51 protein-coding genes and 1 pseudogene (2 of these 52 running past the window's edge) are annotated in these 57,671 nt (G+C 52.0%); 11 read left to right on the top strand and 41 right to left on the bottom strand.

The window, feature by feature from the left end; translation table 11 throughout:
• The 23 genes from HYD27_RS03300 to mutL all read right to left on the bottom strand — a co-directional run.
• Positions 1–959, bottom strand: the 5' portion of a protein-coding gene (locus HYD27_RS03300) for a methionine gamma-lyase family protein (RefSeq protein ID WP_219211479.1). Its footprint begins 295 nt before the window's first position; only the first 959 of its 1,254 coding nucleotides appear in the window; its start codon is at positions 957–959; its stop codon lies beyond the left edge, outside the window.
• A 172-nt stretch (positions 960–1,131) separates the two neighbouring features.
• Positions 1,132–2,421 carry a GTPase HflX gene (gene hflX, locus HYD27_RS03295; RefSeq protein ID WP_219211477.1) on the bottom strand — a complete coding sequence of 430 codons (1,290 nt, stop codon included), beginning with the start codon at positions 2,419–2,421 and terminating at the stop codon, positions 1,132–1,134.
• Positions 2,422–2,481: 60 nt separating this feature from the next.
• Positions 2,482–3,453, bottom strand: a complete 972-nt coding sequence (locus tag HYD27_RS03290; protein ID WP_219211474.1) for an AAA family ATPase — start codon at positions 3,451–3,453, stop codon at positions 2,482–2,484.
• A gap of 152 nt (positions 3,454–3,605) precedes the next feature.
• Complete coding sequence (locus HYD27_RS03285; protein ID WP_219211473.1) at positions 3,606–4,265, bottom strand: YdcF family protein; 660 nt, start codon at positions 4,263–4,265, stop codon at positions 3,606–3,608.
• Positions 4,266–4,268: 3 nt separating this feature from the next.
• Positions 4,269–4,823: a ribonuclease FAU-1 family protein gene (locus tag HYD27_RS03280; protein ID WP_219211462.1), complete on the bottom strand. Its 555-nt coding sequence runs from the start codon at positions 4,821–4,823 to the stop codon at positions 4,269–4,271.
• A gap of 166 nt (positions 4,824–4,989) precedes the next feature.
• The gene (locus HYD27_RS03275) at positions 4,990–6,114 is read right to left on the bottom strand and encodes a class-II aminoacyl-tRNA synthetase family protein (protein ID WP_219211460.1); all 1,125 of its coding nucleotides are present in this window, start codon (positions 6,112–6,114) and stop codon (positions 4,990–4,992) included.
• A gap of 29 nt (positions 6,115–6,143) precedes the next feature.
• Positions 6,144–7,124: an electron transfer flavoprotein subunit alpha/FixB family protein gene (locus tag HYD27_RS03270; protein ID WP_219211459.1), complete on the bottom strand. Its 981-nt coding sequence runs from the start codon at positions 7,122–7,124 to the stop codon at positions 6,144–6,146.
• A 14-nt stretch (positions 7,125–7,138) separates the two neighbouring features.
• Positions 7,139–7,897, bottom strand: coding sequence for an electron transfer flavoprotein subunit beta/FixA family protein (locus HYD27_RS03265; protein ID WP_219211458.1), 759 nt, complete (start codon positions 7,895–7,897; stop codon positions 7,139–7,141).
• Positions 7,898–7,914: 17 nt separating this feature from the next.
• Complete coding sequence (locus HYD27_RS03260; RefSeq protein ID WP_219211457.1) at positions 7,915–9,057, bottom strand: acyl-CoA dehydrogenase family protein; 1,143 nt, start codon at positions 9,055–9,057, stop codon at positions 7,915–7,917.
• A 39-nt stretch (positions 9,058–9,096) separates the two neighbouring features.
• Positions 9,097–9,339, bottom strand: a complete 243-nt coding sequence (locus HYD27_RS03255) for an acyl carrier protein (protein WP_219211456.1) — start codon at positions 9,337–9,339, stop codon at positions 9,097–9,099.
• Between the two features lie 63 nt (positions 9,340–9,402).
• On the bottom strand, positions 9,403–10,320 hold the full coding sequence (cysK, locus tag HYD27_RS03250) for a cysteine synthase A (protein WP_219211455.1): 918 nt from the start codon (positions 10,318–10,320) through the stop codon (positions 9,403–9,405).
• Positions 10,317–11,945 carry a radical SAM protein gene (locus HYD27_RS03245; protein ID WP_219211454.1) on the bottom strand — a complete coding sequence of 543 codons (1,629 nt, stop codon included), beginning with the start codon at positions 11,943–11,945 and terminating at the stop codon, positions 10,317–10,319. Before HYD27_RS03245 ends, cysK begins: the two co-directional genes overlap by 4 nt.
• Positions 11,946–11,952: 7 nt before the next feature.
• Positions 11,953–13,344, bottom strand: a complete 1,392-nt coding sequence (locus HYD27_RS03240) for a coproporphyrinogen-III oxidase family protein (protein ID WP_219211453.1) — start codon at positions 13,342–13,344, stop codon at positions 11,953–11,955.
• A gap of 50 nt (positions 13,345–13,394) precedes the next feature.
• Positions 13,395–14,207, bottom strand: a complete 813-nt coding sequence (locus HYD27_RS03235) for an ABC transporter permease (protein ID WP_219211452.1) — start codon at positions 14,205–14,207, stop codon at positions 13,395–13,397.
• Between the two features lies 1 nt (position 14,208).
• The gene (locus HYD27_RS03230; RefSeq protein WP_219211450.1) at positions 14,209–15,015 is read right to left on the bottom strand and encodes an ABC transporter permease; all 807 of its coding nucleotides are present in this window, start codon (positions 15,013–15,015) and stop codon (positions 14,209–14,211) included.
• A 24-nt stretch (positions 15,016–15,039) separates the two neighbouring features.
• Positions 15,040–15,960, bottom strand: coding sequence for an ABC transporter ATP-binding protein (locus HYD27_RS03225; RefSeq protein ID WP_219211448.1), 921 nt, complete (start codon positions 15,958–15,960; stop codon positions 15,040–15,042).
• 341 nt (positions 15,961–16,301) lie between these two features.
• On the bottom strand, positions 16,302–17,303 hold the full coding sequence (locus HYD27_RS03220; protein ID WP_219211439.1) for a BtrH N-terminal domain-containing protein: 1,002 nt from the start codon (positions 17,301–17,303) through the stop codon (positions 16,302–16,304).
• On the bottom strand, positions 17,296–17,907 hold the full coding sequence (locus tag HYD27_RS03215; protein ID WP_219211437.1) for a hypothetical protein: 612 nt from the start codon (positions 17,905–17,907) through the stop codon (positions 17,296–17,298). The genes HYD27_RS03220 and HYD27_RS03215 overlap by 8 nt, the downstream gene beginning before the upstream one ends.
• A 116-nt stretch (positions 17,908–18,023) precedes the next feature.
• The gene (locus HYD27_RS03210) at positions 18,024–20,597 is read right to left on the bottom strand and encodes a transglycosylase domain-containing protein (RefSeq protein ID WP_219211435.1); all 2,574 of its coding nucleotides are present in this window, start codon (positions 20,595–20,597) and stop codon (positions 18,024–18,026) included.
• Positions 20,598–20,736: 139 nt separating this feature from the next.
• Positions 20,737–20,976 (bottom strand): RNA chaperone Hfq, encoded by a 240-nt coding sequence (gene hfq, locus HYD27_RS03205; RefSeq protein WP_219211434.1) that lies wholly within the window; start codon positions 20,974–20,976, stop codon positions 20,737–20,739.
• Between the two features lie 19 nt (positions 20,977–20,995).
• Complete coding sequence (gene miaA, locus HYD27_RS03200; protein ID WP_219211432.1) at positions 20,996–21,976, bottom strand: tRNA (adenosine(37)-N6)-dimethylallyltransferase MiaA; 981 nt, start codon at positions 21,974–21,976, stop codon at positions 20,996–20,998.
• Entirely contained in the window at positions 21,966–22,745 is a 780-nt protein-coding gene (locus HYD27_RS03195; RefSeq protein ID WP_219211430.1) for a class I SAM-dependent methyltransferase, read from the bottom strand. Before HYD27_RS03195 ends, miaA begins: the two co-directional genes overlap by 11 nt.
• A gap of 35 nt (positions 22,746–22,780) precedes the next feature.
• Positions 22,781–24,883: a DNA mismatch repair endonuclease MutL gene (mutL, locus tag HYD27_RS03190; protein ID WP_219211428.1), complete on the bottom strand. Its 2,103-nt coding sequence runs from the start codon at positions 24,881–24,883 to the stop codon at positions 22,781–22,783.
• Positions 24,884–26,365: 1,482 nt separating this feature from the next.
• On the opposite strand from mutL, the gene HYD27_RS03185 reads away from it, so the two are divergent.
• Entirely contained in the window at positions 26,366–26,524 is a 159-nt protein-coding gene (locus tag HYD27_RS03185; protein ID WP_219211426.1) for a hypothetical protein, read from the top strand.
• A 1,233-nt stretch (positions 26,525–27,757) separates the two neighbouring features.
• Here the strand turns inward: HYD27_RS03185 and mutS are convergent.
• Positions 27,758–30,592 (bottom strand): DNA mismatch repair protein MutS, encoded by a 2,835-nt coding sequence (gene mutS, locus HYD27_RS03180; protein ID WP_219211424.1) that lies wholly within the window; start codon positions 30,590–30,592, stop codon positions 27,758–27,760.
• A 385-nt stretch (positions 30,593–30,977) separates the two neighbouring features.
• Between mutS and HYD27_RS03175 the strand changes: the two genes are divergently transcribed.
• A complete protein-coding gene (locus tag HYD27_RS03175) occupies positions 30,978–31,775 on the top strand; it encodes a GNAT family N-acetyltransferase (RefSeq protein ID WP_219211422.1) in 798 nt (265 codons plus the stop codon).
• A gap of 78 nt (positions 31,776–31,853) precedes the next feature.
• Here the strand turns inward: HYD27_RS03175 and HYD27_RS03170 are convergent, their stop codons facing one another.
• From HYD27_RS03170 to HYD27_RS03140, 7 genes are all read right to left on the bottom strand, one after another.
• The gene (locus HYD27_RS03170) at positions 31,854–33,272 is read right to left on the bottom strand and encodes a putative amidoligase domain-containing protein (protein WP_219211420.1); all 1,419 of its coding nucleotides are present in this window, start codon (positions 33,270–33,272) and stop codon (positions 31,854–31,856) included.
• A 158-nt stretch (positions 33,273–33,430) separates the two neighbouring features.
• A complete protein-coding gene (locus tag HYD27_RS03165; RefSeq protein ID WP_219211417.1) occupies positions 33,431–33,988 on the bottom strand; it encodes an outer spore coat protein CotE in 558 nt (185 codons plus the stop codon).
• Between the two features lie 379 nt (positions 33,989–34,367).
• The gene (locus HYD27_RS03160) at positions 34,368–35,390 is read right to left on the bottom strand and encodes an HD-GYP domain-containing protein (RefSeq protein WP_219211415.1); all 1,023 of its coding nucleotides are present in this window, start codon (positions 35,388–35,390) and stop codon (positions 34,368–34,370) included.
• A 230-nt stretch (positions 35,391–35,620) separates the two neighbouring features.
• Entirely contained in the window at positions 35,621–36,616 is a 996-nt protein-coding gene (locus tag HYD27_RS03155; RefSeq protein WP_219211412.1) for an aromatic acid exporter family protein, read from the bottom strand.
• A 161-nt stretch (positions 36,617–36,777) separates the two neighbouring features.
• Positions 36,778–37,590, bottom strand: a complete 813-nt coding sequence (locus tag HYD27_RS03150) for an ABC transporter permease (RefSeq protein ID WP_219211942.1) — start codon at positions 37,588–37,590, stop codon at positions 36,778–36,780.
• Positions 37,591–37,610: 20 nt separating this feature from the next.
• A complete protein-coding gene (locus HYD27_RS03145) occupies positions 37,611–38,390 on the bottom strand; it encodes an ABC transporter ATP-binding protein (RefSeq protein WP_219211411.1) in 780 nt (259 codons plus the stop codon).
• A 184-nt stretch (positions 38,391–38,574) separates the two neighbouring features.
• Positions 38,575–39,582, bottom strand: a complete 1,008-nt coding sequence (locus HYD27_RS03140) for an ABC transporter substrate-binding protein (RefSeq protein ID WP_219211409.1) — start codon at positions 39,580–39,582, stop codon at positions 38,575–38,577.
• 118 nt (positions 39,583–39,700) lie between these two features.
• Between HYD27_RS03140 and HYD27_RS03135 the strand changes: the two are divergent.
• A pseudogene (locus tag HYD27_RS03135) lies at positions 39,701–39,838 on the top strand (alpha-amylase family glycosyl hydrolase); the annotation flags it as partial.
• Between the two features lie 155 nt (positions 39,839–39,993).
• On the opposite strand, the gene HYD27_RS03130 reads toward HYD27_RS03135, so the two are convergent.
• A complete protein-coding gene (locus tag HYD27_RS03130) occupies positions 39,994–40,665 on the bottom strand; it encodes a hypothetical protein (protein ID WP_219211407.1) in 672 nt (223 codons plus the stop codon).
• Between the two features lie 139 nt (positions 40,666–40,804).
• On the opposite strand from HYD27_RS03130, the gene HYD27_RS31865 reads away from it, so the two are divergent.
• A complete protein-coding gene (locus HYD27_RS31865) occupies positions 40,805–41,044 on the top strand; it encodes a hypothetical protein (RefSeq protein WP_228744956.1) in 240 nt (79 codons plus the stop codon).
• 143 nt (positions 41,045–41,187) lie between these two features.
• On the opposite strand, the gene HYD27_RS03125 is transcribed toward HYD27_RS31865, so the two are convergent.
• Positions 41,188–41,328 (bottom strand): hypothetical protein, encoded by a 141-nt coding sequence (locus HYD27_RS03125; RefSeq protein ID WP_219211405.1) that lies wholly within the window; start codon positions 41,326–41,328, stop codon positions 41,188–41,190.
• 329 nt (positions 41,329–41,657) lie between these two features.
• Here HYD27_RS03125 and HYD27_RS03120 point away from each other — a divergent pair, with 329 nt between their 5' ends.
• A complete protein-coding gene (locus HYD27_RS03120; RefSeq protein ID WP_219211403.1) occupies positions 41,658–42,284 on the top strand; it encodes an FMN-dependent NADH-azoreductase in 627 nt (208 codons plus the stop codon).
• Between the two features lie 200 nt (positions 42,285–42,484).
• On the opposite strand, the gene rsgA is transcribed toward HYD27_RS03120, so the two are convergent.
• The 4 genes from rsgA to HYD27_RS03100 all read right to left on the bottom strand — a co-directional run bounded on the left by rsgA (position 42,485) and on the right by HYD27_RS03100 (position 46,053).
• The gene (rsgA, locus tag HYD27_RS03115; RefSeq protein ID WP_219211401.1) at positions 42,485–43,576 is read right to left on the bottom strand and encodes a ribosome small subunit-dependent GTPase A; all 1,092 of its coding nucleotides are present in this window, start codon (positions 43,574–43,576) and stop codon (positions 42,485–42,487) included.
• 487 nt (positions 43,577–44,063) lie between these two features.
• Positions 44,064–44,735, bottom strand: a complete 672-nt coding sequence (locus tag HYD27_RS03110) for an HAD family hydrolase (RefSeq protein WP_219211399.1) — start codon at positions 44,733–44,735, stop codon at positions 44,064–44,066.
• A gap of 144 nt (positions 44,736–44,879) precedes the next feature.
• On the bottom strand, positions 44,880–45,335 hold the full coding sequence (locus HYD27_RS03105) for a DUF3939 domain-containing protein (RefSeq protein ID WP_219211398.1): 456 nt from the start codon (positions 45,333–45,335) through the stop codon (positions 44,880–44,882).
• A 121-nt stretch (positions 45,336–45,456) separates the two neighbouring features.
• Positions 45,457–46,053: a DUF2087 domain-containing protein gene (locus HYD27_RS03100; RefSeq protein WP_219211397.1), complete on the bottom strand. Its 597-nt coding sequence runs from the start codon at positions 46,051–46,053 to the stop codon at positions 45,457–45,459.
• Between the two features lie 203 nt (positions 46,054–46,256).
• On the opposite strand from HYD27_RS03100, the gene HYD27_RS03095 reads away from it, so the two are divergent.
• The 3 genes from HYD27_RS03095 to HYD27_RS03085 all read left to right on the top strand — a co-directional run bounded on the left by HYD27_RS03095 (position 46,257) and on the right by HYD27_RS03085 (position 48,480).
• Positions 46,257–47,243: a YpdA family putative bacillithiol disulfide reductase gene (locus HYD27_RS03095; RefSeq protein WP_219211395.1), complete on the top strand. Its 987-nt coding sequence runs from the start codon at positions 46,257–46,259 to the stop codon at positions 47,241–47,243.
• Between the two features lie 81 nt (positions 47,244–47,324).
• Entirely contained in the window at positions 47,325–47,768 is a 444-nt protein-coding gene (locus tag HYD27_RS03090; RefSeq protein ID WP_219211393.1) for a DUF441 domain-containing protein, read from the top strand.
• A gap of 196 nt (positions 47,769–47,964) precedes the next feature.
• Positions 47,965–48,480: an ADP-heptose synthase gene (locus HYD27_RS03085; protein WP_219211392.1), complete on the top strand. Its 516-nt coding sequence runs from the start codon at positions 47,965–47,967 to the stop codon at positions 48,478–48,480.
• A gap of 1,096 nt (positions 48,481–49,576) precedes the next feature.
• Here the strand turns inward: HYD27_RS03085 and HYD27_RS03080 are convergent.
• Positions 49,577–49,894 (bottom strand): HesB/YadR/YfhF family protein, encoded by a 318-nt coding sequence (locus HYD27_RS03080; RefSeq protein ID WP_219211376.1) that lies wholly within the window; start codon positions 49,892–49,894, stop codon positions 49,577–49,579.
• 534 nt (positions 49,895–50,428) lie between these two features.
• Here HYD27_RS03080 and HYD27_RS03075 point away from each other — a divergent pair.
• The 3 genes from HYD27_RS03075 (at position 50,429) to HYD27_RS03065 (ending at position 55,855) form a co-directional block, all read left to right on the top strand.
• Positions 50,429–52,177 carry an ABC transporter ATP-binding protein gene (locus HYD27_RS03075; protein WP_219211361.1) on the top strand — a complete coding sequence of 583 codons (1,749 nt, stop codon included), beginning with the start codon at positions 50,429–50,431 and terminating at the stop codon, positions 52,175–52,177.
• 111 nt (positions 52,178–52,288) lie between these two features.
• A complete protein-coding gene (locus HYD27_RS03070) occupies positions 52,289–54,376 on the top strand; it encodes an ABC transporter ATP-binding protein (RefSeq protein ID WP_219211359.1) in 2,088 nt (695 codons plus the stop codon).
• A gap of 222 nt (positions 54,377–54,598) precedes the next feature.
• Positions 54,599–55,855: a winged helix-turn-helix domain-containing protein gene (locus tag HYD27_RS03065; protein WP_219211357.1), complete on the top strand. Its 1,257-nt coding sequence runs from the start codon at positions 54,599–54,601 to the stop codon at positions 55,853–55,855.
• A 90-nt stretch (positions 55,856–55,945) separates the two neighbouring features.
• Here the strand turns inward: HYD27_RS03065 and HYD27_RS03060 are convergent, their stop codons facing one another.
• The 3 genes from HYD27_RS03060 to HYD27_RS03050 all read right to left on the bottom strand — a co-directional run.
• Complete coding sequence (locus tag HYD27_RS03060; protein WP_219211353.1) at positions 55,946–56,410, bottom strand: hypothetical protein; 465 nt, start codon at positions 56,408–56,410, stop codon at positions 55,946–55,948.
• Between the two features lie 363 nt (positions 56,411–56,773).
• Positions 56,774–57,121 (bottom strand): four-helix bundle copper-binding protein, encoded by a 348-nt coding sequence (locus HYD27_RS03055; protein ID WP_219211351.1) that lies wholly within the window; start codon positions 57,119–57,121, stop codon positions 56,774–56,776.
• 94 nt (positions 57,122–57,215) lie between these two features.
• Positions 57,216–57,671, bottom strand: the 3' end of a protein-coding gene (locus HYD27_RS03050) for a CobW family GTP-binding protein (RefSeq protein ID WP_219211349.1). The gene runs 582 nt beyond the window's last position; only the last 456 of its 1,038 coding nucleotides appear in the window; the start codon falls outside the window, past its right edge — the gene reads right to left on this strand; the stop codon is at positions 57,216–57,218.

Here is a 57,671-nt window from a genome sequence, read left to right as displayed (position 1 = left end):
ATCAGATCCGTACGCGGCCCATCCCAGGCCGGCTTGGTCGCAAAGCCGCAGCGCTGAAACACGGCAGCCGCAAAGATGCTGCCTTTAAGCGCCTGCCCGACCGTATGCGGGGCCATAAAAAGCCCCTGGTAGAGACCGCGCGCCGTCCCCAGCATGGCGCCTACTTCGCCGCCGATGCCCGGCGCTGTAAGCCGGTATGCAGCCAGCTCTACAAGGTCCTGGCGGCCGCAGATATAGCCGCCGGTTTCGGCAATTCCGCCGCCGGGATTTTTAATCAGCGAGCCCGCTATGAGATCGGCGCCCGCCTGCGGCGGCTCCAGCTTTTCCGTAAATTCGCCGTAGCAATTATCCACAAAAACAATGATATCCTGTTTCAAGGATTTGACTCTGGCTACCATTTCGCCAATTTCAGCAACTGTGAAGGAAGAACGCCAATCATAGCCGCGCGAGCGCTGAATGCCGATCACTTTGGTCTTTTCGCCGATCGCCAGAGCCACTTCATCCCAATCCACCTTCCCATCGGCCGTTAAAGCAGTTTCACGGTAGCCAATTCCGAAATCGGCCAGCGAGCCTGTCCCGTCACCTGGTTTGCCGACAACCTTATGCAGCGTATCATACGGGCGCCCTGTAATGTACAGCAGCTCATCTCCAGGGCGCAGCACCCCAAACAGTGCGGTAGATATGGTATGTGTGCCCGAAGCGAAATGGGGCCGCACCAGCGCCGCTTCCGCCCCGAACACCTCGGCGTAGACCAGATCCAGCACTTCCCGGCCCCGGTCGTTATAGGCATATCCTGTAGAGCCGGCAAAATGAAAATCACTGACCTGCTGCCGCTGAAAGGCTTCAATCACCTTCCACTGGTTATGATCCACAATTCCTTCAAGCGATTTGACCGCACTCTCAATCTCAAGCTCCGCGGCCTCTGCCGCCTGTAGAATATCCTCTGCAAAAACTGCCATTCCCCTTGTCTCCCTTATATTACATTTACTTGTCATAAGAAGTCAGGAACACGCAGATTGATTCCCGAATTCATAACATGCTTTACATAGTTGCATTAATCAGACCATCAAGAAGAAACGGCTGGACCTCCGCCGTTTCCGAAGTAATAACTTAAGTTTCACCGTGTCTGTTCTACTCCTGCTCCACGTACTCCGCAAGCTTATAGCTCCATTTCCCGTAATCCTCTTTATTCAGACGGACGTTGTATAACACGTCATTCTCATCATATTTCTGTTCAAGCACTTCCCCTACGCGGTAGAGCAGCGAAGACAGATCCCCGCGGTCTCCGGGAATGCGGAAGGTCAGTGTATCTCCGGCCAGCTCGTCGGCGATGGTCTCGGTGATCCGGGTCAGGTCTTCAGAATTAAAGGCGCTGATCTTCAGATACCCCGGACCCGCAGGCAGCATTTGCAGCTGCTCCGGCTGGCAGATGTCTGTTTTGTTGAAGAGCACAATTTGCGGCTTCCCGGCAGCGCCCAGATCCTGCAGGATGGATTGCACTACATCCATCTGCTCCTCTCTCATGGGAGAGGAGGCATCCACCACGTGCAGCACCAGGTTGGCTTCATTGACTTCCTCAAGGGTCGCACGGAAAGAGGCCACCAGATCATGCGGCAGGTTCTGAATGAACCCTACGGTGTCAGTCAGAACTACCTCCTTCCCCCCGGGAAGCTGCAGCACACGCGACGTTGGATCCAGTGTGGCGAACAGCTGGTTCTCGATGTAGACATCCGCATCGGTAAGCTGCTTCAGCAGCGTAGACTTGCCGGCATTGGTATAGCCGACCAGCGCGACCTGCACGGCACCGCTTTTGCGGCGGCGTTCCCGGTGCAGCTCACGCGTTTTGACCACTTCATCCAGTTGGCGCTTCAGCTCGGTAATCCGGTCGCGGATATGGCGGCGGTCGGTCTCCAGCTTGCTCTCCCCCGGGCCTCTGGTTCCGATGCCGCCGCCGAGCCTGGACAGATTCTTGCCATGGCCGGACAAACGCGGCAGCAAATAGGAGAGCTGTGCCAGCTCAACCTGAATAATGCCCTCACGCGTTTTGGCCCGCCCGGCGAAAATGTCCAGAATCAGCTGGGTACGGTCAATAATCTTCAGGTCCAGAGCCTCCTCAAGGTTCCGTACCTGAGCTCCCGAAAGCTCCTGGTCAAAGATAGCCGTATTGGCACCCAGGCCGTCAGCGGCCATCCGCAGCTCTTCTACCTTGCCCTTGCCGATGAACCACTTGGAATCGGGCGTCTCCTTGTTCTGGCGCAGAACATCCAGCACCTCCACTCCGGCGGTCTCGGCCAGCTGAACCAGCTCCTGAAGAGACAGCTCGGGCTCAATGCCCGTGCGCTTGATTTTGTCCGTAACCAGACTCACCAAGACTGCCCGGTCCTGTATCTCTGTTTCTGTATCGTGGGTGGTTATTGCCATGAATTACATGCTCCTTGTCCTTGTACACATAAGATGTGTATCATCCGTGGTGAATTTGCCCTACAGTTTGAAATCTTCTGTGCGCAGAGTCATCAGCTCCTGCTTGCCCGGGCTGCTGCTCTCATATTGATTGAGCAGGCGGACCGCTTGGGAACGCACCGCTTTTTCTATAGAGTTGCGCACATAGCGCGCATTGCTGAAGGCATGAAGACTCTCCGTCTTCTCCAGCAGCAGATGCTGCTTTAGTTTGAGTATGGCCTGGGGCATCAGAATATAATCGCGTTCTTTGGCCATCAGCTCAGCAATCTGCAGCAGCTGGTCTATGGTGTAGTCGGGAAATTCCACCTGGATGGGGAACCGGGAGGGAAGACCGGGATTGCTCATCAGAAAATAATCGATTTCACCGGAATATCCGGCCAGAATCAGTACGAATTGACTGCGGTGATCCTCCATGGATTTGACAAGCGTGTCAATTGCCTCTTTGCCAAAATCCTTGTCTCCGCCACGGGCAAGACTGTAGGCCTCATCAATAAAAAGAATGCCTCCGAGCGCCTTTTTCACCAAATCTCTTGTCTTCTGGGCCGTATGGCCGATATATTCGCCAACAAGATCAGCCCGTTCCACTTCAATCAGATGGCCTTTGGTCAGAACACCCATCCGCTGAAACAGCTTGGCGACAATTCTGGCCACCGTAGTCTTGCCGGTTCCCGGATTGCCCTTGAAAACCATATGATAGGCCTGGCTGCCGCTGGCAAGCCCCGCATCGCTGCGCATCTGGGCGATCTGCAGCAGTGCATATATTTCGAACACCAGCTCCTTAATATTATCCAGGCCCACCAAAGCGTCCAGCTCCCGGCTGAGCTCCTGAAACAATTCGCTGCGCCCGCTGCTTTTGGGCGGGGCACCCTGGGCAAGACTGTCTGCAGCCGCGTGGGTGATCGCTGGCGTTTCCTGATTCCTCAGTACAATGTTGATTTGGCGTGACGGTCTGCCTTCCTCCCGTCCGCTTGCCGCAGCTACGCGTCCGTTCACCTTGTTCACCTCATTATCCAGGGCTGACTTTTTCTTATATTATAATTATATATCAAGTCTATTCCGGTTCATGAGGTCTTATTAGCAGTTTCAGGAACTTCCGGACAAATTAGGGGTTGCGGATAACTGAAGGCTGCGCCGGGCCTGTTTTTTTACAGAAAAAGCTGCTGTACCTTCCATTTCGTATAAGCCAGAATCTCACGGGATTTATACTTGAACATCGACATCACCTGTGAATCCGTCAGCCCCAGCTGGGGCCTGGTGTAATCCAGCTCCCGGGCGATTTCAAGTGACCGCTGTCCGTGGAATGTATGCGTGATTATGACTGCTGTTGTCAATCCTTCCGATTGCATGATCTTTTGGCTGAACAGGAGATTCTCATAAGTGCTGGTAGATTTATCCTCAATCAGTATAGAAGTCTCCGGCACCCCCTGCCCCACCAGATAGTTCTTCATTCCTTCCGCCTCGGTATACTTATAGTCCGCTTGATCCAGACCGCCGGACACAATAAAGCGCGTGAACTTTCCCTCCCGGTAGAGCCCCAGCCCATAGTCAAGCCGTTCCTTGAGACCGGGACTGGGTTCTTCGCCCCACATTGACATGCCGAGAATGATGCCCGCATCCGCTTCCTGCATCGGATTCGCCGTTTCTCCACTGCTGATGCGGCCCAGGGCGACAGCACACCAGAGCAGTCCGGCAGCTGCACAAATGACGAGAACGATCAACAGATTGCGTTTCAGCCGGGAACGGCGGCCTTTGCGGGATACCTTGCGAATCGGGGATGAGCCTCTTTGATAGACATACCAATCCATTTGTTATTTCCTCCTGAATTCTCCATGATGGAACAATTCGGCACGATGCTTCAAGGAAAGGGAGAAATAAGGAAAAGCATGAGCATCTATGCTGCGAAGAATACTGCTCGCTGTAGCCCAGGCCAAATTATAGTCGCTGTCCGTAATATCCTCCCGCTCCAGCGCTTCCTCAAGCTCGTCCTCATCGAGCAGAAACACTTCTCCGTTCCACAGCACCACAACATCCAGATACAAGTCGTCGAACCAGGGAACTCCCTGGTCGGTGACTCCCTGAACCTTGCAGGTGTCAATGTACCATTGCACGATGTTTTGCCGTTCGTCGAACATAGCCGTCACGATATAGTGGCTGTTTTTGGGAAAATACTGCAGCCATGAGTACCCTTTATCCGCAATGCGGTATGTATGCCTGCCGTAGCTTTTCCAGAGCGGTTCCTTCAGCCCATAAATAGTATACAAAGTAATGTATCCGGTGAATTCCCGGCTCTCCACATAGCGGCAGGCAAAATGGCGGCGCGTAATCCGGCGCCAGTTGGCCCGGTCTCCGAATTTACGTTTCATATGAATGACCCTCTCAAGAATGGTGTATTCAGCTTAACACATTTGCAGGATACACTCAAAACATCCCTTAAAGATCAAACGGAAATTTACCCCGGGGTTTATAGGGGAGCTGGAGAGGTAGAGAGGCAGCAATAAGGAAGGCTTCTTTCAGGAGATAAAGAGGTGATTACAAAAGACCTTGCTGCACAAAGTCTGGCCAATGAGCAACATCATTGCCATATTGCGAGAGAAACGCCAGTACCCAGCGTTCCAATCCAAAACCAACGCAGCCTGACACTGTAGGCTCCGTTCCCAAAACTTCAAAGCCAAACGAATTCGCAAAAGATACTCCATGCAAATTCAAAGAAGCACAGGCAATCGCAGTTGCCCGCCCCTTCGCTACTTTCAATTCATATTTCACCTTGCTGCGGGTTTGGAGTGCCTTGTATTTTTGCATTTCCGGAATAATAAAGGGGTCTGAGCCCACCTTCATTTCATAATCCAACCCTAACTGCCGCAGGAGCGACAGCAGCTTGCCGGTCAGTTCCTCCCTGAATCCATATACATAGTCCTCGTCACCAATAAAAACGATTTCCCTGACCGTGTAGTCTCGAAGTCTCTCCAGTTCTCCCCAATTGAATCTCCCCTCGTTGCGGAACACGTTTTGCCTGAAGGTATATACCGAATTCTGCGGCAGCGTTGAACCTCTAAGCTCTTCATACAGATGAAAACAGGCCGAAGGTGAAAAAGCATATTGAGGGTGAGTTAGCAGGGAGGTGATATTTCCTTCAACTACATGCTTCTGCAGTGTGTTCACTTCAAGGATCGATTCTCTGACCGAACAGCAGAACATGGCGTACTGAGGCGAAGTGGTCAAGTATTTGGTGCTCGCATAAGTCTCAAGCGGAAGCAGGACAGGAAATTTGCGTAATTGCGGATGATAACCCTCCAGCAACCGGATGAAGCATTCGTCCAGAAATTGATACAGCCTCGCAGCCACTCCATTCAAACTGATTAGTCCCTCACCACATCTGCTTATAAGGTCTGACGCTAACAATTCTTCTTCCGAATAAAATTGCTTCTTCTTTGTTTCGGCATACAACACCTCTTCTTCTGTAAAAGGTACCCTGTTATACGCATCTACAAGTTTGTGAATATTATCGAGCACCCGAACTTCGGCTCCATCCTGAACTGTCAGCTGAATATGCTTGCCCACAAATCGAATGGATAAAATCTCCTCACTGGCAAAACCGACTATTCTCCGCAACTCATCATCCATGACTTGTTCTGCATGAAAGACAATCTGCTGCATAATTATCCACCCCCATTAGAGTTCAATGACTATAACATTTCAAGCAATGAAGCAAATACCACTTCGGCATCATTGATCAGGCTGATATCAGAATATTGGTGGATGCGGGCTGCCGGATCATTGTTGATGGCAATAATTTTACGGCAATTCAAGGTGCCGATCATATGCTGTGTAGCCCCCGATATGCCTACAGCGATGTATAAGTCGGCCTGAATGGAACCGCCGCTTTGTCCAATTTGCTTCTCCTGAGTGAATTCATCTCTCCCCACAAGAGGCTTGGTGCAAAGTAGCGGAATGTTCATTTTGTCCGTGAACCTGCGAATACTAATCAGGGCAGGACTGGAAACACCCCTTCCCACGCCCACTATTATCCGGCTGTTCAACCGTTGCTGTTCAATCCTTGTTCTAGATAAAATAAAAATATTTTCGAGCTCACTCTTGTCCGGCGGATAGACGGTACAGCTCATTCGCTGAGTTAAGCCCCTGTTTTCTTCCCCCTTGGCAGCGGCGCTATTGGGCCGGATCGAGGCCACCTCTGGAAAGGACATAAACGTAATCGTAGACAGCAATGTATCATTATTCGTTGAGCGGGTATAGACCATATGTCCGGACAGCGGATCGTATTCAAGATCAATAGCGCCGGCGATCACACCAGCACCCATCGACGTAGCCAGCCAGGAGGTCATCGTCCTGCCCAGGGTGCTGGAAACCATATAAATAAAATGGGGAGCAATTCGCCGGATTCTGGCCAGAACCTGCTCACAATAATGAAATATCGACATGTCTCCGCCAGTCCCGGCAAGTATGGAATGGACAGTATACGGTCCCGTCTTGTTCACCGTAAAATATAGCTGTTCAGCCATAGTTGCGGGGATGATTACATGAATCTCAGGTTCGTCACTGGAGGGCAGCTTGCCCGTCACATCTTGAACCATTTGTATAAATGCGTCCATGGCAGGCTGGCTATCCATAAGAGAGTCAAAGACGAAGCATGCCTTAGGATACAGCATTTTCTCCCCTCCTCTTACAATTCCATAAGGTTCAGCAGCTTCCGGCACTGCTCCAGAGTGGAACCGGCATAAGTCTCATGATTTTTGTTCATGGCCATATTTTTTCCGGCAACCATTCTTGTCTTAGAGCCCTTTATTCCGCAAGCTTCCGCAGGCAGTCCGATATCCTCATGATTAAGTTGCCGGATCACCTTCTTCCTGGCATTTCTCCTGTCAAACAATGTAATCTCACTCCACTGCTCATGGAAGACAAAGTCCCGGTGAAGCGAGATCACCGCCGGGAAGCGAACACTGACCTTCTCTTCATAATATTCATGGTTTTGTATGCAGACCATATGCTTCTCGTCAACCTCACAAATTTCTACTACTCCGATCACAGCAGGAAGTTGAAGTCTTACTGCCAGTGCGCTTGCCATATGACCTGTTTCTCCCTGAGCGGATTGCATAGAGCACACAATAAGCTGAGCGGGACTAGCATGAGTTTGTATGGCTTTGGCCAGGATGAGCGAGCTGGCATAGGTATCTGAGCCTGCAAAACATTGATCATTCAGTAGATACACGTTATCCGCTCCATATTCATAGCATGCGCTCAGATAGTCAGCCTGCTTGCGGGGAGCCATTGAGAAACAATCAAACTTGATCTGATGGGAGCTTTTCATTTGCTTTCCCAGCTTGACGGGATAAAGGCTATATTCCTGCCTTGACTTCGGGGAATTGTCATCTTCTCCATGCACCCGGTCAGTAGATAAACGAACCAGGGATACCATTCTCATAGTAGTGACAGCTCCTCTCACGAATCCGTACGGATACCCATGAGCTTTGCCAGGATATCCTGTTGAATCTCCGAAGTACCGGAGTAGATTCTAGCAGCCAAGGCATCACGCACCTGCCTTTCCACTCCACTTTCATCACTGTAGCCATAAGCTCCAAAAATCTGCAGCGCATCCAGACTGGTCTTGGCATATGCTTCGCCAATGTGATATTTAAACATTGCAGACTCACGAAAAGTGTTTTTGCCTGCGTCCCGTAATTCCCCAATTTTAGACATCAGCAGCATGCCGAATTCAATAGAAATGCCCATCTGCACGATTTTACTTGAAACTAATTGGTAGGAGCCTATCGTTTTATTGAACTGCCTGCGGGAGTTGACATATGTGATGCAATTCTCCATGATTTTCTGCATCGTTCCCAGGTGGCTTGCAAATACGAATGTGCGTTCCCATTCCATAGCCAGATTGGCGATCATTATCCCGCCGCCTTCAGATCCCAACAACCGCTCCTTAGGCAGAATACAGCCCCGAAGGACCAGTTCCCCCATCGGACAGCCCATAAGGCCCATTTTCTTGATCTCCTTGCCCACTTCCACGCCAATGTCATCCTTATGGACAATAAAGGCGGACAGTGAGTTCAAGCGGCTTGGACCGTCACTTGTTCTCGCCACAACAACAAAGATATCCGCAATCGATGCATTGGAGATGTACAGCTTGCTGCCGTCAAGCACATAATGATTACCGACAAGCCGCGCCTGCATCGTCACACCGGCAGAGTCACTGCCATGATCCGGCTCAGTGATGGCGTAAGAAGCAATTAATGAACCGTCTATGAAGCCTTGGGAATAATCTTCACATTGCCCCGCATTGGCTGCTCTGGGGAATATCCCTTCCGCTATGATTAAATGATTATTGACGGCGAACGTAAACCCGTTATCCATACAACCGTAACCAAGCGCATAGTGTGTAATCAACGAGTCCATGGCTGACTCGGACATTCCCCCATCCTTTTCAGGAATACACATCGCCAACAGACCGAAGTTGGCGCATTTCTCCCATTTCAGGCGGCAAAATGCCGTTTCACCACCGTTCAGCTCCCTTTGGGCAAACTCTTCTATTTGTTGGCATAACCGCTTATGCTCGGCAACCAGGCTCTGATTCATAACAGTCTTCCTTTCCATCTGCTGTGAATTACAGTTCTTCTATTTGACAAGCTCCCGGTCAATCACAGCCGCAATAGCGGAAATCGATTCGAAATGTTTAAGCTCCAAATAGTGGTCTAGGCTGATTTGAAATTGTTCTTCAAGAAATACGATTAATCTTACAATCGTGAGCGAGTCCAGTATGCCGCTGGCGAGCAGGTTGGTATGCTCATTCCATACCTGCTCAGCACTAGCGGCAAGCTCATTTTTCAAATAGTCAGTTATTGTTTGGGTAATATCCATGAATCATCTCTCCCTCATCGTTTGATCATTGGGTACTGCCACTTTTATTCGGACTTCCCTGACTTACTCACTGAACAACTCTGTACTCAGATACCGTTCGCCCGCATCCGGTGCAATGACCAATATATTGCGTCCCGGATATTCTTCCGCAAGTTCCCTAGCAGCAGAGACCGCAGCGCCGGTAGAAATACCTGCGAACAAGCCTTCCTCCCTCGCCAGCCGCCGGGTAATGTCTATCGCTGCCTCGTCTTTGACAGTCATGATACGGTCAAAGCGTTCCGTATGCGTGTTAATTGGGATAAAGCCTGGGCCGATCCCCTGCAATTTATGGGGGCCGGGCTTTCCACCGGATAAGACCGGCGAGCCGGCCGGTTCCACACAAGCGATAATGATGTTTGGATTCAGCTGCTTTAATTTCTCTGCGATTCCGCTTATCGTGCCCCCGCTGCCCACACCTGCGACCAGAATATCAACCTGTCCCTCCATATCATTCCATATTTCCATCGCCGTGATCTCACGGTGAACAGCAGGGTTCTGCGGATTGGCAATCTGATTGGGTAAAAAAGAGCCTGGATTCTCCCGATGTAAGCGTTCTGCCTCCTGAAAAGCCTTGGTCATTCCAAACACGCCTGGAGTCAGCACAACCTCGGCCCCCAAGGCCTTGATATGCTTGATTTTCTCTGTGCTCATCGTGTCCGGAATAACCAGCTTAAGCGGATACCCGCGAGCCGCACAGATGGTAGCCAGCGAGATTCCCAGGTTCCCGCTCGTCGCTTCAATAATCAGCGTATTCTGGAACAGTTGCCCTGACTGCTCCGCATGGCGAATCATCTGAAGCGCAGCCCTGTCCTTGCTGCTGCCTCCCGGGTTAAGAAATTCCAGCTTCATAAAGATCCGCCCCGTTATCTCCGGTGCCAGCTTCTGAAGCCTCACGATGGGCGTATTGCCGATCAGTTCCGTAATATTGTTGTATACCTTCATGAATTTATCTCCTCTTGCACCACAGGGGTGACCGCACCCAGCACTTGCCGCATTTCCTCAATCACAGCTTCCGGATTGGCATCACCGCTCACCAGATTCCCGCTCACCAGAACAGCCGCATCCCGCAGCAATGCTGTAATCTGCTCGATAGAATAACCCTTGCTCATCAAATAGGGGACCCCTTGAAACCCGAAATTCTCATTGGGTATCCATATGGCCTTTTTCACATTCAAAAACAAATGATCTGTCCATACCGAGGCTTGCCGGCTGTCCATCGTCAGATGGCTCCAGTTAAAGTCTTTTCCAGTCAATCCATATCGTGTCTTGTCTTTGTATATCGGCGTACTGGAATCGGCGTACCACAAATTAGCGGTATAGAAAGTAATTCCGGCTGTTTCGATAAATTCCACCGTACTGCGTACCGTCTCTTCCGTCTCCCCCGGGAAGCCCACCAGAAAAAAAGCAAAGCTCATAATCCCGTGCTTGTTCAATAAGTCCAGTCCCCGCTCATAGTCTTTCCTTCTTGCCAACTTGTTCATATTTTCCAGAATACCGTCATCTGCCGACTCAATTCCCAGGAACACGCCCCTGCAGCCGCTCTCTTTCATCAAAATAATCGTTTCTTCATCCGTTTCCTTCAGCCTGAAGTAACAGAACCACTGGAAGTTGAACCGGTTCTCAATCATCATTTTGCACAGATCCTTAAAGCGTTTGTTCGGGACATTAAATGTGTCATCATTAAAAATGATAAATTGTACACCCATTTTCGCAAGCTGCCTTAATTGTCGCTCAATCGTTTCGACAGAGGACATCTGAAAAACTTTATTTTTAATGGGAAAATTACAAAAGGAACAGCGGTACGGGCAGCCTTTACTGGTATTCATAGCGACCACTGAGCCCAAGATCTGTCCTCCCATCGCATCCCAGTCGATACAATAAGAATCCAGTTCCGAATCCATACTCTCCAAGCCGTTGAACAGCGGGGTCCCACCATCCATGATAAAGATGTTTTTGAGACCTGTTACAGGTGTTCCGTCTATAAGTCCCCGGACCAGTTCATGGATTGCCCGTTCGCCCGGGATGTTGATGACATAATAATCAGAACCGATTACACGCATCGATTGATACCATTCCTCCGAGTCCGACGTTGCCCATTTGTTATAGATATATTGGCCGCTTACCACGATTTTCACATCCGGCTGCAGACTGCGGACAAATTTCACGATTTTGAGAAGAGGGAGAGAATTGGAGGATGCTCCAATGCTGATGACAATAACCTTGGGCTCCTGCTCCAGCAGTCTGGAAATCCGCTCTTTTCCACTGTCAAAATGATTGACGCACTCTGTACGCAGACCTTTTTGCGATAAATAATTGCTCAAAAAGATAACAGGATAAAACGGGATTTCATTAATGGTCAAATCCCCCGGGCTGTACCCGCTCAGATGTTCCTCTAAGGGCGACGCTTTGAGATAGGAGAACCATTCATTATAAAAAAAGGAATGCCCGCGATACCTGATATATTGCCGCCTGCAGCAGGTTTGAGATATGGGATCAGATGTGAGCAGGCGTTCCTGTACACTAAATTCGGTGTTGCCGATAACCACGCATTCCAGCGGCATACTCATAGCGAAATCACCCTTCCCCCAGCTGATCCGCCCGTTTGCTTACCCCCATGAAATCCTGATTATATGCGCTCTTGCCCGCCTTGACAGAGGCCAGAAAAGTGGAGAACTCAGCTTGTCTCCATTTATCCTCATACAGAAATTTCTGGATGTTGCCTACCCAGTTTTTCCCCTCATCCGTCAACTGTACATATTCTCCGGCTTTCTCCAGATAGCCTGAAGCGGTTAAGATTTCAATTTTGTCGTGAAAAGCGCTGCGATCCGGAATGTCTTCCAGCTTGATCTTGAGCAGTGTCGGGAATAGGACAAATCTTCTGGTGGCAATCTCCTCTTCCTGCAAACTGAGGCCTGTCTCTACAGGAAGGCTGTTCTCCCCGAGAATCCCGATGTATTGATCTACGGAGCAGACATTCCGGTAAGGCTTGTTGTACAGAAAACTCCGCGCAGAAGCACCAATCCCCAGCATATCGGAGCCCTGCAGGAATCGCTTCAACCCGAAATGGGCTTCCTGCTCGGTTTTGGAATATGTCACGGAGCAGGCATGGTTATAGCTGACACTTTTCATGTAATCACGGATATACTTCACCATGTTGTATTCATTGGTTTTGCTGGGCTTGAGCTGGAAGACCTTTTTTTCGTAGACGGTCTTATAGAACCGGGTGTTCGGATAGATGTTCAGATTGAAAAAATCAAGGTAATGAGGATTCAGCGACACCGCCTGCTCCAAATCGGCTGCTAAGCTGTCCATGGTCTGATCAGGCAAATTATACATCAGGTCAAAGGTATAATTAGCAAAATGCATCTCGTCGAACAATTCAACCAAATGATGTATGTCCTTTAGAGACGGCTTCAACAGCAGTTTTTTACGTATATTCTCGTCAAAGGTCTGGACGCCGAAGCTGATCCTGGACACCTTATGCTCTATATACAGTTCCAGCCTGTTCTTATCGAGCAATGAAGAGATATTGCCCTCGACCGTAATTGATACATCTTCTGCTACTCGCAAGTTATGCTTGACGGCCGACATGATCCGCTCGAAATATTCATATTTCAGACAGGACGGATCTCCTCCGCCAAAATAAATGGAACTTACGTAAGCCTCCGATACATAGCGGGTATCCGCATACAGCCCCAGCTCCTTTTCCACAGACTCCACATACTGGCGCATTATTGCGTCATTATTGCAAGGCTCCTTATAGAATTGACAAAATGAGCAAAAGGATTTGCAAAATGGCACATGGATATACAGCCTCATATCACGGGTAAATGATTGATTCGCTTCAGACAACAAGCCGAAATAATGAGGGTCCTTTTCCACCTGATTGTTGTAGGTGCTCAGCTTCGGATAATCCCAGACGTCGGTCACACGGTTAGAAAAAGTTACACGCTTGGTTTCGTTCACATGCTCCATCTCCCTAAGTTTATTCGTAAGCGATCCGCTCCCGTTACGGGTTATGCACCCGCACTGTTGTATTTGGTAAGTCCGAAATTCCAGAGCAGAATGGCCATTCCACACAGCAGTACAGCAGCGACAGGGCTGCCGAATTGTAAATACGGTCCCAGCAGAAACCCTCCCTCTTGCTTGTTCAAAAAATAGACGGACGGATAGTAGTTCACAAAAGCAAAAGGCAGCACATATGTAAAGACGACCTGAATAAACGGGGTAAACGCCGCGAGCGGAAAATCGATCAACGTTCGGATGCCGTCATACGATGCAATAAAATTTACAATATCCTCATTGTTGATCACCCAGAACCCGGTAGTGCTGATAATGATGAGCAAAGCCCCATGAATAAGAGCTCCGCTGATGATAACCAGTATGAAGAACAGGATCTTCAGAACATTCCACTCCAGATTCAAATGAGCGAGACTGTAGCCCAAAAAAAATACGGCGATGAGCAGCCTGCCTATAAAGGTATATTGAAACTGGCGATAAATAAAAAATTTCAGCGGATGAATCGGCCTCACCAGCAATGTATCAAATGTGCCGGTACGAATCATTTCCCCAAGCCGCACACTGGGAGCCCAAAAGAAAAAACCGCTGATGGCATTGCACAGCCAATTCAAGCTTACGAGAAATAGAATGTCATAATAGCCCCAGCCCTTTACATTGGTGACCTGAGAAAAAATGACCGTCAGAAAAACATAAAAGCCCCCAATGTTAATGATATTGGCTATAATTTCAACGGCTACGGCAAATTTGTACTCCAGCTTGGATTTCATATAAATTTTGATAAAAAGCAGATACAGCTTAAGCTCACTCATGTTATCCTCCTTGCACAACCAGCTTCTTCTGGCCGAAGAACCAAACAGCCCTTACCAGAATGAACAAGACCACCATCCAAACCCACTGGGTTATAAAGGTCTCCCTTATTCCCAGACTGCTCATCTTGCGGGTAAATATCGATAAGGGAGCAAAATAAATCGTTTTGAAGGGCAGCGCATCTGAAAGCTTTAGAAAAAAAGGCGAGAAGAACCAGAGGGGAATCCATGCTCCCGAGAAAATTTTGATAATTCCGCTCAAGATCGTATCAATGGGGCCGGTTTGCACTACCCAGAACGCAATAATACTGCAGAGAAAACTGAGTAGAAAAAAGATAACAAACCCATCCAGCAAAGCCATGAGAAAAAACACGAGTGTTACCAGTGAATCCACCCTCAGGTGAAAAAACAATATGCCGAACAACAACAGCGGGAATCCCTGAATTACACAGGAAACAAGTGAAGCGGCAACCGTCTCGGTAAAGGTATACGTCAAAAAGCTGTAAGGCCTGATTAGATAAAGAGCGATATCGCCGCTGTTGATTTTGTCGTTCACCGATTTCAGGGAGGTCGTCTGAACCACAATAAATATGAAATGGCTGACTACCGTGTAGGCAATCATATCGTTCAATGTGATCAAACCATAATCGGTAGAGATCTTTTTGGCAAAGTCATAGCCGTATACAATCTTCCATATCTCAATCTGAACAATCATGAAAATGAGCCGGTTGATCATTTTCAAAATACTGTTGCTCCGATAAGAGAAGGTCACTTTGAAAGTGTTCACAAAAAACGAAAAGTAAAAGGCCATCGCCGTATCCTCCAAAATCTGAAGCTATGTGACATATATTTGCTTAATGATATCCTCCAGACTGGTTTCCTTAATCAAGATATCCACCACATCGAAATGGCTCAGGATCTCGCTGATAATCGTGACCTTCTGGTGAAGCTGCGGATTATAGATCACGGTCAGGAGTTCATTTGTGCAGCTGATTTGCACCGTATCGCCCAGCAAACCGGCTTCTATGCCGCCGGGGGACAGATTGCGGCAGGTAAACAGGATGGTTGCCTGAGTACTATAGTCCTTCTTCAATTTCTCAAGATTGCCTTGATAAATCAGTTTGCCCTTCTCAATAATCATGACCTTATTGCACAAGTCCTCGATATCCACCAGATCATGAGAGGTGATGATAAACGTTGTATTGAATTCTTTGTTAATATATTTCACGAAGTTCCGCATGTTCTCTTTGTTGATAATATCCAAGCCAATGGTAGGCTCATCCAGAAAAATAACCTTCGGGTTATGCAGCATAGCCGCGCATAAATCCGCACACATCCGTTGACCCAGACTGAGTTGTCTAACTGGTTTATGTATATAAGAGTCCATACTGAAAATTTGACAAAAGAGATCCATCCTCTTCTTGAAATCAGCATCACTGATTTTATAGAGCTTTTGGAACAGGATAAAGGTGTCGATAACCGGGATATCCCACCACAGCTGTGTGCGCTGGCCGAAAACAACACCGATATTCTTAGCATTGCTCTTCTTGTTCTTGTAAGGCTCTATATCCTGCACCCATGCCTTCCCGGAGGTTGGATACAAAATACCGGACAGCATTTTGATGGTTGTAGACTTCCCGGCACCATTCCTTCCAATGAACCCGACGATATCCCCGTCATCGATCTCAAAATCTATATCGTCCACGGCATTTACCCACTGATACTCCGGGCTGAGCAGGGATCGAACCCGTCTCATAAATCCTTTGCTTCTTATTTTCACCTTGAACTTTTTGGTTAACCCGGACACCTGGATAGTCATACATTCACCTTCAACATTTCAGTTTAGCATCATACCCGCTTTTTACACTTCAGAAGCAGATCCGGCACAAACTATAACAAGGTTGCACCGGATCCGTTCTGGGTTAAGTATGATTACCAGCTAGTAGCTTCCATGAATATCACCTCCAGATGAAATAATCATTCTTATTTTTCTATTTTTTCTTTAATTTACCATTAACATTTTATGCTTTTCATCTGCACAGTCTATACCTTTGGAGCATTGTAACGCATTATCCATATTTACATTGGATTACAGTGCTACAGCATTGCTTTAGCAATATTCAATGCTTCAAGTTCATGCGCTCTCGCTTCCTGGAATTTATTCATCATCCGGTCAAACAGCAAGCTGCGGTTCGTTGCATAGATCGTTTTTAATGCCATATTGGAAATAACCTTCCAGCTTTGTCCGCTTTCCGTATAAGCTTCTATCAATTTATGTAACTCATTATTATATGGAATTCCCTCTTTCAAAAATTCACAATAAAGATATCTGCTATTGGCCACAAACGTAATGAAATGATGGATCTGGGACAGGACTTCATCGTCGATTACCGCCGGGGTTTGACGTACCCTTTCCAAATCGGAGAGTAAGGCATCCATTGCATCCAGACCACTCAGCGCATGTGATTCTCCCGTATATGCGAGAAAGCCTTCCTGCCCACTGAGCAATTGGACATTATGCCGCAGCACATCGAAAAAGGCCTTTTCTCCCACTTGGGAGCTTGCCTCACGGCAGTTTAGCCATCGCGCCTTATAACTGCCCCCCCGGTTATGCAGCTTTTCATGGTCAAGACAGGCGGCCGCTTGCAGAACTTCAAGGCGGATCTCACCTTTTACCTGATGATGATCATCCAGAAATTGAAATTCTCCGTCGCAGTAATTTAATAAGGTAAGACAATGCTTGACATGATTTCTTCGGTAGCTGATATGATAGGGCAGTTCGTACGCATCCGTGAATACAATAACCGGCTGATCCTCGTCCAGCAGATGAATCACCTTATCCATGAGTTCTATAGCGTCGCGGCTGTCATGCAAGCTAAGCTCAATTCCGTGAATAATGCGTAATTCTTCCTGAATTGAAGTATCCCTTGGACTAAGTGCTCCTATGCGATTAGTCGTATTTCGATCATAAAATAAGCCGCACATTTTCCAAACAGACAGAAACTTGGCAAACCCCTGGTGATCCAGTATGTTGTTCAAAGCCATGATGTAACAGTTCTCACCGGGAAGTGGATCTTGTCTAATATCCATGTCAATCATGAACATCCGCCCCTTCAAAGGTCAGAGAGAAAAGATGCATGCACATATTATCCGGCAGAGAAATTTCATCGAACACTATGGGCTGCCGGAAGCGGACAGATTGCAGCCATAAAACGGGCTTTACGGTCTCAATCACCTGTTGGCCTGCACATAAAGCACTGCACCGGTAAGCCTCATGCTCATTGTATGCAGGAACTCCCGCAACCCAATTGCTAAGTTCAAGCTTGTACTGGCCAACCGGACTCTTCTTAAGATAAAACTTTAGATATTCACTAAAGGAACCATTGTCAGAAGAGCCCAGCACGTGTAAAGCGGAATACATATCCGGAAGGACCTCGACGCTCTGACCCGCAAATTCAATATTATTGCTGCGGCCCTTGGCATTGTATAAAAAAAAAGGAATGCCTTTGACATTCACTATGTTGTCCTCCCGGTGAGGGAACTGATCCCCGGGATAACTCGACCCGAAGCCCGTAAAATTTCCATATATATCCGGATAGCTAAAGCCAATGTTATTAAAATGACTCTTTAACTCCACCGTAGAGTAGCGCACGCTTTGTCTCCTTCCTAAATAATTTCTATTAGTATAGTCCTTTATTTTCATTGGATCAGGTATATTTTTCCTTTTATTTCAAAAGAATCTCTGTTAAAATGTAAAATTATTCAAAAAAAGGATTATCCCTTCACATCAAATGATGATTGAGGAATAATCCTTTCGAGTTAGAGCGGAGGAGCAACTTCCTCCACTGGCCCAGCATCCCCTTCGGGGCTGGTGATAACGCCGCTGTCGTTGCCTGCATTGTCCGAACCTTCAGTAGCTGGTGGAGGTTCCACCACTGGAGGAGTTGGCTGGGCCGTCATCTCCGGCTGCGTTCCCGGGCTACTGCCCTGACCGGAATTGCCGGGGCCGCTGTTCCCTCCGCCATTGTTGCCGTTATTTCCGCCTCCGGTGCCGTTATCTCCGCCATTATCAGGTGTTGGTGTCGGAAGATTGGGATCAATCGTCGCTTCCGGCTCCTGTGTCGGCGGCTCGTCTTGAACCTCAACGGTTACGGCAGCGGAAGGCTCGCTCTCCACATCCAATTCGGGATAATAAGCCGTAACATAATATTCATAGGCCAGTCCAGGCATCGCGCTGATATCCCCGACACTGGCCGAGACTGTATTCAGCAGCGGGCTGAACTCTGCTTCCGAGGTCTCCCGGCGGTAGATCCGGTATTCCACGCCTTCGGCTGCTGCAGGCTCCCAGCTCAGGTTAACCGTCATCGTCGCAGCATCATAGGCTGCGTTCAGACCGCTGACAGGCTGCGCCGCTTCCGGCGTTGCCGTGGGTTCCGGCTCGCTTGCGCCGTCAGGCTGCGGGAACGATCTGGCCGGCACGCCCTCCAGCGCTTCCTCCATTACCTTGCCCCAGAATGCCGCTGCCAGCGGGCTGCTGTTCTTGAGCAGATGGGTTTTGCTTGGCTTGTCATAGCCCATCCAGACTGCAGCGGTCCATTCCGGCGTGTATCCGACAAACCAGACATCACGGTTTGAGCTGATGCCCTCGTAGCCGCTTTGCGTTGTACCCGTTTTGCCGGCTACAGGACGGTTGATCTTGGCTTTTTTACCGGTGCCGTCTTCTACAACATTCTGCATCATTTCAGTCATTTGATACGCGGTATCCGCGCTCATGACCCGTTCAGCATTTGTATTTGCTTTGTAGACGGTGTCTCCGCCGCTGTTGACGATCGATTTGATCGAATAAGCCTCGCGCAGCTCGCCGCCATTGGCAAAGGCGCTGTAAGCCTGGGCCATTTCCAGCGTATTCGTGCCCTGGCTCATACCTCCAAGCGCCAGCGAGAGGTTTTTGTCCTCATCCTTCAGATCAATCCCCAGCTTTTTGGCGAATTGGAAGCCGGTATTCACACCAATTTCGTTCAGCAGCCATACGGCCGGAATATTCTCGGACTTCGTCAAGGCATCGGTCATGCTGATCGTTCTAGAATAGCCGTGCAGATTGTTCGGGCAGTAGGTGCCGAAGCACTGCTTTTCATTGCTGAGCATGGAATCGTTCGTAAATTTCCCGGACTCGAGCGCAGGCGCGTAGGCAACCAGCGGTTTAAAGGCTGAACCTGGCGAGCGGCGGCTGCCGTCCACGCGGCTGTAGCCTTTTTTCTCATAATTGCGTCCGCCGAGCAGCGCCACAATACTGCCATTCTCCTGGTTGATGATCGTCATCGAGCCCTGCACCAGCTCATCGTCGGCGCTCTTCTCAAAATTGTCACTGTCGGCAAAGGCGTTTTCCACCGTCTCCTGGGCATGTTTGTCCATGGTCGTATAGATTTTGTATCCGCCGATATTCAGATCATCCTCGGACAAGCCGAACTTTTCTTCCGCCTCATCAATTGCATAATCAATAAAGGCCTGGTAACGCTGCTTGCTCTCCGGCGGCTTATAATTGTAATCCACCGCCTTGGCTTCGTCCATCTGCTCCTTGGTAATGTAGCCCTGCTCATACATCAGCTGGAGGACCACTCCGCGCCGTTCCTTCGAGAGATCGGGGTTGCGCAGCGGGTTGTAGCGGGAAGGCCCCTTCGGCATTGCGGCAAGAGTGGCCATCTCCCAGAGTTCCAGCTTGTTGAGATCATCTTCGCCAAAATAACGGATGGATGCCGCTTTGATTCCATAAATCGTGCCGCCAAAGTTGATGCGGTTCAAATACATCGTGATAATCTCATCTTTGGTGTTCTCATTCTCCAAAGCTACGGCAATAGATACTTCAGTCGCTTTGCGGAAGAAGGTCTTGTCCCGGGTCAGGAAGATATTCTTCGCCAGCTGCTGGGTAATCGTACTGCCGCCTTCCACCATGCTGCGCGCCGCAATATCCTTCACTGCCGCCCGGCCGATCGACCAGAAATCGACACCGCTGTGCTCAAAGAAGCGCTTATCCTCGGTAGCCACAAAGGCATCGATCAGCAGTTGCGGAATATCCTTGTGCTCCACGGGCTCGCTCTTCTCCAGCGCCAGCTCGCCGATCAAATTCGCGTTGCGGTCATAAATCTTGGTGGTCTCATTAACGGATAATTTGTCCTGGTTCTCACTCAGCAGCTTCTGGCCGTTCAGCATGATGAACAGGTAGCCGCCCATCGCGCAAAAAATCGCCAGCGCCGTGGCAAAAAACAGCGTCCACAGCACACGCTTCTTGGTAAGAAATCTCTTCTTTTTCTTGGGCTTCCCCTTGGAACTCGAATTCGATGCACTTGTTCCTCTGTCTCTATTGCGGTTCGTCCTGGATATTTCGTCTCTGGACATGTTGCCTCCTGACTCCCTCTCGGAAATATCATGTAGTTGAGTGCACGAATGAAAAGAACAACCTTCGCAGGTTGCTCTCTCGCACTCTCTATTCAAACGATTTATAAACAAAAAGGTTTCGCTTTGAGACTCTAAAATCTTATTCTTCGCTTACATTGTCCTGCATGAGCGATACGCTGCGCTGCGGTGTAAAGGTGGAAATCGCATGCTTGTACACCATCTGCTGGCGTCCGTCGCTGTCGATGACAATGGTGAAGTTGTCGAAGGCTTTGATGATTCCCCGGATTTGAAAGCCGTTGGTCAAATATACTGTAGCAGGGATATTCTCTTTACGCAGTTGGTTCAAGAACGTATCTTGGATGTTAATGGACTTGTTCATATGACGTACCCCCAATGGTTCAATTAGATTGTTCAGAAGTATATTCTAGACCTGAGAGAAACTTTCCTGTTATTATAGCACGTATTTTCGCAAAATTCTCTGAAAAGTTTTGTCTCTCGTCGACGTCGATCCACTGAATCTCCTTCATGTGGCGAAACCATGACAACTGTCTTTTGGCAAACCGGCGGGTATCGCGTTTGAGCAGCGTCACAGCTTCGTCCAGCGTCATTTCACCCGCGAGATAAGCGGCAATTTCCTTGTAGCCCAGCCCCTGCATGGACACAAGACTTCTGCTGTAGCCGTGTTGCAGCAGTCCTTCTACCTCAGCGACGAGTCCGTCCGCCAGCATCTGATCAATTCGGTCTTCAATACGTTTATATAGTATTTTCCGGTCCATTGTCAAACCGATCAGGCACAGCTCATAAGGGGACTCTTTCTTTTGACCCTCATGGGAGGCTGAAAGCGTGACCTTCGTCTGATGATGAATTTCCAGCGCACGGATGATTCGCCGGCGGTCATTGGGGTGCAGCCGCGCTGCGCTTGCCGGGTCCACCGCAGCCAGCCGGGCATGCAGCGCTTCGGCTCCATATGCTTCTGCATAAGCATCCTGCTCGCTGCGGAACGCTTCATCCGCCACAGCTTCCGAGAAGCGGAAGCCGTAGCACAGCGACTCGATGTAGAGACCCGTTCCGCCTACTATAAAAGGAAGCTTGCCCCTGCCGCTGATTTCTTCGATCAGCCCTGCGCCCTGCTCCTGAAATTCAGCTGCGGAATAAGGCTCCTGCGGATCATGGATGTCGATCAGATGATGGGGGATTCCCTTCATTTCCCCAGGCGTGATCTTGGCTGTTCCGATATCCATCCCCCGGTAGACCTGCATCGAGTCTCCGGAGATAATCTCTGCGTTATAGGCTCCCGCAAGTTCAAGGCTGAGCCGGGTTTTACCGACTGCAGTCGGGCCAAGCAGCACCAGAACCTTGCGTTTTGTCTCAGTTATCAATGGATATCACCCCGTACGATGTTTTGGCGCTGGCCCGCAGCAGCTCGGTAAAGCCAAGCCGGGAGAATTCGCCGCTCAAGGCTTTTTCTTTCAAAAGGACGGTTTTGCGGGCCACTCTGACCGCTTCAAGAACGCTCTCCGGCGACAAGGCAGCCGGATTCGCGAACCGGCGCAGCGGTGATATCGCCGCCGAATCTGTCAACGGCACACGGAACATCGGGTCAAAATAGACGATATCGATACTGTCGTCCGGCTGCTCCCGCAGGTAAGCCAGATGGTCGCTGTGCACCACACGCACGCGGCGCAGCGCCTCGTTGACCCTCTCCTGTCCGGAAGTATAGTGGCCCATGCCTTCAAGAAGCAGAGCATACAGCGGCAGGGAGCTCTCAAGCGCAGTGACCACGGATTGCCCGCCCCCGTACACCGCAAACAGCAGGGAATCGCTGCCGAGACCTGCCGTGCAGTCCAGCACACTGTCGCCCGGCGCCATTGCAGCTGCCTCCAGCATGGGATCATGCCCGCCCCGGATAATCCGTTTGGCCCGGACAAAGCCCATGCTGGGGTGGAATTCCAGCGGCGGCATGTCCGGTGTAATCAGCCGTACTGCCTCCTGGAGGACTACCAGAATCTCCCCGTCTCCGTATCGCTCGACCATCTTGGCCATGGATAACTTGCCTCTCGGCGCGTAGCCCGTTCCCGTCCGTTCTGCAAGTCTCCCAGCCCGCATTGCAATCTCCGGCACCGGGTTAAAGCCCGTAGTTATAATCATGCTGCCTCCGTTCCTGCTCACAACTCAATTTTCAATTACATCACACGCTTGAAGAGCTTCTCCAAATCATAGGAGGAGAAGGATATCACAATCGGCCGTCCATGCGGGCAGGTATAGGGCTGACGGCAGGCGGCGAGGCGGGAGAGCAGCGACTCCACTTCATGCTCGGTCAGCTTCTGGTTAGCCTTAATGGAAGCCTTGCAGGAGCAGAGAATCGATGATTTCTCGCGCAGCTTCGCCAGGTCGATCGACCGCTCGCTCAGCACCCATTCCGCCATCTCCTCAATGACAGCCTTCTCATCCCCTTCCGGGAACCAGTATGGCAGGGAGCGGACCAGGAAGGTCTGTCCGCCAAAATGCTCAAGATACACTCCAGCCTGCTGAAACCAGTGCAGCCGCTCGCTGAGCTGGCGGCTCTCTGAAGGCGTAAACTCCAGGGTAATCGGCAGCAGCAGCTCCTGGGAGGCGTCCTCGGGACGTCCGAATTTTTCATAATAATATTCGTAGTTCACCCGTTCATGCGCCGCATGCTGGTCAATCAGATACAGCCCGCTGTCATTCTGGGCGATAATATAGGTTCCATGGTGCTGGCCGATGTAGTTCAGCTCCGGGAATTGAGGGAGTCCGGCATCCTCAGTGCCGGCAGGAGCATACAGCTCCTCTGCTGACGGCATCTGTCCCCGCGCGGGATAGGCTGAAGCCGGCTGGCGGTAGCTGCCCGCCGAATCCTCACGCGGACGGACGACAGCTTGCGGGCTGCTGCCACCACTGTAAGCCGCCGCCGTCTCCCGTGCCTGGGAGCTCGCGCCGGAGCCGTTGTCATAACGGGCGCCCGCTCCGTCCGCAGAACCGCCGGACAGCGGCGCGGCGCTGCCGCCCTCCCGGGCACCAGCCACGTGTGGCCGCAGGCCGTTGAGCGAGCCTTCGGAACGGGGCCGGCTGCCATCCTTTTCCCCGCCGGCAGGTTCTACACCGCCCGGCGCGGATGCAGGCCCGCTGCGCGGATCTGCGGAGTCCTGCGCACTCCGGCTGCCTGAACCTTCCTGGGGGGGCGGCGGAACCGCTCCTTTGGGAAAGGCAAACTGCTCTTGAATAAACGAACTGCTGCCCTTGGCGCCGATCATCTCCTTGCCCGGCCGGGGAATGAGGGTCTGTCCAAGCAGCACCTTGCGGATTTCCTGCTCAACAAAGGCATAAAGCTCAGCCTCCTTGCTGAAGCGAACCTCCAGCTTTGCCGGATGAACGTTGACGTCCACAAGAGAGGGATGCATCTCAAGCTGCAGCACCAGCAGCGGATAGCGGTTAATCGGCAGCAGCGTATGATAAGCCCGCATGATTGCCGCATTCAGCCCGTTGCTGCGGATGTAACGCCCGCCAACAATCGTAGTGACCGCATTGCGGTTCGATCTTGTCCATTCCGGGCGGCTGACATAGCCGGTGATCCGGTAATCCGGGTCTTCCGCCGCAATCGGCAGCATCGCTTTGGCGGCAGAGGTGCCATATACAGCGGCAATGACCTGCAGCAGATCCCCGTTGCCGAGCGTATGCAGCAGTTGGTTGCCGTTATGATGCAGGGTGAAGGAGATCGACGGGTGCGCCAGCGCCATCCGGTACATGGCGTCGGAGATATGCCCCAGCTCGGTCTGGACGCTTTTCATATATTTCAGCCTTGCCGGCGTGTTGTAAAATAATTCCCGCACCGCAAGATCGCTGCCCCTGCCTGCCGGCCCGTCCTCATTCCTGATCAGCTTGCCGCCTTCAATGTCCAGCGCTCTGCCCTTGCCGTCATCATTGCTTGAGGTCAGCAAGGACAGCTTGGAGACTGAAGCGATACTGGGCAAGGCTTCCCCGCGGAAGCCGAGGCTGGTGATTTGAAACAGATCCCTCCCGTTCAGAATTTTGCTCGTCGCATGGCGGTAGAAGGCCATTTCGCAATCTTCGGGGTCAATCCCCGAGCCGTTGTCCTTCACCCGGATGCTCTGCAGTCCGCCCTCCTCCACCGACACTTCAATGCGGGTGCTGCCGGCATCGATGGCGTTCTCCACAAGCTCCTTAACGACCGAAGCGGGCCGCTCCACTACTTCCCCGGCAGCGATCTGGTTGGCAATTTGCTCGTCGAGCACATGAATTTTGGCCATGTTCATTTCACCTCGCGGTTAGGTTATATTGCCTTGCTGAAGACAATGGATTTCCAGTATATGCAGGCTGTAAAAAATGGACTGTGAGAATTAGATTTGAAAATCAGATTTAAGAATTAGACTTGAGAATTAGACTTGAGAATTAGACTTGAAAATTAGACTTGAAAATCAGATTTAAGAATTAGACTAAAGGAACTGGACTGTAACTCGACTGGGCTTTACTGGGCTGAATTGACCTGGACTGGACTGAAAGAATACAAATTAGAAATGGCCTGCCCTTTAATGTCGGAACGCCTAGGAGTCTGTCTGACGAAACACTTTTCGCGAATAATTATTCCAGCATGACTGAATAATCATGTCTTTGAATGCATGGATTGGACATTATTGCATAAATATTCGCCGATTTTATTCCGTCGGACAGACTCCTTAGTTGAACTTCACATACGTTCTTTCCCCGCTAATCGAGTCCTAAAGGAAACAAGGTGGTCTATCACAAAGTACGGGAGTTCAAAAATGACTACTGGATAAAGGCTGCCAGACCCGCAGATTAAAGAGCCAAAGAGAACCGTTTCCCGGACTTGAGTTACGGAAGCCCTGCCGCAGCCTTTCGTAAACAGAGATGCTAAGTGGATTTTGTGTACACCTAATTCTCCGGGATTCATGCCACAACAGGATTAGTGGGATTTTGTACACCTAATTCTCCGGGATTCATGCCAGAACGGAATAGCGGGATTTTGTATACCTAATTCTCCGGGATTCATGCCACAACAGGATTAGTGGGATTTAGTACACCTAATTCTCCGGGATTCATGCCACAACAGGATTAGTGGGATTTTGTACACCTAATTCGGGGATTTTCGGCGGTTAATCGCTAATTTGATCGAATTAGTGTTACTTTTTCCACTTCATGCTGCCAAGGGGGCTGAAAAGCTTCATTTAGTGTTACTTTTTCCACTTAGGACCTGGTGCAGCGGTATCGTCAGCAATGAACCCTGCAGCAATCAGGTTTTGGCTTGTCCCTCTCTGCCCCCATGATTTTCAAGACGGCATGTTTTAAGCAGTGACTCTATCACCAATGTAAGTACCTTTTAGGCGCTGCACCGTCTTCCTTCCACGCTGGTTCCGGCTTTGGCAGGCTGTAGACGACAAACACCCGGAAATCAGCGCGAGCCGCAGGACGAAAAAAGAACACCTACCTGTCGGACCTGCAGAAATGCCTCTCCATGATGGTAAATCATTCAATGTTTTGCTCCTGTCACAAGAGTACAGGATGAAGGCCCGCCACGATCCGCGGTTCATAAACCCAAGTGAGGTTCGCACCCCGCACTTAGTTACTGAGCCAAAAGGTAAATAAAAGTGCTTCGGTCCATTCGCCTGTCCTGTTAACCACAAAAGCCATGGGAGACGCGCCCTTTCAGGGGACATTGGAAGAATTTGTGCCTCTGCTGTGTGAACCGTTTGGCTTTCCCCTTGGTAACAAACATGGAAAGGAATTTGGGCGAAGCTATAGCTACTATCCGCCGCCTGCTCTGCTCCAACAACGGCATTATTGCCGTTATTTCGGAGCAATCCGGCTTGGTTGGCTTCAAAAACGGCATTTCTGCCGTTATTTCAGAGCAATCTAGCCTGGCGGGCTCCTAACAACGGCATTTCTACCGTTATTTCGGAGCAATCCGGCCATGCGGGCTCCAACAACGGCATTTCTGCCGTTATTTCAGAGCAATCTAGCCTGGCGGGCTCCTAACAACGGCATTTCTACCGTTATTTCAGAGCAATCCGGCCATGCGGGCTCCAACAACGGCATTTCTGCCGTTATTTCCGGTCAAGTATCTGGCTTTATTTTAGCCCCTTGGTAACATGGGGAAGGAACTTCTGCAACACTGCACTAGTCAGAGCACCAGTTTCTTGTCAGAGTGTCTACCGCTACAGGGTACCGGTTGCTGCTGGCTAGTGCTACTCGGTATGGGTTGCTGATTACCGGCTATTGCTACTGCTACTTCTCACTGCTACTGCTTACTGCTACTTCTACTGCTTACTGCTCTTCTACTGCTTACTGCCCACTGCTACCGCTTACTGCCCACCACTACTGCTTACTGCTACTGCTACTGCTTACTGCTCTTCTACTGCTTACTGCTCTTCTACTGCTTACTGCTCTTCTACTGCTTACTGCTACTTCTACTGCTTACTGCTCTTCTACTGCTTACTGCTACTTCTACTGCTTACTGCTCTTCTACTGCTTACTGCTACTTCTACTGCTTACTGCTCTTCTACTGCTTACTGCCCACTGCTACCGCTTACTGCCCACCACTACTGCTTACTGCCCACTGCTACCGCTTACTGCCCACCACTACTGCTTACTGCCCACCACTACTGCTTACTGCCCACTGCTACCGCTTACTGCCCACCACTACTGCTTACTGCCCACTGCTACTGCTTACTGCTACTGCTACTTCTACTGCTTACTGAACACTGCTACTGGGTGCTGTCAGTATATGATACCAGATATTTGTATTTAATATATTTACTGTTTACTGTATTTAATCGCTACGGGTTTAATTCCCCCTCAGCTTGCTGCGGGGAGAATTCATTGAAGTTAAAAAGCTTTTTTAGCTCTATATTCAAAGCTATTATAGATGTATTTAGTAGAGATTCAAACAACGAAAACGCTGATTCACAAAAAATTGTTGTTTATTATGAGTGTAGGATGCAATGAGATCCATTTCGGAGTACGAGCAGGACCTTTTAGTTGCATAAAAAACAGCTAAAAACCTGGACACGAATCTGAATGCGCCAGTAAAAATATTCGCCAATGCTGAAACTCCTTGACCGGCGGCTAGCGGCTTGGCCAACTGCTGAAACTCCCTGGCCAAGCCGCTAAAGCTCCTTGGCCTTCTGCTTCAGCTCGTTGAGCAGGCCCATTGCCTGCAGCGGTGTCATGTTCATCAGATCTGCGCCCTGAACGGCGGAAATCAGCTCCTTGAGCACAGGGTTGTCTTTGACTGGCGCCGCCGTCCCGCCTTTGCGGCTCTTGCGCGGCTCTTCCTCCCCAAAGATGGAGAGCTGCACAACCTCATTCTCCTCTTCCAATGCGGAAGAAGCCAGCGCGGCTGCCGCTTCAAGCTGAGCTGCTCCAACTACAGCAGCGGCTGTCCGGCCTGAAGCCGTCCCGCCGCTGCCCGGAGAAGAACCCGCTTCGTCCGCAACCCCCGGGCCTCCCGGCGCATCAGGCTGCAAAGGCAATGCCTGGCTCTCCTGGATGCCTTGCCCTGCATGTTCATTATAGCCTGAGCCATAGTTCAGTGAAACCGCGCCTGGAGGAGCCGCCTGTTCAATGCTCTGCAGCAGCCCGTAGGCGCGGTCAATAATGCCTTCCGGCAGGCCTGCCAGCCGGGCGCAATAAATCCCGTAGCTGCTGTCTGCCGCCCCGGGGACAAGCTTCCGCAGGAAGTTTACTTTGTCGCCGCTTTCCTGAACGGCCATCGAATAGTTGCGCAGCCCCGCGAGGCTCTGCTCCAGATGGGCCAGCTCATGAAAATGCGTCGAAACCAGGGCTTTGCAGGCGATGGTGTCATGCACATATTCGATCACCGCCTGTGCGATCGCCATTCCTTCGCTCGTTGAGGTGCCCCGTCCAAGCTCGTCGATGATGATCAGGCTGCGGGCTGTGGCTTTTTCGGTCATGACCTGGATATCGGCCATTTCCACCATGAAGGTGCTCTGTCCGCCGATAAGGTCATCCGCCGCACCGATCCGCGTAAAGATGCGGTCAATTAGCGGCACCTCCGCGCTGCCGGCCGGTACGAAGCAGCCGATCTGGGCCAGGATGCAGATCAGGGCGACCTGGCGCATATAGGTGCTTTTTCCCGCCATGTTGGGCCCGGTAATCAGGAGAATATTGCCTTCCTCCTTACTGAGCGTGCTGCCGTTGGCAATAAAGGCCGCGTCCTTCAGCACCGCCTCCACAACCGGGTGGCGTCCGCCCTCCAGCCGCAGATCATAGCCGTCGGACAGCTTCGGCTTCACAAAACGGTGCTCGGCGCTGACCGCCGCGAGACACTGGTACACATCGATTTCCGCCACTTTTTCGGCAAGCGCCTGGAGGCGGGGAATCTGTGCGCTGATCCGGTCGCGCAGCTCTATGAACAGGCTGTACTCCAGATCGGTCATCTTGTCCTGGGCTTCCAGGATCAGAGCCTCCTTCTCCTTCAGCTCCGGTGTAACGAAGCGCTCGGCGTTCGCCAGCGTCTGCTTGCGCTCATAGCGTCCTTCCGGCAGGGAAGAAAGATTGGAACGGGTAATTTCAATATAATAGCCAAAGATTTTGTTATAGCCGATCTTCAGGGATTTGATGCCTGTCGCCCGGCGTTCCTTCGCCTCCAGCTCCGCAATCCAGCGTTTGCCGCTGCTGCTGGCCTCCCGCAGCTCATCCAGACGCTCATGGTAGCCTGTCCGGATAATTCCTCCGTCACGCACCGATACCGGAGCCTCTTCAACAATCGCCCGGTCGATATCCTCGCGCAGCTCCGCGCATTCATCCATGGCGGCACCAATCTCGCGGAGAGTGGCCGAACCGGAAGCCAGACACATTTCCTTCAGTGCTGGAATCTGCGCCAGCGACAGCTTCAGCGCATTCATGTCCCGTCCGTTGGCGCTGCCGAAGGCAATCCGTCCAACCAGCCGCTCCAGATCGTAAATTTCCTTCAGTGCCCCGCGCAGATCCTCGCGCACAATGAACTGGTTGTACAAATAATCGACAGCCTCCAGCCGCCGTTCAATCGGCGCGCGCTGCAGCAGCGGCTTGTCGATTCTGCGGCGCAGCAGACGGCCGCCCATCGAGGTTTCGGTGCGGTCGAGCAGCCAGAGCAGCGAGCCTTTTTTGGAGCGCTCACGCACGGTTTCGGTCAGCTCCAGATTGCGCCGGGTGAACGGATCAAGGATCATATAGTTGCCCGGCTCATACGGCGAAATCTGGCTCAGCTGGCCGAGGGAGCGCCGCTGGGTTTCGCTCAGATAGGAAATCAGCAGCGCCAGGCACCGGCCGCGCTCCTTCTCCAGACGCACCCAAGCCGCCTCGCCGAACTGGCGGCGGGCCATTTCCTCTTCGCGTTTCTCCCACGGTGTGTAGACGACCGGCTTCGCGAGCAGCGGGGCCTCGCTCCGCAGCATGTCCAGCAGCGCCGCATCCCCGATAATCTCGGCCGGCTCATAGATGCCTATCTCATCGCGCAGCCATTCGGCACCCGAGAGCACGGAAGTAACGTACAGCTCGCCCGTGGTCAAATCGCAGGCAGCGAGCGCCATCATCCCGTCCTCCTCGGTCACGCAAACGAGGTAATTGTTGTTTTTGTCGGAGATGATTTTGCCGTCCATCACCGTGCCCGGAGTCACTACGCGGACAATGTCGCGCCGGACCATGCCTTTCGTAACGGCCGGATCATCCAGCTGTTCGCAGATGGCGACCTTGTAGCCCTTCTCAATCAGGCGCTGTATGTATCCTTCTGCGGCATGGTAAGGCACTCCGCACATGGGAATGCGCTCGTCGCCTCCGCCCTCGCGGCCCGTTAATGTAATCTCAAGCTCCTTGGAGGCCAGGATCGCATCCTCAAAGAACATTTCATAGAAATCGCCCAGACGGAAGAAAAGGAATGCGTCCTTTGCTCCCTCCTTCACTTTTAAATATTGCTGTATCATCGGCGTATAATTTGCCATCGTCAACCTCCATGCCTACTTCATACTGTTCTCTATTATAGCAGAAACTTGCCCGGCAAGGTCACCCCGTGCGTGCACTTTACATCATGCGCCTCTGCTGCGCAGCCGGAATCCCTTATTGTCCTTCCAACCGGTGAATCTGAGGTAAACATGGGGAATAGCTGCTTGGCAAGGAATGAAGTTATAGGCTTTTAAGTCCAAATGGAGTAAAATCACCGGTACGCCTGCAAATTATAATTTGGTGTACACAATAGAAGCGTGGTGAAAAAGTGTCCGGAGAGCCGATAGGGAGCCCAAACAGCGGGTAGAAACCCCTACCCGGCCGTAGGCCGCGACAAAATCACCACTCTTTTAGAAAACTGAGAGAGCAAGGGGGAGTGGCCGAATGATCCGCAAACTGGGCGAGGCCGACCGCGAGCCGCTGATGGCGCTGCTGCGCAAGGACCCGGCATTGAATTTGTATATTATCGGAGATGTGGAGAACTTTGGGTTTGAACAGGACTTCATGGAGCTCTGGGGAGAGATTTGCGGGAGGGATGGCCGGTTAAAAGCTGTTTTACTGCGGTTTTACGGGAGCTTCCTGCCTTATGCCGACGGTCCATTTGATGCGGCCGGATTTGCCGGGCTGATGAAGGCAAGCCGGGGCTTCGAAACGGTGTCGGGCTCCGCGGAAGCGGTGAAGGCTGTGGCCCGGCATCTAAACGTCCGCACAGAGAAGCATATGCATTTTGCAGAGCTGCGGGAGCCGAATGACACTCTGCTCTCAGCCGCAGCATCCGCGCAAGCCATAAAAAAAGCAACGCCAGCGGACGTGGATGACATCTGCTCGCTCACCGACCAAATTGCGGAATTCTCAAGCAGCGCGGACGCTTCGCGCAAAAGCCTGCGAAAAACGCTGGAGACGGGCACCGGACGGACCTATTATATGGAGCATAATGGCCAAGTCATCTCCACTGCCTCCACAGCGGCGGAAAATTCAATGTCGGCGATGATAATCGCCGTAGCCACACATCCCGCTTACAGGGGGCAGGGACTGGCGGGCCGGGTGGCCGCCCGTCTAAGCGCCGATATGCTGGCGGAAGGCAAAAGCCTATGCCTGTTCTACGACAATCCGCAGGCCGGCCTGATCTACCGGAAGCTCGGATATCAGGATATCGGCTGCTGGTCGATGCTCTACATGTGATTGTCCGTAAGCTCCGGGGCTGGAGTACAGGACCGGCCAGACATTTAAGCGGCAGGCGGTGCGTGCCTAACGCAGCGTTCACCGTTGCCTTTTGCCGCACCACAGCCCGCGGATGTCGCGCGATTCATCCCAGGTCTGTTCAGCGGCAATGCAGCTGAACAGCGGCTCTATATAGCGCGAGGCCTGCTCATAGCCGGGCAGGGCGCGAAGCTGCGCCGCAAGCGGCGGGAACGCGGCGCGCAGCGGGGGCTTGCCGCCGCTGTAGTAGGCGGCATGCAGGTCTTCCCGGTCCAGCGGGCGCAGCGTCAGGTCTTCATAGCGGCTCACAATCAGGTGAGCCAGGAAGACCGCTCCCTTGGCGATGACCGGGGACACCAGGAAGCTCGGCAGGGTCCGGTATTCGAAGCCGCCGTGCGGCTGAAGCCGGAAATCGCCGAGCACCCCGTACCTCGGACGCCGTGCCGCCGCACGGGCGTCCTCCAGCAGCAGCAGCGGCAGCGCGAGGTAGTTGTCGAGCGCGCGCAGGAGCGGCGCGCTCAGCACCGCGCCGCTGAAGTGCAGATGGCCGCCGAGGGCCCAGCCCGCCAGCGGCATGCCTCCCGCCCGCCAGCGCAGCGAGCGGTCGGTGACGAGCCGGTCCGCCTCGCGCGCGGCGGACATCAGCTGCGCCAGCAGCGCGCGCGGTTCCCCGCGCGGCGCAGGGCGCAGCTCGGCGACCGGGAACGCGCCGCGCGTTCCCGGAGGCCCGGCGTCGCAGCCGGCGACGCCGTCCGTGGGCAGGTACCGCGACGCCGGCACGACGCGGCCCGTGGATTCCCGGAGCAGGAGGAACTCCGGGTCCATGCCCAGGAGCAGGCCGGGACGGCCGGGCTGCTCCCGGGCCAGGGAGCGGGCCAGCGCCAGCGAGGCCGCGCGGTAAGGCTCCGGCAGCGCCTCGCCGGAGGCTGGCGGAAGCGGAGTGACCTCCTCCACCCTGTAGCGGCGGCCCCCCATGGCCTTCAGCAGCACCTCGCCGCTGTCCAGACCGAGACTGTACAGCGCCCGCACCGCAGTGTTCCGGATTATCCCTGCAGCCCCCCGGCCGCCGGGATATGCCTCGGCCGGATACGTGATGGTTCCGGCGGCCTCCTCCTCCCCCTCAGGCTCTCCGGATTGGCTCCGCACCCATGGTTCAGCGCGTATGCCTGCGCCTGTGCCTTCCAAGCCATTTCCCCCAGCAGCTCCGCTTCTCCGGTCCGCACCCTCAGCGCGGGCTGGAGGCAAAGAAACGGGCAGCATCGCTGCGCCAGCTCCCAGCGGCAGAACCTCCAGCACCGCCAGATTAAATATACGGACACGATAATATTGGCTGTAATGCCGGATAGCCGAAGCCCTTTCATATGTAACTCTATCAGAGCTGCCGGCCGGTGCCAGCGCTGCCGCAAGCCCGCTGCGCCGCAGCCTGGCTTCCTGCTGGACAGCCGATAATTGCCTGTATGTATGAAGCCCCTCATTCATAACTCCGCCTCTTTCCGCCCGATTGCCGCACGCCGCTGCAGACCGATAAAATAAAATAAAATAAAAAAGGAGGGCATTCGCCCTCTTCGCCGCCGCCCCCACTACATATAATGGATTATAACCCACCGGTATCCAGTTGGCGGCGGCGATTCTCTTCCTTACAGCTCATCGTCCAGGGCGTCAGGGTCCAGATCATCGTAATCGAAGCTTTCGCCATCAAAATCATAATCCTTGTCTTCCGGATCGTCGCTTTGATCGCTGACATACACGCGGACCTTGGTCTCGGCCACCAGCTCCGCCTCGAATTCCCGTTCTACGCGGAGCGTCACACTGCCGCCGCCCGGAGAGACGCCCGCTTCCACACAGTTCGGTTCCTGCGTTGCCTCCGCAGAGACCTCAACCGTGGAAGCGCGGTGTCTCGGATCCAGATACGACAGCGGAATAAGCTCCACGTAGGAGACCGTTTCCTTGGCTACCTCGGTCTGCTTGTTTTTGTCGTACGAGTACCAGATGTTCACATCGTAAGTACCAATTACTTCGATTCCGTTCCCGGCGGCTACCGCTTCGTACTGGTGGTTGATAATCCAAGCCCCCAGAATACTCGTCGGATGGTGTGGCGGAGTCACGGTATGGGTTGCTGTAGAGAACTTACGACCTTTGCCGCAAATTGCCTTCGTAATGATCTCCCTTGTTTGACGTTTATGGCTTAATGACATCTTTGAACCTCCTCCATACAATCATTCACTATCAAGTGTATGCACGTTCTGGGCATTTGTTGATTGTTAGAGTAGAAATAAATTTGAGTAAGCCCTCCAAGGGCTTTCTAACAAGAGTCATAGTACATTTTATTGTGAAATTCGCCCGGATATGAGTACATCGGCTAAATCGCATCACAAGAAAATAACGGCTTGTCCAAGCTGGCGAAGCTTACATATGTCTTATATCCCAATTGGAAACGGCTTCGCCGTCCTTCTAAGGGACGGAGTGTTTCAGCGGGTAATAGAAGGATCATTTAGTGTGCCAAGCATATAAATTCCGGCGTAATATTTGCATAAAAACCCCCGCAGATGCTCTGCGGGGGCATTGTCATTCAAGCTATTGCGGTATCACACGTACAATTCCCAGGCTTCTGTTCTTGCTGAGATCAATGAAATCCTCGCCGATATTTACCAGCGGACGAAGCGGGTCATGCGCCAGAATCATAATGATTTTGCCGGTCCGCCCGTCCGTAAGCAGCACATCGTTGCCTATCATCGACTGCATCAGCTTATTGATAAATACGCTGCAAATATAGGGATCAAGCTTGCCGAATGAGCTGTCCTCCATCTGTGTAAGAACCTCGTAGAGCGGTGCAGCCGAACGATAGAAGCGGTCGGAGGTCATCGCATGAAAAATATCCGCAACGGCTACGATTTTGCTGAAGTCGGTAATGCGGTGTCCCAGCACCCCGAACGGATAGCCGCTTCCGTCCATTCTTTCGTGATGCTGGAGGGCGACCAGTGCCTGCATATGTGTGGTGCCTGCCGTATCCCGGATCATTTCATAGCCGAGCGTGGTATGCTTCTTCATAATGTCGAACTCCTCGTCCGTCAGGGGAGCCGGCTTGGTCAGAATCTCGGCCGGAATCAAGATTTTGCCGATGTCATGAAGGGTTGCGGCAATCGTCAGCATCCCAAGCTCCTCCGCGTCCAGCTTAAGCCACTTGCCCAGAAGCGTTGACAGTATGCCTACAGCAACATTATGCCTGTATGTATAATCATCTTTAGACTGCAGCGCAGCCAAAATGCCGAAGAAATCATTCTTCTCGCTGACCTGCTGGATAAAAGGAATGACTTCATTCTTGAGCTCAAGCATGGGCAGCCTTTTGCTCTTGGTATAGCGGAACTGCTCAAATATAGTCTCCATCGCCTCTGTACATTCATCCACGGCCAGTTGATAGAAAGCCGCACTGTCCAGCTGGATCACGTCATGAGGCTGGAGAATAATCCGATGCTGGGTAATTAACCGGATATGCTCCGAGCTGAGCAGCGTCATTGCGGGCAGCACAAACACACCGTTGTGATTAAAGAGGTTGTCTGTAAGCTGTTTGCCGATATATTGTTCGTTGCTGTTATTCATCTTCCTCACCTGCCAGTGCAGAATTCACACTTTGTGAATTAGCTGCTGTAATTTGGAATATACGCCGCCCCATTCATTATGATAATTTAGGATACCCAGGTTTCCTGAACGCTAAATGAATGCAGCGCAAACTAAACACTCACTTTTTGTTCATATATCTCTTATCGTTATTTCACACGAAAATGTGAATACCTAAAATCTTACTTTTTATATCGCCCAACCCTTTCTTTCTAGCTTGAAGAGTTTCCTTTTGCCGGCATCGGCTGTTTCACAGGGATGATATCGACCGGCATTTTATACCTTTTGGCGATATTGAGATACAGTGACAGCTCGCGGCATAATTGCAGAATGGCGGAACGGACCTCGAATTCTTCACGGGTCTCCGGCAGCTCCATTCCCTGAAATTCCTGCTCCAGTTCATCCAGCAGCTTTTCCGTCCGGCCCGTATATTCTTCAGCAAGTACATCGTTGCTCAGCTGGTCGAACAAATCCGCAACCATGTCCCCGTGCGGCAGCTGGCGGTAGACCTGCGAGAGCAGCTGCATCATGTTCTGGATGGATTCCAGCTGTTCCTTGCGCATATAAAAATAGACATTCCAGGCTTCATCCGGATGAATCACATGGTTCTCCATTTCCCTCGAAGCCGCCGTAAGCCCCCGCTGCACCGCCTGATTGGCACCAATCAGTTCTTTGCCGTCCCAAATATATCCGGGATCACGCAGCGTGTGCGCCATTTGCGTAAAAATTACCGAAAAATAGCCGTCCACCTCCTTGCGGATTGCAGCAATGACGCCGCCGGTCTGCGGCATATAGATCAGATTCACCAGTCCGGCCGACCCGAGGCCGATGAACAGCAGCTCAATCTGCTGCAGCAGAACATGCACCGACAGCTCGGCTTGTCCAAAAACACGGAATACAATAACAGAGCTGGTGACAATCCCCTCCTTGTAGCCGGATTTCACAATCATGGGGAAGCCGATCAGCACGTACAGACCCAGCACCCAATAATGGAACCCGAGGAAGAAAAACAAAATACAGCCAAAAAAGAGCCCCACAAGCGATGCGAGGAAACGCGCCGTAATCGTGCGGAGACTCCTTTTGCGTGTGGTTTCCACACCCAGAATTGCGAGCAGGCCCGCACTTTGCGCATTGGGAATGCCCACTGCGGCTGCCAGCAGAATGGACAGCAGTGTCGCAGCCGCTGTTTTGATAATTCGAAATCCCATGTTAATACCTCTCCTTGCAGGCTTGTAAGTCAAGCGTTTTCCGTTTGGGGCTCATTCGAAACGCACCCGGAAGCGCAGGCTTAAAATTCGGGCTAAAGATTTCAGGTAAAGATATAGACATGGTACAAGATTTTGCGGAGCTGCACAATATGACATCTTTTTCACCGCCGCGACAACAGCAGCTTCTCGGCATACACCACCAGTTGATACATGGCTGTAGCCACTGCGGCAATAATCAGCAGACTGGACATCACAAGCGTGAAATTGAACACCTGAAAGCCGTAAATAATCAGATACCCGAGGCCGGTTTTGGCCACCAAAAACTCGCCGACAATCACCCCCACCCAGGACATACCGACATTTACCTTCAGCGTAGAGACAACTGCCGGAAAAGACGACGGCAGAATCACCTTGTTGAATTCCTGCACCCGCGTGGCTCCAAACGACCTTGCCACCTTCACCAGATTCGGATCTACGCTGCAGAAGCTGTTATACACCACAAGCGTTGTAATAATCACTGTGATCGACAGTGTCGTAACCACAATCGCCGTAAAGCCCGCACCGAACATCACAATAAAAATCGGCCCCAGCGCCACCTTCGGCATGCTGTTAAAGACCACCATGTACGGATCAAGCACAGCAGATAAAAAAGGCGACCACCAGATGATGACGGCGAGCAGCGTGCCCAGCAGTGTCCCCAGGACGAAGCCGACAACCGTTTCCCCGACCGTCACGCCCAGATGAGGCCACAAACTGCCGCTGGCCATATCCCCCCAAATCTGCCGGAAGACCTTGCTTGGATAGCTGAACAGCAGCTCATCGATCCAGCCGAGCCGGACTCCCGCTTCCCATAGAGCAAAGAACAGCACCAGCAGGCTGCCGCGTACCGCCGTTACCCGGCTGCGCCAGTGCCGTTTTTTCTTCTGGTACTCTCCATGCTTTTCCTCCAGCCAAACTGCACGGGAGGCTGCCATTTCAATTTGCTCTACCGATTTCACAAGCCATCCCTCCCTGCCAGCTCCATTTCCTTCCACACTTCATGAAAAAGCTCCGCGAAACCCGGCAGGTCCCGCGCATACAGCGGGGGCGTGCGCCGGATCACATCGGGCACGGTAAAAATTTTGCGGATCTTCCCGGGATTCGGCTGCAGCAGGATCACCCGGCTGCTGACCGCAATGGCCTCGGACAGATCATGCGTAACAAGAATGGCTGTAGTGCCGCGGCTGCGCAGTGTTTCCGACACCAAATCCTCAAGCTGAAGCTTGATCTGGTAGTCCAGCGCAGAGAAGGGCTCATCCAGCAGCAGCAGGCCCGGGTCCGTAGCCAGCGTCCGCACCAGCGCCACCCGCTGGCGCATGCCTCCGGACAATTGGGCCGGGTACGCCTGCTCTTTGCCGGCAAGCCCCATTTCCTCCAGCAGCTCCACTGTTTTCTTGCGCGTGCCTTCATTCAGGCTGCCGGTCAGCTCCAGCCCCAGCAGGGCATTATCGAGAATCGTCCGCCACGGAAAAAGATAATCCTGCTGCAGCATATAGCCCACCTCAGGAGATGGGCCGCTGATCTCGTGTCCGTTCACGGACACCTCTCCGCGTGAAGGCTGCAGCAGGCCCGCGATGATCGACAGGAGCGTCGTTTTACCGCAGCCGCTGGGACCGACCAGACTGACGAACTCGCCCGCTTCCACGTTAAGGCTGAAGTTTTCGATGGCAAGCGACGCCTCGCGGTCTCCCAGATAGGCATGCGTCACTTCCTTTAACTGCACAATGGGAAGCATATCGCCCCTCCTAAAAGTTTTGTAAGCCTCCGCTTCTGTGATTTTCTTCGTGCAAAACTCGCTTCGGAAGCATACGCTTAAGTTTTATGGAGCCTCACTCCACGATATCTCTTCGCAATAAAACTCGCTTCGGAAGCATACGCTTTAAGTTTTGTAAGCCTCCGCTTCGCTCGCGGATATCCGCTCATTTCACGCCGGCTTCGGCTTTTTCGGCAAAGCTGTTGTTGACGATCCTGGCTGCCGGAACGCGCTCCTTCAATTCGCCGGCATTGTCCATGACATCCAGCAGATTGTTCCACTCTTTATCGTCTATGATCGGATTAGCTGCGTAGGTGTCCTGCTCCTTGTAGCGCTTGACAGATGAGACTACAATGTCCCGGTCGGTATTCTCGAAATAAGGCAGGATCGCATCGGCAATCTCCTCGGGGCTATGCTCCCTCACCCAAAGCTGGGCGCGCTGGACTGCATTGGTGAATTTCTGCACCGTATCCCCGCTTTTGCTGATATAGCTTTGTTTGGACATGAAGACCGTGTAGGGCAGATAGCCGCTTTCCACTCCAAAAGACGCCACCACCGCACCGCGGTTCTCGCGTTCAAAAATGGAGGCCGTAGGCTCAAAGAGCTGCACATAATCCCCGGTACCCGAGGCAAAAGCCCCCGCAATATTGGCAAAGTCAATATTCTGGATCAGGGTAAGATCCTTATCCGCATCAATCCCTTTCTGCAGCAGGGTAAATGCGCCGGCCATTTGCGGCATTCCGCCCTTTCTTTGTCCGAGGAAAGTGCTTGCCTTCAATTTGTCCCACTTGAAATCCGCATCCGCTTCGCGGGCGAACAGGAACGTACCGTCCCGCTGAGTCAGCTGGGCGAAATTGATCACCGGATCATCGGCTCCCTGCTGGTACACGTAAATTGATGTTTCCGATCCGACAAGCGCCACATCGATAGCTCCGGAGAGCAGAGCCGTCATTGTTTTGTCACCGCCCGGAATCGTCTGCAGCTCCACCTCCAGCCCTTCGTCCTTGAAGAAATTCTGTGACAGGGCCACATATTCAGGCGCATAAAAGACCGAGCGGGTGACTTCACCGATCTTCACTTTCACCGCAGCCGAATCTCCGCCACAGCCGGCAAGCACAGAAAAGCATAAAGTGATGATCATGAGCGACAGTGAGATTTTTTTCCTGGTATTCATCCTTCATTCCCCTTTCTCCCGGGTCTTCGCCCTTGCTTAAAGCATATGCGTCTGCCCAAAGAATGGTTAACTGACATGAAGTGCATCGTTTGCACGATATTTATGGTTTTTTAAGGACAATCCGCAGCATGCAAAAATGGCCGCGTCAATGCTGCTGACCCTGCCCGGAAATCCCTTTATTTATTATGGTGGGGAGATTGGAATGCTTGGCGTCAAGCCGGACGAAGGCATCCGTAGACCCATGCGCTGGACGGCCGGAAGATTCTGGTGGCCCACAACCTGACAGGCACAGCAGTGCCATTACCTTACAGCCAGGAAGCGGCAGCCACCTTTAATCGCAGGTTCTGAAGAGCATTCCGGGCAATGCGTCTCTGAATCAGGGCACCCTCACGCTTCCGCCTTATTCAACGGTCATTCTGGATTAGACACCTCAGACGGCTGCATCATCCATTTATAAAATGAGGAGCAAAGCTGCAGCCTGGTCAGCGGCACGGCAACCATCCAGTCTTCCGAAGCCCTGCAGCTGACCCGCACCAGCCAGCCGCCGGAGTGATCCTCCATGTATGAGGCCTGCTGAAAGGACCATGCTTCATTATGCCGCGAGCATAGTCTAAGCTCTCCTCCTGCTGTGGGGTTTTTCATTGCTTTGGCCAGAAGTGGTGAAAACTCTTCATCTCCTGTCTCCGCAGTCAGGCATTCAGACAAAAAACACAAAGTATAGGAGCCCGATTTCCTCAGGAGCTCCTCATATTTGCTTCTTGACATCAGCAGCGCAGGAACCTCCGGAGGCACGCTGTGTGCAAGCTGAAAGCAGTTCAGCAAATAATAGCAGGCGCGCCTTATCTCTTCCGGTGTCTTCAGCTCATAGCTGAAGGCTTCTGTTTCTTTTAAGCCGGTTACCAGGGTTTTTTGCTTGTGAACCTGCAGGCACAGATCCTGAACGTATTCCCCTTCGCTAAACTTCAGCCGGCATATCCGTTCTGCTTCGGCCCCCTTTTGCAGCACATCCTTTACTTCCTTGGCACCCGATGCTTCAGGGAACAGAAAATGCGCTAAATATAACTTATCATTGTTATTATCCACATCAATGTTTCCTTCCCGGAAAAGGCTTCAAGCTATAAAACTTGTAATCTTTATGTTATCATAAGCTAATTTTAAGGTAAAATTAAGAAAGTAAGGGTATGATCAATATCATGAAATACTTGTAGCGAGGTGATTTCAAATGAGAATGCTCATCACATTTCAGAACAAGCTTGTACCTGTGTACTTCACTACAGAAACCAAACAGCCCACTCAAAAAGTACTTCGATTGCTCAACAGCACACTGGAGCTCAAAATTCAAAAGGGTAAAAGTGCCCTGCAGAAATGCTTGAATTCTCTGATCAGTATCGAAATTAAAGGCTCTGAAGCTATATTGCACAGTTACAGTGAAAATGATTCGTTGGCTTTATCCCTCTATTAAATAGAGGGATATTTTTTTGCGGGGCTGCCGGCAAATTGATGTCTTGCCTTAAATGCCCGCAGAAAAAAAGCACATTCCTCAATTCAGGGAAGGTGCTCTGCTCTATATGTTGGGACAACTGTCCTTTGGGGATCAGCGGGCCATTAGCTGATTCGATGAGGGGTTCTGTTCTCTTGCTTTTCCGCTTTCTGAATCCGCAGCTTGAACAGCTTCACTAGGTTGCGCCGGGTATGCTCTTCGTGACAGCTGTCCAATTTTTTAATAATGAACCGGTCAATGGACATGTCAATCGCTCCTTTATAATGTGGATTCTTATACAGCCAGGCGGAGAGGAAATCATTTCCTGACTCTTTGTAACACCTATATAACCGGGTCCCGGAAGCCTCAAACTCTGCCGGCAAACGCAATATAAAGCGTGCGAACATTGTAACACTACATCTTGATCTCATCCCGGCAAAAGCTTCAATCCCTTTGGAGATATGGTATTTGCGCAAATAAAAGACCCTTGGTGTCGTGAAAATAAAAATTTTATCCGACGAATATTTACAAACAAATAACTAAATGCTATATTAAGTATAGTTAATAAATATTAGATACTTAAGGAGAAATCATAATGTCAAATGTCCTTTTTATTAAAGCAAACAACCGTCCAGCAGATCAGTCCGTGAGCGTCCAGCTGTATAACGAATTCCTGGCAAGCTACAAGGAAACCCATCCCCAGGATACAATTACTGAACTGGATTTGTTCGCTGAGAACCTTCCATATTATGACAACACCCTGATTACAGGCATATACAAGGCCGCTCAAGGCTTCGAAGCCACCCCTGAAGAAGCTTCCGGCGCTGCTCTGGTGAAGAAATATCTGGATCAATTCCTCGCCGCTGACAAAGTTGTATTTGCATTCCCGCTGTGGAACATGACCGTTCCTGCTGTACTGCATACTTACATTGATTACTTGAACCAAGCAGGTACTACTTTTAAATACACTGCGGAAGGTCCTGTAGGATTGCTTACCGGCAAAAAAGCAGCTGTGCTGAATGCCAGAGGCGGCGTTTATTCCGAAGGTCCAGCTGCAAGTGCAGAGATGGCCGTTAACTTCATCATGGGCAACCTCAACTTCTGGGGCTTCAAGGAAACTGCACAGGTAATTATCGAAGGACACAACCAGAACCCGCAGCAATCTGCTGAAATTATTGCCAACGGCCTGCAATTGGCTAAAACGGCTGCTGCATCGTTCTAATTTACGAGACAGCGTTAAAGGTCCGGTTCTTATTTAGATATCCGCACTTTTTACAGACATCTCCCCTTCAGCATCTTCCGGACTTTTATTTATATATAGTCCGCCGGGCAGCTTCTTGATAAGCCTCGGGCGGACCATGCAAGAGAGGGCCTCCCATTCGCCGTATGGCGCGTGGGGGCCCTCTCTTGATGTTGATTCAATCAGTATTCGTCCAGCTCACGGCGCCAGCCGGAATTCCGGGTACGTGCAGTTGCCGCCTTGGTTGACGCAGCGGCAGTTTTCCGCTTTTGCTTCACCTCCTTGCTGCTCTGGTACTGCAGCTCACGCTGCGTCTTGCGGTAATTCACCAGCCGTTTCTCCTCCAGCGCACCGCTCGCCACTGCTTCAAGTACAGCGCAGCCTTCCTCATGCCCATGCCTGCAATCACTGAAGCGGCATTCGGCTGCCAGCCTGCTGATATCTCCGAAGGCGAGATCAAGTCCGCCTCCATCCTCCCACAGCTGCAATTCCCGCATCCCCGGCGTATCCACGATGATCCCGCCATCCGGCAGGAGGAATAGTTCCCGGTGTGTTGTGGTATGCCGTCCACGGCTGTCCCCCTCTCTTACGTCCCGGGTAAGCTGGAGATTCTGACCGCTCAGCCAGTTGACCATCGTCGACTTGCCGCAGCCCGAGGAGCCGGTAAGAGCTACGGTCTGCCCCGGGCTAATATACGGCAGCAGCTCGTCCCGCCCATCGCCAAGCAAAGCGCTGACCGCATGGACGGGTACACCGGGCGCCACACGCACCATCTCAGCGATTTTCCCCTCCGCATCCGGACACAGATCGGCTTTGGTTAACAAAATGGCCGGATTCGCCCCGCTGTTCCAAGCCATAATGAGGTACCTCTCCATCCTCCGCACATTGAAGTCATCATTTAAGGCGCTGACCAGAAACAAGGTATCCACGTTGGAGGCAACGATCTGCTCCTCCAGAGTATTTCCCGCCACCTTGCGCGAGATCACACTGTGACGGGGCAGGACTCCATGGATCACGGCATGTGCTCCGCCCTCCTGCATGCCCAGAATTACCCAGTCGCCTATTGCCGGGTATTCCCCGGAGTATGCCAGGGTATGCCTGAGCCTGCCTGCCAGTTCGCCCCAGGTCTCCCCGTTTTCCGACATTACCCGGTACTTGCTGCCGAAGTCGCCCACGATTCTTCCCGGCACGTAATTCTTATCTTCATGCCCTGTGAGCTTTTCATTCCACTTGCTTTGCCAGTTCTTATTCCAGCCATATTGTTGTAGTGTCATTTAAAGCCTCCTGAATTTTTAATATCTTCCCATCCAAACCTGTCAGTCTTTGCTTAACACGTACTTCCCGGAACACAAAAAGCCGCCGGAATCAATCCTTCCGGCGGCGTCTCACAAAGCTCTCCATGCCTTTTCTGGCAAAGATAACGCTGTAAAAGCGAAAAGTACGGCTTCCCCTGGAACTGGAGAGACCGGTTTTCCGTGCGCGGCCCGGGTGCAGCAAATACATTCACCGCAACAGGCACACGCAAAAAGCCGCCGGAACCGATACGGTTCCGGCGGCTCTAAAAGGCAACATAGAGCTTACCCGCTAAGCTGCACTCCTTACTCTGCAGCCGCTGTTCCCGGAAGACACGTATCCTGAGCAGTAATAACCGATACCGAAACCATCGTATAAACTGTCATAAGACATCGTCTCCTTCCGAACTAATATGCTGTAATAATATACGGAGCTGCAATCTAATGTCAACCTGCAATCTACAAACGGTTATAAAATCGTCTTCAGCTCATCCAGCTCGTGAATCGTTTTCCATGGACGGGCATCCAGCCCCTCATCCCAAGTATGATTGCGTTTCAGCCAGATGGTCTCCATTCCGGCCTTGGCCGCTCCCCATATATCATTCACCGGATGATCCCCGATAAACAGCGTTTCTTCTGCGGCAAAGCCCAGACGCCGAAGCGCCAGCCGGTAAATATCCGGATCAGGCTTGCTGATTCCGGCTTCCCCGGAGATGACAACCGCCTTGAAGTAATGGCGAAGCCGGAGCAGATCAATTTTGCCGTCTTGGATATCCTTTTTGCCGTTCGTGACCAGCCCCAGAGTGTATCCGCGCTCCCGGCAATACTCCAGAGTCTCCGCAGCATGCTTCATGGGCGCTCCATGTCCGATATATGTCTTGTCGTAATAAGCCCGGATATCGGCCGCAGATACTGCCTGCCGCCAGGGCAGCACCTCACTCAACTCAGCAAAAAAACCGTCTTTATCCCGGTATCCGTCCGCATCCCTGACAATGATATCCCGCACAACGCGCTCCGCTTCTTCAGGCTCCAAATGTCCCATAAAATCCTGCACGAATTTCTTGCTGAAGCTGCGGAAGGTATGGTCGCGGTCCATTAGCGTGTTATCCAGATCAAACAGCAAGGCTTGTACTTTTTTCATTCCCAGTTCCCCTTATACCTTGAATTTCATTCCGTGGCCAGTTAGAAATTCATTGTACTATGGGTGATTGCGCAAAGAAAAGACCATTCCCGTAAAAGAGGCCCTGGCTCCTTCACGCTGAACAGTCTGCAGAATTATGGATCGTTATTCAAAATGCTCCGGCCGATGCGTTAGCATCATCTCTTCCTCGGTAATATACAGGGGAAAAGGCGGCGTTTCCTTCAGATACCGTTCACTGGCGAGCAGCCGGTAATGCACCTCTGGCAGCCAGGCATCCTCAACAAGCGGAAGCTTGCCGGTATCGCTGATGTAATTATCTACTGCCGATTGGACCATATCCAGATAATAAGGCACGAGCTTGTCAGCTTCCTCAAAAATTTCAAAGGTTTCGCGGGACATGTAGAATTTCTGCTGCGGCACACCGCCCAAATAACGTTTGAGCCGGCTAAGGTCTATGCTCTTATCCTCCATAATCAGGGCGGTCCGGTTAATGGGAGCGGGCATATCTTCTTCAAATTGCCTTACAGCCTGCTTGATCTGCGGCAAGGTAACTGTGAATTCGACAGGTGGCGAATTTTTTTTGGCGCGCTTGAATATCATCCTGAAAGTCTCCTTTCGAAGCATTTGTCAGATAACGCTTACAATTCCATTTTATTCGTTAATCAGACATTTAATCAGCTTGCCTTTGTTTTGTCACAGAAAATCCCTATTCTTAAGACCATTATTTGACATTTTCCCAATGCGTCCACATCTCCGGCGGGTTCAGTTCATATTTATCATTCTGCCGGTACATGAATTGATGCATAATGAACTCGCGGCGAATGGTGGCGCAGTCTTCGTGGAACGGCTTGATGAATTCGTTGATTTCTTTTTCCGTATAGACAACACCCGGTTCCAGCTTCTCGACTATATATTGCAGCGCGATCAGCTTCTTCTTGTACTGTGCGGGAATTTGCCGCAAGTGCCCGTCTTTGGCGAAGAAATTGCGCAGCACCGAATCCTTCAGGCCCGCTTCCGGTGATGCCTGCTCCATATCTTCCACCCCCTTAGCAAAAATAAACTTCAGCGAAGCTTCCGAGCCTGCCTGGATAAATTCGGGATTAAGCATAAAATAGACCGTGTTCTTGTCTCTTCGCTCCTTAATCAGTGCGGCTTCCCGCAGTTTGGCGGCATGATGCGTCACGGTGGGCTGGGACAGATTCAGCTTTTCGGCCAAGGCCTGCCCGTGAACTTCCCCTTGGGACAGCAGCAGCAGAATCCGCAAGCGGGTTGGATCAGACAAAGCTTTGTGATAATTGACAATTTTCTCAAGCTGCAATGAAGGTCACTCTCCTATAAATACAAGCGGAATCCGGAAAATCAAATAATTGCGAGTAATTTAGATATATATCTAATTATATACCATTCAATGGACCTGAGCAAGTTGATTTCACCCGAATAACGGGGAAGAATGGCGAAAATTTTAAATTTGGGGTACGCTTTATAGAAAATGCAAGTATTATCCGGGAGGCTCAAAGCTTAATGAAAGATGTGATCATTATCGGTGCCGGCCCCTGCGGTCTTTCGGCTGCCATTGAATGCCGGCGCCAAGGGTTGTCCAGCCTGATTGTCGAAAAAAATTTCATTGTCCATTCCATTTATCTCTACCCGACCAACATGCAGTTTTTCAGTACAACCGCCCTGCTGGAAATCGGCGAGGTTCCCTTTACCTCGCCCAACGACAAACCGTTCCGCCATGAGGCGCTTGTCTACTACCGCCGCGCCGCCGAGCAGCACGGTCTGGAAATTGCCGCTTATGAGGAGGCCCTGTCTGTCGAGCCGCTTGGAGACGGAGGCTTCGCCGTACATACCCGTAACAAACGCGGGGAAAACCATACCCGCACGGCCGCAAACGTAGTAATATCCACAGGCTATTTCGACCAGCCCAACCTGATTGGGATTCCAGGCGAGGAGCTTCCCAAGGTAACCCACTACTTCGGTGAGGCCCATCCATATACCGGCATGAAGGTTACCGTAATCGGCGGCAGCAATTCCGCAGTGGATGCGGCGCTGGAGCTGGTACGCGTGGGAGCCGAAGTGGATATGGTATACCGAGGAGCGAGTATCTCCCAGAATATCAAGCCCTGGGTGCGCCCGATCTTCGAGAGCATGGTGCTGAAAGAAAAAATTGTTCTGCATCTGGAGTCAAGGGTGACGGAAATCACACCCGGCTCGGTGATTATCTCTAAGCAGGACGGCAAAGCGACTGAGCTGGATAATGATTTTGTGCTGGCATTAACCGGCTTCAGACCCAGCAGGACACTGCTCTCGTCCGCCGGTGTGCTGATGGGCGGGACCCAAGACAAACCGGCCTTCAATCCTTCCACCATGGAGAGCAATGTGCCCGGACTGTACATCGCCGGTGTAATTGCGTCCGGACGCAACGCCAACGAGGTATTCATTGAAACCGGACGCGGACACGGCAAGCTGATTGCAGACCATATCATATCCGGGCGGCTGGACCAGTAACCGTCAGCTTCATGAAACGCCGCTATCATTCATAACCTAAGAGCCACAGCCCAATAGAGAAAAAGGAGTGTGCCGCCTACTATGGATATTACCTCTTTACTGCTGCTCGGTTTTGCCGCACTGGGCATTATCAGCAGAAACTCCCCCGTAACCATTGCCATGGTCGTTCTGCTGCTGCTGCGTGTGCTGGGCCTGCAGCAGACTTTTCCATGGCTTGAGAAGTACGGGCTGACGGTCGGAATCATCATTCTGACGATCGGCGTAATGACTCCGCTGGCCAGCGGCAAAATATCGCTGGATATGATCTGGCGCTCCTTCCTGCACTGGAAATCGCTGGCCGCGATTGGCATCGGCATCCTTGTCGCATATCTTGGGGGCCGTGGAGCGGTGCTGATGGGCAGCCAGCCCACCATTGTTGCCGGCCTCTTAATCGGGACGGTGCTGGGCGTGGCTTTTTTCAAGGGCGTTCCGGTGGGGCCGCTTATCGCCGCAGGAATTCTGTCTCTGCTGATCGGAAGAGGATAGCGCCGTGTTGATTGGGCACTGTTGACATTTGCGCTCCACAGTGTTTTTATATTTTTAAGTCCATAAGCACACGTTCAACTCTATAAGTCTGTACTATACCACCTACTGCCAACAAAAGCGCCGCTGTATAACCGAAACATAATGCTTGCAGGCGTAACCAGTACGATAGCAGTACCCGAACTTCAGGAGGATAACGATGTCCAGACAATTTGTGACAGAAGCCGTCATGATGGCGATATACGGCCAGCTTCTCGTTCCGCGGAGCCCCGTGGAATATATAGTGCCTTATACCACCGTGATGGAATTATACGAACTGCGGGACAGTGACGAGCCTCTCATGAGCCATGCAGAGGATGACCAGCATGTGAAGCTCAAAATTCGCGAACTCATAGCTTATTTCGAGGAGCCGCTGAATTCCAAAAAGATCAACCGCTGCCTGAACGTCCCCTGGGCCAAAAGCTCCGGCATTCTGCTGGGCGGCCAGGCTCAGATCACCATTATCAACAGTGTGGACAACGCAACGTACGGAGAAACGTTCGACCCGATTGAAACAGAGCTGCTGCTTGCTTCCCAGCGGGAAAAGGTGCCGATTCTCACCGATCAATTCGAGCTGATCCAGCGCATCATTGAAGGCGGCGTGCCTGTTCAGGTATACGATATTGATGATTTTGATTTCGCCATGGAGGAAGAACCCTTCCGCAGCTCGCACTAATGCCGGCGCAGCTCTGGCGGGCTTGTCCCGCCGGGCCGCACACAAAATAACCCCGCAAAGTGGGGCTTTGGCTTCGATGATGACTCAGGTACTTTGCGGGGACCCCAAAACAGATAAATTTTTATCTTTCAAGCAGAAACGGCTGCGCCGTCCTTGACCGGGCAGCGCAGCTGTTTGCTTTCAGTTGTAAGGCTGGCTGCTGAAGCCAGGCGGGGAGCCAAGTATAAAAGGAGTCACCTCGTATTCCCCCAGCCGCTTTTTCGCAAGGGTTAGCGGGAAAAAGGTTCCCTAATCGATCCGTTTCTCTCCCTTGCAGAGGAATACGCCTACATTAAGATGAACTTGAACCATTCATCCAAAGGGCAGCCGTTTTAGTAGTAAAAAGGGTAATTAATCCACCGCATTCGGATCCTGGAACATCCCTAGTGGGAAAAAGTACAACTAATCCGGCTGAAATCAGCCATATGGAGGAAGTGGGCCTCTATTAAGTATACAAAATCCCACTAAAGCCCGTTCAAGCCAGAATTCCAGCCCATTAGTGTTACTTTTTACACTTCGCTTCAGTCCCCTATGAATCTCCTCCTTGCGTTCCATCAGCTTGTTCTGGTTCGCCGGTTCCATTCCTATACATTAAGTTTCTTTATTGTGTTTTTTAAAGATGACAGAACCGCCTCCCGCTTAAACAGCGGAGCGGACGGACCCGCGGAACAGCGGCAGCGGCCGCCCGGGTCTCCGGATTTTCACCGCTAAGAGACTGCGACGAAATAAAGTACCGCTACATTGTTGACAAAACTCCCAAAACCGTGGAGCTTTTGTCAACAAAAGCGGGTACTCATTTCCTCGCAGCTCCTAAGGGGAATGAAATAAATCTGGAGAGCACAGCGACCCGGACAACGGTCCGTTCGCGGAGCGTCCACTCCAAAAGCCTTTGTATATCCTACGCAAGTGGAAACGGCTTTTGCCGTCCTTATAAGGGACGGAGTGTTTCAGCGAGTAACAGAAGGATAATTGAGTGTGCCAAGCATATAAATTTTTATATTCCAAAAAAAGCCCTGCCTCACGGCAAGGGCTTCTTAATTGTCAGTCTGCCGCCGGCTCATTCCTTCACGCCGCCGGCTACCGGCTCAGGCTCATACACATACTCAATATCATCCTCGGCGTCCAAATACACAATGGACAGGCCATAGCCTTCCATATACCAAAGATCCTGCTCCTCCATATAAAAAACAATTCCCGACTGCTCTGTCTGTACAGCGGGTCGGCCGGGCGGCTCATTGGCAATCCCCAGCGAGAAGCCGGGATGCAGTCCCCCTGCAGAGCTGTAGCGGGGAAACAAACGGATATATGCCCCATCCTGCAGTGAAAGCTCCCGCTTAAACCAGGCGGCGGCATCTTTGCTGATTAACATTTTCATCTCTTTAAGCACCTCCCGTATCTTCTAATCATACTGAAATTATAGCGATATTCCAAATCATTTTAGCGGATACCCTTCTACAGCTTATTCGCACTTTGTTCAAAATTACATTTGACAATTCTTCAGGCCGGGTGATAAACTCGGAACATAACGAAGCGTCTTCAAGTTATTACCAAAATTAGTGAAAGGGGTGAGCGCGGTGTTTAACCTTGTACCTGTATATTTCTTAACCATTGTCGGCACGCATACACAATTGAATACCGAAGCAGCCCCGGCAGTGGAAACCTCCTAAGCCTCATGCGTGTTACGCATACCGCTTGAATTCAGGTTTGGCGAGTTAATTCCATGTCTCCGTGCTGCATCACAGCACCGTGGACATGATAGCTGATGTAAATTACAGGCATATCGTCCGTTATCGGATGGTATGCCTTTTTGTATGCCGGCAACGGTTGCCACTTTCATTACTGCTCCAGAGTCAAGACCATAATACAAATTAGCCGACAATCATTTCATCACGAAAGGAAGGGATTTCCCTTGTTCTCCGTTCTACGCAATCTCGGCTGGTTTTTCCGCCGCGAAAAGAAACGTTATGCCATTGGACTTATTTTATTGATTGTAGCCGGGGTTCTGGAGCTTCTGCCTCCCCGCCTGCTCGGCAACGCCATTGACGATATTGTCAGCGGCTCGATCACCGCAGGCTCACTCATGAAATACATCGGCATGATTGTTCTCATGCTGCTGATTATCTATTGGATCACCTACATATGGATGCATAAGCTGTTCGGCGGGTCCAACCTGGTGGAGCGCCTCCTGCGCTCCCGCTTCATGAATCATCTCATGACCATGACCCCTTCGTTCTTCGAGCGCAACCGTACGGGTGATCTGATGGCCCGCGCCACCAACGATATCCGGGCAGTCTCGGCAACCGTGGGCTTCGGGATGCTTACCCTCGTTGACTCGACGATTTTTCTCAGCGTGGTACTGCTCGCCATGGGCTTCCTGGTCAGCTGGAAGCTGACCCTTGCCGCCGTGCTGCCGCTGCCGCTGATCGCGGTCGCCATGATCTTCTACGGCAAAGCGATTCATGACCGCTACAGCCTGGCCCAGGATGCCTTCGGCGATATGAACGATCAGGTGCTGGAGTCGGTATCCGGTATCCGCGTCATCCGCGCCTATGTGCAGGAACGGCATGACGAGAAGCGTTTCAGCAACATTACGGATGATGTGTACCGCAAGAACATGGCCGTAGCGAAGGTCGATTCCTTCTTCGAGCCAACGATCCGGCTGTGCGTGGGACTCAGTTACATTATTGCCCTTACCTACGGCATCTATCTTGTATTCCGCAATCAGATTACACTTGGAGACCTCGTCTCCTTCAATATGTATCTCGGGATGATCGTCTGGCCGATGTTCGCCATCGGCGAGCTGATCAACATTATGCAGCGCGGCGGCGCTTCCCTGGAGCGGATCGACGAAACGCTGAACTCGAAGCCGGATGTGCAGGATGCCGCCCATCCGGTTCCTGTAGCGCATCCGGCCTCCATCGAGCTGAAGGACGTAACCTTCCGTTATCCTACTTCGACGATCGATAATCTTAGCGGGGTCAGCCTCTCCCTCACCCGGGGCCAGACACTCGGTGTAGTCGGCCGTACCGGCAGCGGCAAATCAACGCTGCTTAAGCAGCTGCTGCATGAATACCCGGCCGGCCAAGGCGAGATCCTGATTTCGGATGTGCCCATTGGAGAGATTGCGCTGGACCAGCTGCACAGCTGGATGGGCTACGTGCCGCAGGAACAGATCCTGTTCTCCAAATCGGTGCGCGAAAATATCCAGTTCGGACATCACGGGGCCAGCGATGAGCGCATTATGGACGCCATCACGGCAGCGGCATTCCAGAATGATCTGGGCACCTTGTCCGACGGCCTGGATACTCTGGTCGGAGAACGCGGCGTGTCCCTCTCCGGGGGACAGAAGCAGCGTGTCTCGATCTCCAGAGCCTTTATCGCAAATCCCGATATTCTGATTCTGGATGATGCGCTGTCCGCTGTTGACGCACGCACAGAAGCGCGGATTATTGAGAATATCCGTGAGGAGCGTGCTGGCAAAACCACATTAATCTCCACCCACCGCCTGTCCGCCATCGAGCATGCCGATCTGATTGTCGTACTGGACGGCGGACATATTACCGAACGCGGGACGCACCGGGAGCTGCTGGACATGAACGGCTGGTACCGCGAGCAGTTCGACCGCCAGCAGGTGGAGAACAATCTGACTAATGACTAAAAAATATCCAAGTAAGACAGCCCTCAAACCTTAACGCCTTGCATCCGAAGCCAATTTTGCACAAAACGGATTCAGGTTGTAAGGCTCAGAAAACTTTAGGAGGTGTCACCGTTGACACAGAGTACAGGAAGACGCCTGCTGCAGTATGCTTTAACTGCCAGAAAGACGTTTATCGCAGCCCTCCTGCTGCTTACTATCGGCGTGGCCGCCGAGCTCGCCGGGCCGTTTATCGCCAAGAGCATGATCGACAATCACATGCTGGCTATCGAAAAGCCGTACTTCCAGACCTCCTCGCCCGGGGAAGCGGCTGAATATAACAATACCTACTACAAGCGCGGTGACCGCTTTGCTCCGGATGAGGCCAAGGGCCAGGAAATCCGCCTGCTGCAATCGGGCAGAAGCTTTTATTTCATCAACGGGCCGGTCGCGCAGCCTGATGGTGAACGGACCTACCGGGACGGTGCGCTGCATATCCGGCGCGGAGATGCTGAAGCCGTCTACCCGGCCGTGAGGCTGTCGGCGGACGAACTGTTTTCCTTTTACAAGCCGGAGCTTCCCGGAATATATGAGCTGGTGGGCTTGTACGCCCTATTCCTTGTGATCTCCATCTTTGCAGAGTTCGGCAAAACCTACTGGCTGCAATCCTCGGCCAACCAGGTTATCCGCAAGCTGCGGACCGATGTATATGCGCATATCCAGCGGCTGCCGGTGCACTTTTTTGACAATCTGCCTGCGGGCAAGGTGGTATCCCGGGTGACAAATGACACAGAAGCGGTCAAGGATCTGTTCATTGCCGTATTATCCAACTTCAGCACAGGGATCATCAATATTATCGGCGTCTACGCGGCCCTGTTCCTGCTGGATGTACGGCTCGGCCTGGTCAGCTTGTTCATCGTGCCGGTTCTGGTTCTCTGGATCGTGCTGTACCGCAAAATCGCCACCAAATACAACACGATTATCCGCTCGCGCCTCAGTGAGATCAACGCCATTATCAATGAATCGATTCAGGGAATGTCGATCATCCGTATATTCCGCCGCCAAAAGCAGAGTACAGAGGAATTCGAGCACCTGAATGACGACTATCTGAAATATCAGAATAAAATGCTGAATCTGAACGCCTTCACCTCCCATAACCTGGTGAACTCGCTGCGCAGTCTCTCCTTTGTGCTGGTGCTGTGGTATTTCGGCTTCGGCAGCCTGGGCGGCTCAACCTTCGTATCCCTGGGCGTGCTCTATGCGTTCGTTGATGTGCTCGGACGGATGTTCCAGCCGATTACCGGGATGGTCAACCAGTTAGCCAACCTCGACAGCTCTATGGTGTCTGCAGGGCGCGTCTTTACGCTGATGGATGAACCGGGCGAACCTGTCACTGATGGAACGATGCCGCGCTACAAGGGAAATGTGGTATTCAAGGATGTCTCTTTTGCCTACAAAAAAGAATTCGTCCTGAAGGACATCTCGTTTCAAGCGCGCCCGGGCGAGACCGTGGCCCTCGTCGGCCATACCGGCTCCGGCAAGAGCTCGATCATCAATCTGCTGTTCCGCTTCTACGATCCGCAGCGCGGAACCATCACGATTGACGGCCAGGAGGTTAAAAGCATACCGAAGCAGTGGCTGCGCAGCCACATGGGCATCGTGCTGCAGGACCCTTACCTCTTCACCGGCACCATTGCTTCCAACGTCAGCCTGGGAGACGGGCGGATTTCCCGTGAACGTGTGGAGCGGGCCCTGCGCGAGGTTGGTGCGGACAAATTGCTGGCCCATCTGCCGAAGGGCTTCGATGAGCCTGTTGTGGAGAAGGGCAGCACGCTGTCGGCAGGCCAGCGCCAGCTGATTTCCTTCGCCAGAGCACTGTCCTTCGATCCGGCGATCCTGATTCTGGATGAAGCCACCTCCAATATCGACACCGAAACGGAAAGTCTGATTCAGGAAGCGCTGGAGGTGCTTAAGAAGGGCCGCACCACCTTCATCATAGCCCACCGCCTCTCAACAATCCGCAGCGCGGACCAGATTCTGGTGCTGCACCGCGGTGAGATTGTGGAACGCGGCAGCCATGATGAGCTGATGGCCCTTGGCGGAAGATACTTCCGCATGTATCAGCTCCAGCTCGGCGCCGGCGCCGGAAGCGGATCAGAGCTTGCGGCACCCGCTCCCGTCCAGCTGCCCGGAACGCTTCAGCCGTCGGCCAAACCGGTGTAAATGCGCAGATGAAGCCTCTCGGACCTGCCTGTCCTGCAAGGATGAACCTGCACAGGCAGGAGTTTCTCCCGGAAGGGTTGCTGCATCTGCAGCAACCCGCTGTGCAACCGCAGCAAGCCAGCCCCTGGTGCAGCCTTACGGCATCAGGGGCTTTTTACAATCTTGTGCAGAGAACATTTGTTCTGTATAATGAGGACAATACATACGATCGGAGTGGAGATCATGATTACTTATTCGCTCAGCAAGCAGCAAGCCCGGCTGTTCCTGCTTCAGCATCAGCGGCTCGTCTCCGGCGGCTTGCCCGGCGGCAAGGAGGCGGTCTACGATTATGTCCGCCATGTGGGCTGCATCCAGTATGATCCGCTCAGCATTGCCGGACATAATCACGAGCTTGTGCTTCAGGCGCGGATTCCCGGCTTCGTTCCGCAGCTTGCCTCGGAGCTGCTGTACAAGGACCGGCTGCTGATTGATGGCTGGGATAAGAATATGTCGATCTACTGCACGGAGGACTGGCCGTACTTTCAGCGGCGCAGAGCCATGGCGGCAGAACGCTACCAGGGGAATGAAGCCCTTGGGGCCATGGTGTCGCATGTCAGAAGAAAGCTGATTCAGCGCGGTCCGCTCTCCTCTCTGGATCTTGAGGGCAAGGACAAGATTGATTGGGCCTGGGCTCCGGCGAGGCTGTCACGGGCGGCGATGGAGAGCATGTATTTCTGGGGTGAGCTTTCCGTGCATCACCGGGTGCACACGCGGCGCTACTATGATTTCACTGCGAAGCTGCTGCCGGAGCATCTGCTCGTTGCAGAGGACCCCAACGTGACGCCCGAACAGCATCAGGACTGGTATGTGCTGCGGCGGATCGGCAGCATCGGCCTGCAATGGAACAAATCCGGCGACGGCTGGCTGGGTATCGCCGGCCTCAAGAGCAAGGAGCGGACGGCGGCAATAGAGCGCCTGCTGTTAAGCGGCTCCCTCTGTGAGGTTCGCGTTGATGGCGTGAAGCTTCCGCTGTATATGCGCACATCGGATGCTCCCGTGCTGGAAGAAATATTGCGGCGCGGGGATACCGTTAATCAAGAAAGAGCCAGCGCCGGAGCTGATTTTGCCGCCGTACTGGCTCCGCTCGATAACCTGCTCTGGGACAGAGAGCTGATCCGGCAACTATTCGGCTTCACATACCGCTGGGAGGTATACAAGCCTGCGGCAGAACGGGAATACGGCTATTACGTGCTCCCGCTGCTCTACGGAGACCGTTTCATCGCACGCATGGAGCCGGTGATGGATAAGAAGAACGGCGTTCTGAACATTCTGCGCTGGTGGTGGGAGCCTGACACAGGCTTAAGCGCGGAGATGATCCCCGCGCTTACTGCAGCTTTAGGTTCGCTCGCGGAATGTACGCGGGCATCGTCGATCCGGTTCGCTCCCGGAGTTGCGGAAGATAACGGACTGCTGGGACTGGAGAGCAGCCTCCGGCTGTAACCGGACTTCAATCCCTGCGGGAAGCCTTGCCGCACAACGCTTATATTACGCCGGGGAAGCCTGTGCCGAATTCGAGCTTCCATTCCATATTCAAAGCAAATTTTCCTCTTCAAGCCCCAATTTGCTGTACATCTCGGTGCAGTAGCCCTGCAGCTTGACCTCAAGCCTGCGGGCTTTGTTCTTGAAACGCTTCAGCTCACGGATCATTTGCGCTCTGCCGGCCGGCGTGAAGGTTTCCTGAATACGCTCCTTGAAGTAATCATGGACAATATGATTGCGCTGCTTCCATACCGCCTGCAGCTGGTTGGTTTCTTCTTCCGAAAAAGGGAAGTGATGCTGGATTTCTTTGATGAGCTGGCCGAGTGAATTGCTGAGCTTGCGCTGATACAGTTCCGCAAGATCCGCTTCTGTAGGCGTTTCTCCCTGAGACAGCTTCGTAAGAAGCAGCAGATTGGTCAACTGCTGCTCCAATGCCTGGCAGTAGTAGACGGCCAGACCGAAATAAGCAAACAGCTCTTTGGATTGTTCACTCTCCGGTACGTGTGTATCCTTCATCGTTCCTCCCGTTCCTCTTTCTATATATTATTGGGATACCCAGGATGCCTGAATAGGCTGCTTCCGGAAAGGGTCATACTGCGACCGTAACCTTATTTCCCCTCCTAAAGCTTAATTCGCCGGAACTCCTGCAATTCCCTCTTAAACCAGAGAAATGATTAACGACAAGTGGAAACGGCTTCGCCGTCCTTATAGGACGGTATCCGTTACAGCGAGAAAGATAAAGATAATTTTTAGCGTGAAACATATAAATTCTTATCTTTTAAAAAAACAAAAAACCAGAGCCCCACAGTATGGACTGCCGGAGCCTCTGGCCTTGGAATATACTGCTTGAGCATATTTTAAAGGGAATTAAAAATTGATTTAAGCGTATACCTCCACCGCATCGCTGATCAACCGGCAGGCAATCGCAGTGGCGCGGCAGTCATCAATACATTCCTGGCAGTGGGTATGTACATGCTTGCTGCTCTCATCGGCACAGCGTTCGCAGATTTCCGCACACAGGCGGAGAATTCCCGCAACGAACGGACTCTGACGGGTCATTGCCTGGACGGCGAAGGAACAAATATCCGCGCACTCCCGGTCCAGTCTGATGCTCTCACGGAGCGAAGCGAGATCATATTCTTTCAGGCTTGAGACATAACTATAGTTACAGGCGTTCATGGTTTTGATACAAGCATCGATGCACTCCTGATATTGAATTCGGGTCATAGCCTTTTACCTCCTGCAATTTTTATAGGGTGTATGCCTATGTATTAACCTGCAAGAAAAGGAACGAACCACTCTCCTGAAAGGGAGTGTACAGCTATAGGCTTCTTTTTACAGCAGCCGGCCTTGCCAAAAGACGCTTCTCCAATTGAAGCAGTCTGGTCCGCAGCTCCCGGGAAGCAAAATGCTCTCCGATGAACACCGCCACATCCGGCACTTCGCCCTGGGGGGTGATTTTCATGAAATCCGCTTCCCTGTATGCATACTGAAAGAGAAACCTGCCGGAGGTATCACTGAATGTGACAATCCCTTTCGCGCGGAACACATCCCGGGGCAGCTCCTTAACGAACTGCTCGAATTCCTCACTGTTCACCGGACGTTTGAAATAGTGGGTATAAGCCATCACATGGTCATGGGAAGCATGCACCGTCCCTTCCGCTGCATCGTCCTTATCAACAGGCACGGCCGGTTCCTCCGCCAGCTGCGGCTCACCGTCATCCTCGAAGCGGCCCTCAGTGTGAACACCGCCAATACTATCCAGGAGCTCATCCGG

The sequence above is a fragment of the Paenibacillus sp. S150 genome (assembly GCF_019352175.1).
Classification (GTDB): domain Bacteria; phylum Bacillota; class Bacilli; order Paenibacillales; family Paenibacillaceae; genus Paenibacillus_AQ.
The sequence above is the reverse complement of the archived record's forward strand: the minus strand, read 5'-3'. Positions and strand labels throughout refer to the sequence as shown.

Bases quoted from the DNA above. Each gene is read 5' to 3' on its own strand.
- hflX (WP_219211477.1), bottom strand. From the start codon at position 2,421: ATGGCAATAACCACCCACGATACAGAAACAGAGATACAGGACCGGGCA.
- HYD27_RS03285 (WP_219211473.1), bottom strand. From the start codon at position 4,265: ATGGATTGGTATGTCTATCAAAGAGGCTCATCCCCGATTCGCAAGGTA.
- HYD27_RS03280 (WP_219211462.1), bottom strand. From the start codon at position 4,823: ATGAAACGTAAATTCGGAGACCGGGCCAACTGGCGCCGGATTACGCGC.
- HYD27_RS03275 (WP_219211460.1), bottom strand. From the start codon at position 6,114: ATGCAGCAGATTGTCTTTCATGCAGAACAAGTCATGGATGATGAGTTG.
- HYD27_RS03270 (WP_219211459.1), bottom strand. From the start codon at position 7,124: ATGCTGTATCCTAAGGCATGCTTCGTCTTTGACTCTCTTATGGATAGC.
- HYD27_RS03265 (WP_219211458.1), bottom strand. From the start codon at position 7,897: ATGAGAATGGTATCCCTGGTTCGTTTATCTACTGACCGGGTGCATGGA.
- HYD27_RS03260 (WP_219211457.1), bottom strand. From the start codon at position 9,057: ATGAATCAGAGCCTGGTTGCCGAGCATAAGCGGTTATGCCAACAAATA.
- HYD27_RS03255 (WP_219211456.1), bottom strand. From the start codon at position 9,339: ATGGATATTACCCAAACAATAACTGACTATTTGAAAAATGAGCTTGCC.
- cysK (WP_219211455.1), bottom strand. From the start codon at position 10,320: ATGAAGGTATACAACAATATTACGGAACTGATCGGCAATACGCCCATC.
- HYD27_RS03245 (WP_219211454.1), bottom strand. From the start codon at position 11,945: ATGAGTATGCCGCTGGAATGCGTGGTTATCGGCAACACCGAATTTAGT.
- HYD27_RS03235 (WP_219211452.1), bottom strand. From the start codon at position 14,207: ATGAGTGAGCTTAAGCTGTATCTGCTTTTTATCAAAATTTATATGAAA.
- HYD27_RS03230 (WP_219211450.1), bottom strand. From the start codon at position 15,015: ATGGCCTTTTACTTTTCGTTTTTTGTGAACACTTTCAAAGTGACCTTC.
- HYD27_RS03225 (WP_219211448.1), bottom strand. From the start codon at position 15,960: ATGAGACGGGTTCGATCCCTGCTCAGCCCGGAGTATCAGTGGGTAAAT.
- HYD27_RS03220 (WP_219211439.1), bottom strand. From the start codon at position 17,303: ATGATTGACATGGATATTAGACAAGATCCACTTCCCGGTGAGAACTGT.
- HYD27_RS03215 (WP_219211437.1), bottom strand. From the start codon at position 17,907: ATGAAAATAAAGGACTATACTAATAGAAATTATTTAGGAAGGAGACAA.
- HYD27_RS03210 (WP_219211435.1), bottom strand. From the start codon at position 20,597: ATGTCCAGAGACGAAATATCCAGGACGAACCGCAATAGAGACAGAGGA.
- hfq (WP_219211434.1), bottom strand. From the start codon at position 20,976: ATGAACAAGTCCATTAACATCCAAGATACGTTCTTGAACCAACTGCGT.
- HYD27_RS03195 (WP_219211430.1), bottom strand. From the start codon at position 22,745: ATGATTATAACTACGGGCTTTAACCCGGTGCCGGAGATTGCAATGCGG.
- mutL (WP_219211428.1), bottom strand. From the start codon at position 24,883: ATGGCCAAAATTCATGTGCTCGACGAGCAAATTGCCAACCAGATCGCT.
- HYD27_RS03185 (WP_219211426.1), top strand. From the start codon at position 26,366: ATGGAAAGGAATTTGGGCGAAGCTATAGCTACTATCCGCCGCCTGCTC.
- mutS (WP_219211424.1), bottom strand. From the start codon at position 30,592: ATGGCAAATTATACGCCGATGATACAGCAATATTTAAAAGTGAAGGAG.
- HYD27_RS03175 (WP_219211422.1), top strand. From the start codon at position 30,978: ATGATCCGCAAACTGGGCGAGGCCGACCGCGAGCCGCTGATGGCGCTG.
- HYD27_RS03170 (WP_219211420.1), bottom strand. From the start codon at position 33,272: ATGAATGAGGGGCTTCATACATACAGGCAATTATCGGCTGTCCAGCAG.
- HYD27_RS03165 (WP_219211417.1), bottom strand. From the start codon at position 33,988: ATGTCATTAAGCCATAAACGTCAAACAAGGGAGATCATTACGAAGGCA.
- HYD27_RS03160 (WP_219211415.1), bottom strand. From the start codon at position 35,390: ATGAATAACAGCAACGAACAATATATCGGCAAACAGCTTACAGACAAC.
- HYD27_RS03155 (WP_219211412.1), bottom strand. From the start codon at position 36,616: ATGGGATTTCGAATTATCAAAACAGCGGCTGCGACACTGCTGTCCATT.
- HYD27_RS03150 (WP_219211942.1), bottom strand. From the start codon at position 37,590: ATGGCAGCCTCCCGTGCAGTTTGGCTGGAGGAAAAGCATGGAGAGTAC.
- HYD27_RS03145 (WP_219211411.1), bottom strand. From the start codon at position 38,390: ATGCTTCCCATTGTGCAGTTAAAGGAAGTGACGCATGCCTATCTGGGA.
- HYD27_RS03140 (WP_219211409.1), bottom strand. From the start codon at position 39,582: ATGAATACCAGGAAAAAAATCTCACTGTCGCTCATGATCATCACTTTA.
- HYD27_RS31865 (WP_228744956.1), top strand. From the start codon at position 40,805: ATGAGAATGCTCATCACATTTCAGAACAAGCTTGTACCTGTGTACTTC.
- HYD27_RS03125 (WP_219211405.1), bottom strand. From the start codon at position 41,328: ATGTCCATTGACCGGTTCATTATTAAAAAATTGGACAGCTGTCACGAA.
- HYD27_RS03120 (WP_219211403.1), top strand. From the start codon at position 41,658: ATGTCAAATGTCCTTTTTATTAAAGCAAACAACCGTCCAGCAGATCAG.
- rsgA (WP_219211401.1), bottom strand. From the start codon at position 43,576: ATGACACTACAACAATATGGCTGGAATAAGAACTGGCAAAGCAAGTGG.
- HYD27_RS03110 (WP_219211399.1), bottom strand. From the start codon at position 44,735: ATGAAAAAAGTACAAGCCTTGCTGTTTGATCTGGATAACACGCTAATG.
- HYD27_RS03105 (WP_219211398.1), bottom strand. From the start codon at position 45,335: ATGATATTCAAGCGCGCCAAAAAAAATTCGCCACCTGTCGAATTCACA.
- HYD27_RS03095 (WP_219211395.1), top strand. From the start codon at position 46,257: ATGAAAGATGTGATCATTATCGGTGCCGGCCCCTGCGGTCTTTCGGCT.
- HYD27_RS03090 (WP_219211393.1), top strand. From the start codon at position 47,325: ATGGATATTACCTCTTTACTGCTGCTCGGTTTTGCCGCACTGGGCATT.
- HYD27_RS03085 (WP_219211392.1), top strand. From the start codon at position 47,965: ATGTCCAGACAATTTGTGACAGAAGCCGTCATGATGGCGATATACGGC.
- HYD27_RS03080 (WP_219211376.1), bottom strand. From the start codon at position 49,894: ATGAAAATGTTAATCAGCAAAGATGCCGCCGCCTGGTTTAAGCGGGAG.
- HYD27_RS03065 (WP_219211357.1), top strand. From the start codon at position 54,599: ATGATTACTTATTCGCTCAGCAAGCAGCAAGCCCGGCTGTTCCTGCTT.
- HYD27_RS03060 (WP_219211353.1), bottom strand. From the start codon at position 56,410: ATGAAGGATACACACGTACCGGAGAGTGAACAATCCAAAGAGCTGTTT.
- HYD27_RS03055 (WP_219211351.1), bottom strand. From the start codon at position 57,121: ATGACCCGAATTCAATATCAGGAGTGCATCGATGCTTGTATCAAAACC.